A 57671-nucleotide genomic window follows, 5' to 3' on the forward strand; every position below is an offset into this window, starting at 1 on the left:
TTTTTAGTTAGCGATGACTCACTTCTGCTGCGTCAGCGCCGAGTAGCTGTTCATCAGGTTGCGGTAGTTGGGAATCCGCTGCGACAGCAGGTTACCCAGGCCTTCAATGTCGTTGCGCCAGTCGCGGTGCAGCTCACAGGCCACCGAGAACCAGTTCATCATCTGCGCGCCAGCCTGAGTCATGCGGCTCCACGCAGCTTGCTGAACAGTGGTGTTGAAGGTGCCGGACGCGTCAGTCACCACAAACACATCAAAACCTTCCGCCAGCGCCGACAGGGTCGGGAACGCTACGCACACATCCGTGACCACACCGGCAATGATGATCTGCTTGCGCCCGGTGGCCTTGATTGCCTTGACGAAATCTTCGTTGTCCCAAGCGTTGATCTGACCAGGGCGAGCGATGTACGGCGCGTCCGGGAACATCTCTTTCAGCTCCGGTACCAGCGGGCCGTTCGGGCCTTGTTCGAAGCTGGTGGTGAGGATCGTCGGCAGGTCGAAGAACTTGGCCAGATCCGCCAGCGCCAGCACGTTGTTCTTGAACTCGTTCGGCGAGAAATCCTGCACCAGCGAGATCAGACCGGTCTGGTGGTCAACCAGCAGCACGATAGCGTCGTCTTTGTCAGGCGGTTGTAGGTTGGAGTGGTCATGGTGTGCGTCCCTTTTCAAGTTTGAAGTTTGTTGTTGCGTTCAAGTTGGGTACAGATTACTGACGCACAGCAAAGGGATAAATCGGCTGAAAAGCGTTTCACCGTCCACTCAAACCGGACAATCGATCCTTAATCGTAAAAGGGCTCAACCAACGCCCGGCTGCCGACAAAGAAACTGTCCGCCACCAGGCGCAAGGGTTGCAGATCCAGGTCGCTGGCCTTGTCGCCGATCAGTTGCTGGAAGTGGCGGTAGACCGCTGCGTACTCGCCCTCTTCCGATACGCTTTGCCGGACGCCGTCGATGCTCAGGACGGCACCGCCGTTGTCCAAGCGCAGGACGCCTTCGGCGCAGCGGATTTCGATGCTCCACAGTTCGTCATGCCCATGGTCGAAATCGAACTCGGCGCGCACGTCGAGCCGACGCGCATCGGACATTTTGATCGAGGCGGCAATCGGCGACTGGCAGTTGCTCGGCACGCGCAGTTCGGCGGCTTCGACGAACAGCGGCAGTGCCAGCAGGTGGGTGATGATCGACAAGGCGTTGATGCCCGGATCGAACACACCCAGGCCACCCGGTTGCCAGATCCACGCTTGACCCGGATGCCACTTGCGTACGTCTTCCTTCCAGTCGATCCGCACGCTTTGCAGGGTGCGGCTGGCCAACCAGTCACGGGCGGCGGCGATGCCCGGCGCATAGCGCGAGTGCCAGGCGAACAGAGCGCTGACGCCTTGCCCGGCGACTTGATCGACCAAGGCCATGGCCTCGCCCAATGTCGCACACGGCGGTTTTTCCACCAGCACGTGCTTGCCGGCCGCCAATGCCTGTTGCACCAGCGCGAAGCGCCCCTGCGGCGGCGTGCAGAACGCAATCGCATCGACGGTCGGGCCGTTCTCGAGCAGCTCGCCCAGCGACTGGAAATTTTCCACCCCGGCGCAAGGTTTGCCCTGGGTGGCGACCGCCACCAGCTGGAATGCCGGGTTGGCGAGGATGGCGGGGACGTGTTGATCCTGGGCGATCTTGCCGTAGCCCACCAGGCCGAGACGAATCGGTTGCATTACAGACTCCTGTTGTTGTTTTGGTCTTTGCAGCGCAGCGGCAAGAGTACGTGTTTCTGCGCAAGCCTCCAATCGTCATACTATTTAAATCGCGCATCATCGCAACGCACACATTGGCGCTTGATTAAACGCAAGTTGAAACGTTGTACTAGGATAGGATCCAAACCTGCAGATTTTTTCCGGCCAAGGAGCTCTACGCCGGGTGCCGCAGGGACACGCTCCGCCCAATGCCACTCACGGATGAAGACATGAACTCACACCTGTTCCCGCACATCGGCAAGGTCATCGCCAGCACCGGCAGCCGCCATTTCCCGCGCATGCTGCATGACTTGATCCGCACGCAACTGGCGGTGGACGCCACACATATCCGCCAGATGCGCGTCGAACCGGTGACGCAGCGCTGCGAACCCGAGCCGATGAAGGACGAGGCGCTGCGAGCCGATACCCTGTTCAGCGAGCACAGCGACCGACCGCCACCCGAGCCATCCTCGACCGCAGCCGACGCCACGCAATTGCACCTGACCCGGCGCAAGGACGGTTACCGCTACGTGATTTCGGTGTACCGCAACGATCAGTCGGAACGTTTTTCCGCTCAGGAACGCAGCCTGTTGCAGGACATCTCCCCGGTGCTGCTGCCGATGGTGGAAAAACACATCAACGCTGTGCAGCCGCTTGAAGTCGATGCGCAAAGTCTGGCGCCAGCCAGCGAAACCAGCGGGCTGGAGACCCTGCGCCTGCGCTTCAACGAGCGTTTGCAGCAGTTGGGGCTGAAACTGTCGAACCGCGAAAGCGAAGTGTGCATCGGCCTGCTCGCCGGGCACACCGCGCCGGAACTGGCCGCGCAGTTGCAGCTGAAGGTCAACACCGTCGAGAGTTACCTCAAGCGCGCCGCGATCAAACTGGGCATCAGCGGCCGGCACTCGCTGATGAAGTGGATGTATTCGCCGCAGGACAGCCCGGCCTCCCCCTGACCACGGGAGGTCAGTCCCGCGCCAGCGCTTCGATCGGGTCGAGCCGCGAAGCGTTGCGCGCGGGTACGAAGCCGAACACCACACCGATCAGGGTCGAACAGAACACCGCCGTCATTACCGAGGCCATTGAAAACACCATCTCCCATTCCTTGATGAACAGCGAAAACAGATGGCCGATGGCATACGACAGGGAAATGCCGATCGCGCCACCGATCAGACAGACCATTACCGCTTCCACCAGAAACTGCTGACGAATGTCCGATTGCCGGGCGCCGACCGCCATCCGAATACCAATCTCGCGAGTGCGTTCGGTCACCGACACCAGCATGATGTTCATCACCCCGATGCCACCGACCACCAGCGAAATCACTGCGATCAGTGACAGCAGCAACGCCAGCGAGCGGCTGGTCTTCTGCACGGTCTGCATGATGCTGTCGAGGTTGTTGGTGAAGAAATCCTTGGTGCCGTGACGCTGCAGCATCAGTTTGTTGACGTTGTCTTCCACCACTTTGCTCGGCTGGCCATCCTTGATGCGCACGCTGATGCTGTCCAGATAACGCTGGCCCAGCAGGCGCCCGGCAGCGGTTTCGTAGGGCACCCAGACGTTAAGCGATTTGCTCGCGGCAAACAGGTTCTTGTTCTCCGCCGCCACACCGATCACCGTGCACGGCAGATTGCCGATCAGGATCACCTGCCCCAGCGGATCGACCTGCTCGCCGAACAGGCGCTGGCGGGTCTTGTGATCGATGACCACCACTTGGGCCTGCCGCCGCGCATCGCTTTCGCTGAAGTGAATGCCCGCGGCCATCTTGATCCCGCGCACCTGGAAGTACAGATCGCTGACGCCATTGACCTGCGCATCGACATCGATATTGCGGTAACGCAACAGCAGATTGCGCCCGACCACTGGCGTCGCACTGTCGACGTAATACAGCTGATTGAGCGCTGCAACATCGGCGGGCACCAGGGTTTCGATGGCGGCGGATCGGCTGTCGCCGAAACTGGTCCCGGAATAGATATCGATGGTGTTGCTGCCGATCGCCTGAATGTCCTTGAGCACGTAACGCTTGGCGCCCTCGCCGATCGCCGAGATCGATACCACCGAAGTGATGCCGATGACGATGCCGAGCATGGTCAGCAAGGTGCGCATGCGATGGGAAATCAACGCGACCCAGGCCATCTTGAAGGCTTCCTTGAACAGCCCGAGGCTGGCGACCAGACGCCGCGCTGCGGTCGCGTGCGGCGCGAGCCGATCGTCGTTCGCCGACGCGTCACTGTCCGGCACATTACGGCGGTCGCTGAGGATTTCGCCGTCGCTGACCTCAATGATCCGCTCGGCATTCGCCGCGACTTTCGGGTCGTGGGTCACCAGGATCACCGTGTGCCCGGCGGCGTGCAGCTCTTGCAGAATGTGCATGACCTCCTTGCCGCTGGTGGTGTCGAGGGCGCCGGTCGGTTCATCGGCGAGGATCACTTCACCGCCGTTCATCAACGCGCGGGCAATGCTCACGCGCTGCTGCTGCCCCCCGGAGAGCTGGCTCGGCCGATGCGTCAGATGTCGCTCCAGACCCAGCCGCGCCAACAGCTCACGGGCGCGGGCATGGCGTTGCGGCTCCGGTGTTCCGGCGTAGATCGCCGGAATCTCGACGTTGTGCATGGCGCTGAGGTGCGGCAGCAAGTGATAACGCTGGAAGATGAACCCGAAGTAATCGCGGCGCAGTTCCGCCAGCGCCTCGCTGTCGAGGTCGCGGGTTTCCCGGCCGTTGATTTTGTAACTGCCCGCGGTGGCGTAATCCAGGCAACCGAGAATATTCATCAGGGTCGACTTGCCAGAGCCAGACGCACCGATGATCGCCACCATTTCCCCGGCGTGGATCGTCAAATCGATGTTTTTCAGCGCCAGGAATTCGCGGTCGCCCGCTGTAAAGCTGCGGGTGATGCCGCTCAGTTGCAGCAGGGCTTCGGCCATGGTCAGGACCCCGCCACGGCGGACACCGGATCACCGATCACCACGCGGTCGCCTTCCGCCAGGCCGTCGTTGATCTGCACCTTGACGTTGTTGTTGATCCCGACCTGCACCGTGCGAACCTGGGCCTGGCCCTTGGCGTCGAGCACCCGCACCGGATAGCTGCCGTCACTGTTGCGCGCACCGAGCGCCGCCACCGGAATGGTCAGCACGGACTTGGCGGTGTCGAGCACCACGCGGACTTGCGCAGTCATGGAAATGCGCAGGCGATGATCCGGGTTCGGCACCTCGAACAGTGCGTTGTAAAACACCGCCGTGTTCTGCTTCGGCGTCCCGGCCGGAGGCGTTTCGAGGAAGTTCTGCGGTGCCGGTTCAGTGCCGCGCAGCTTGCCGTAGTAACGCTTGTCCTCGCCAAGAATGGTGAAATACACCTCCTGCCCCGGCGCGATGTGAATCACATCCGCTTCCGAGACCTGCGCCTTGACAGTCATGGTGTCCAGATCAGCCAGTTTGAGCAGGATCGGCGCCAACTGGTTAGCGATGACAGTCTGGCCTTCCTGGGTGACGATACCGACCACATCGCCGTCGATGGGCGCAATGATTCGCGTATAGGCCAGATTGACCTTGGCGGTGTCGATCTGAATGTGCGCACTCTTGATCTGCGCGTCCAGCGACAACAGGTTGGCCTGCTGCACTTCGTAATTCGATTGCGCGGTTTCGAAATCCTGACGGGAGATCGAAGCGTCCTCCTGCAAATTCCGATAACGCTCGAACAACGCCTTGGTCTGGCGCAACTGGGCCTGGGTCGCACGCTTCTGCGCTTGCAGGTTCTCTTCGTCGACCTGGGCCTGACGCAGTGTGTTCTGCAGTACCAGTGGATCGATTTCCGCCAGCCACTGGCCCTTCTTCACTTTGTCGCCGACCTTGACCTTGAGCGACTTCAGTTGCCCCGACACCTGCGCGCCGACATCGACCTGCTTGATGCCCTCGAGCAACCCGGTGGCGAGTACCGCGTTCTCGATATCACCGCGCTCCACCGTCGCGGTCAGATACTGCGGCGCCTCCGCCGGTGCCTGCACCGCGTACAACAACAACCCGGCCACCGCCGTCAGCGCCACACCCATAGCGACTTTGCGCAACTTCGACTTTTCCATAAATGACCACAAATCCGTTCAGGGTTGAGCCCGGCCAGCGACCGGGCTGCAAGACGTCCACATCAATCAGGAGAGCATTGCCTTGGCCGGCCGTTTCAGACCCTCGTGCCACCACGCGGCGAAATTCAATACGTTGGGTGCCTTGAGCAACGTGAAATGGTTGCCCGGGCCGTACCACACCGTCAGATCCGTCACCTCGCGACGCCAGCCTTCGATCATCGCCGCCTGCTCGCGCTGATTGCCCGCCGCATCCAGTGTCGGATCGTCAACCAGCGCCAGGCGCACCGGGCCGCTGTAACGCTGACGCGGTTGATAAACCGTGCGCAGGGCGCTGGCGAAGGTGCGCGTCGAGCCAAGCAAGGACTGCGGCGTTGTCCGCGCCGACAGCACCCCCGCACGCACCATGCCTTCGTGCAACAAACGCAATTGCGTGGAGTCATCGGCCTCGGAGAAAACCTCGGCATCGATGCCCAGGGAGGTGCCTGACGACAGTTGCAACGCCTCGATCAGCCGCTGCAATGCAGCGGTCGCGGTGTAGGGTTTGCCGATCACCCCGTTGCCGCCGGGGGATTCGCTGTCGATCAGCGTCAATGACGCCACTTCGCGCCCCTCGGCCTGCAATTGCGCGGCCATGGCATGCGCCACCCAGCCGCCGAAGGAATGCCCGATCAAGTGCAACGGCCCGTGCGGATAGAGTCGCTCAATAGCGCGCAGGTAAAACCGCGCCGCCACCTCGACCTGACTGTGCGGCACCGCGCCGCCGTCCAGCCCGCGCGGTTGCAGACCATGGATCGGCCACTCGGAACCGAGGGCTTCGCTCAGATGAATGAAACCGGTGACACTGTCGCCGGCACCCGGCACGCAGAAGATCGGCGCCCGGGCACTGTCGCCAGTCTGGATGGTCACCAACGGTTGATAGACCGGCAATGCCGGCGCCTGGGCCGCCTCCAGTGCCTGACCGATGGCCTGACCCAGCGCTTGAATATGCGGCGCTTTCATCATGCTCTGGTGATCGCCGGGCACATCGATGCAGTGCAACTCGGCATCTGGCAGATCTTCGGCCCAGCCGAGGGTCGGGCTGAGCGGCGCCATTGCCGCCGAACGTTGCTGCGCGCGGAACACATGCAGCGGCACCGGCAGCGGACTGATGCGGTAATGCGCCAGCGCATGTCCGTGCGCCACTTCGCGATCAAGGTAATGCCAGGCATCCGCTGCCGAGGCAACCGACAACTCGGGATGGAGCAATTGCTGCTGTTGGCAGCGCTCGAGCAGTTCGGCGAAGGTCAGGCTTTCCAGTTCGGCTTGCAACGCTGTCAGCGCCGTCAACCCGCGCTGGCCATCGTCGCCAAGGCCAAGCCAGTGCGCGGTGCAATGCAGAAGCAATTGGCGCTTGTGCACGTGGGCATCGTTCCAGCGAGCCTTGTGCGGATCGGCCAGGCGCGGCACATAGCTGTCGATCAGGCCGATGAACTCGACCCTTTCGTCCAGCCCCAGCAATTGCTGGGCGACTTCATAAGCCAGCACCCCGCCAAACGACCAGCCTGCCAATCGATAAGGCCCGTGGGGCTGTCTGCGACGAATGATCCCGACCATGCGTGTGGCCAGGCATTCGAGGGTGCGCAGTTGCGTCTGGCCGAACTCGATGCCGGGCAAACCGTAAATCGGAAAACTCCCATCGATGTGCCGTCCCAGCGCCGGGAAATACACATCGCGACCGCTGAATTCATGCACCAGAAACAACGGCGTGCCGTGATCGCCAGCGCGTACCACGATCAGCCCCGGTTCCTCCTCGATAACGCCGTCACGTTCAGCGAGCAGCGCAGCCGCCGCCTCGATGCTCGGGTGCTGGAACAGCTCGGCCAGGGTCATCGGCAGACCGGCCTGCTGCATCTCGTTGACCAGCCTCACTGCCAGCAACGAATGCCCGCCCAGTTCGAAGAAGTTGTCGTGGCGACCCACCCGTTCAACCTGGAGAACCTCGCGCCACAACTCGGCGAGGCGGCTTTCCACGGCATTGCCCGGCGCCTCGTACACACGATTGAGCATTGCCTCTTGCGTCGGTGCCGGCAGGGCCTTGCGATCAATTTTGCCGTTGTTGTTCAGCGGCAACGTCGCCAGTCGCACCCACGCTGACGGCACCATGTATTCCGGCAGCCGGGCCTGCAACAACGCGCGCAGCGTGGCGCTTTGCAGCTCGGCATCGGCGGCGCTGTAATAAGCGACCAAGCGTGTTTGCGTGCCGTCTCGCCGCGCCAGTACCACCGCCTCTTTAACGCCGGGGCAACTGAGCAGGCGGTTTTCGATCTCGCCCAGCTCGATGCGGAAACCGCGAATCTTCACCTGATCGTCATTGCGACCGATGCACTCAAGTTGCCCCGGCGCGAGCCAGCGCACCAGATCGCCGGTGCGGTACATCATCGCTTCGGGCCGGCGGCTGAACGGGTCGTGGAGGAATTTCTCCGCCGTCAGCTCGGGACGATTGAGGTAACCCAGGGCAACGCCCTGCCCGCCGATGTACAACTCACCGGTAACGCCGAACGGTACCGGTTGCTGACAGCCATCAAGCACATACACCTGAGTGTTGGAAATCGGCCCGCCGATCGACACGCTGTCGGCATCCTCGGCGACGCTCTGCACGGCAAACGTGGTGGCGTAAGTGGTGGTTTCCGTTGGCCCGTAGCAATGCACCAGACGCAGCTGCGGCGCCTCGGCGCGCAACTTGCGAAACGCCGCCGGATCGCCGCGCTCGCCGCCGCAGAGCAGAATGCGCAAGCCCTTGAGGGCGTCGGGAATCAGCTGCACATACTGGTTGAACAGCGCGGTGGTGACGAACAGGATGCTCGCGCCGCTGCGCTTGAGTTCGGCGCCGAACGCCTGCGGATCGAGCAAGGTGGCATGCTCGATGATCGCCACCCGCGCGCCGTTGAGCAGTGCGCCCCAGACGTCCATGGTGCTCGCGTCGAATGCCGGGTTGGAGGCGAATGCCACGCAGTCCTGCCGATTGAAATCGGCGTAGCCGTTGTTGATCACCAGCCGCGTGATCGCCCGGTGCGGGACCATCACGCCTTTGGGCATGCCGGTGGAGCCGGAGGTGTACATGATGTACGCCAGCGACTCTGCCGACTGCGGCAGATCCGGGTTGTGGCTGGGCTGAGCGCCGAGCGCCAGCCGATCGAGATCGATGCGCCGTGCGGCAAACGTCAGCGTGGTTGTGCTGTGGCTCAGCAGCGCGGCCGCCTGGCAATCCTCGACCATGAACGCCAGACGCTCGCTCGGTGCATGAATATCCAGCGGCACCCACGCTGCCGCGCACTTGCCGATCGCCAGTTGCGCGATCAGCAGATCCAGCGAGCGCGGCAACAGGATCGCCACCGCATCGCCGGGTTTCACGCCCTCGCCGAGCAAATGATGCGCCAGCCGATTGGCCCTGCGGTTCAACTCGGCATAGCTCAGGGTTTGCTCGCCATGCAGCGCGGCGACAGCGTCGGGTTGTTGCAAGGCCAGCGCTTCGAACAAACGCTGCACCGTGTCGTTCTGCGGGTACTCGCGCTCGGTGTCATTGAAGTCCACCAGCAAGCGCTGGCGTTCTTCGTCCTGCACCAGCGGCACCTCGTCGAGCAGCGCCTGATCGTTGGCACCCATGGCCTGCAGCAATTGCCGCAGGTAACCGGCGAAACGCTGCACCGTGGTTTCATCGAACAGCGCCGTGGCGTATTCCAGCCAGCCGCCAATGCCCTCGGGCGTGTCGCCGAGGGTCAAGGTCAGGTCGAACTTGGCAAAGTGACTCGGCTCGGCCACCGCTTCCAGGGTCAGATCGCCCAGGGCCAGCGCCGGGCCGTCGCTGTTGCGCCAGTTGAACATGGTCTGGAACAACGGACTGTGCGCCAGACTTCGCACCGGCCGGGTGATTTCCACCACTTGTTCGAACGGCAGATCCTGATGCGCCTGGGCTTGCAACGTCAGCGCCTTGACCCGCGCCAGCAGCGCTGCGCCGGTCAACTCGCCGGAGGTGTCGATGCGCAGCGCCAGGGTGTTGACGAACAGGCCGATCATGCCCTCGACTTCGACCCGATTGCGGTTGGCCACCGGCGAGCCGACGACCACATCGGTCTGCCCGGCCAGACGCCCGAGCAATACTGCCCAGGCGCTGAGCAGGGTCATGTACAACGTCACGCCGTGGCGCTGGCTCAAGGCCTTGAGCCCGGCGCTCAAACGCTCATCCAGTTGCAGGTCAATGCTGCTGCCGGCGTAGTCCTGCTGCGCCGGTCGCGGCCGATCGGTGGGCAGGGTGAGCAAGGCCGGCACCTCGCGCAGGGTGCGTTGCCAGTATTCGCTCTGACGCTGCAATACCTCGCCGCTCAACCAGCGCCGCTGCCACACCGCGTAGTCACTGTATTGCAGGGTCAGCGCCGGCAACGGATCGTCTTCGCCCTGACTGAACGCCTGATACAACGCCATCAGTTCACGGGTCAGCACACCCATCGACCAACCGTCGGAAATGATGTGGTGCAAGGTCAGCAGCAGCACGTGATGATCATCGGCCAGACGCACCAGACGCCCGCGTATCAGCGGGTCATCAAGCAGATCGAACGGCCCCGAGGCTTCGCCCTGAATCAGCGCCTGCAACGCCTCGTCCGCCTGCGAGTGCTGGCGCAGATCCTCGACGCGCAACAGCAGGCCGCTGTCGACCGGCGCGATCAGCACCTGAGCGTCGCCATCCAGCGGAGCGAAGCGGCTGCGCAATGTCTCGTGGCGCGCGACGATACGCGCCAGCGCGCGTTGCAGGGCAGCGGCGTCGAGGGCACCGCGCAAGCGCAGGGCGATCGGGATGTTGTAGGCGGTGTTGGCGCCCTCCATCTGCGTCAGAAACCAGAAGCGCTGCTGCGAAAACGACAGCGGCAGCGCCGTTTCACGTGGTACCGGCAGGATCGGCGGTTGCGTGCAGCGCCCGGCCTCGGTCAACACCTGCGCCACCGCCGCCAGCTCGGCGTTGGCAAACAGGTCGCTGAGCACCAGCTCGACGCCCAGTCGCTGCCTGACCTGCGCGACCATGCGCATGGCCAGCAGCGAATGCCCGCCCAGTTCGAAGAAATGGTCCTCGCGCCCTACCCGCTCGACCTGCAACACCTCGGCCCAGATGTCCGCCAGTGCGGTCTCCACTTCGCCCTGGGGCGCGGCGTATTCGCGGGCGAACAGCGCCGAGCGTTCGGGTTTCGGCAGGGCCCTGCGGTCGAGTTTGCCGTTGGCGGTCAGCGGCAGTTCGTCGAGTTTGACCAGGGCGGACGGCACCATGTATTCCGGCAGTTGGCTGAGCAGCAGCGCGCGCAGTTCAGCCACGGCCAGCGCCTGCACCTGAGCCTGCTCGGTGAAATACGCCACCAGCCGCGGCTGCCCCGGCTGATCCTCACGGGCCACGACCACCGCTTGCTGAATACCGGGCAGCTGATTGAGGCGGTTTTCGATCTCTCCCGGTTCGATGCGCACGCCGCGAATTTTCACCTGATCGTCGTTGCGCCCGAGGTACTCCAGGGTGCCGTCGCAGCGCCAGCGCGCAAGGTCGCCGGAGCGGTACATGCGTGCCTGCGGCGCACTGCTGAATGGATCGCGCAGAAAGCGTTCGGCGGTCAGCTGCGGCTGGTTCAGATAACCCCGGGCGACGCCGCTGCCGCCGATGTACAACTCGCCGACCGCGCCGATCGGCACCGGGCGCTGTTGCTCGTCGAGCAGATACACCGTGGCATTGCTCACCGGTTTGCCGATGTGCAACGCATCAGCGCTGTCGATGCGCCCGGAAGTGGCGACCACCGTGGTCTCGGTCGGGCCGTAATTGTTGATCACGTCGAAACGCTGGTTGCGCGAGAACTGGCGCAAGCGGTCGCCGCCGATCAGCAGCGTGCGCAAGGTCGGGTGTTCCAGGTGTTGGCTGAAGGCGTATTCGGCCACCGGCGTGGGCAGGAAACTCACGTCCAGCGGCTGCGCGCGCCACCAGTCGAGCAAGGCGTCGATGTCTTCGCTGCCGTCATGGGCCGGCGCAATGTGCAAGGTCGCCCCCGCGCACAGCGCCGGCCAGACCTCCCAGGCCATGGCATCGAAACCGAATCCGGCAAGGCTCGAAGTGTGGCGGCCGGCACACAGGTCAAAGGCCGCACAGTGCCAATCGACGAGGTTGGACAGGGTGTGGTGTTCAACCATCACGCCCTTGGGCAAACCGGTCGAGCCGGAGGTGTAGATCACGTAGGCCAGATGGCTGGCCTGCAGATTCGGCAGCTGCGGGTTGCGGGTGATGCCCAGCGGCCAGGTGCGCGGGTCGAGATTGAGCACCGGCACCGCCAGCAGCGGCAAGCGGTCGCGCAGATCGGCGCTGGTCAACACCGCGACCGGGGCACTGTCGCGCAGCAGATGCAGCAGGCGTTCGGCCGGGTGCGCCGGATCGACCGGCACATAACCGGCGCCGGCCTTGAGGATCGCCAGCAAACCCACCAGCGCGTGCACCCCGCGGCGCGCGACGATGGCAACGCGGTCATCAGGCTGCACGCCCAAGTCGATCAACTGGTGCGCCAGCGCATTGGCCCGGTGGTTCAACTCGGCAAACGTCAGCGACTCGCCCAGATGCACCGCCGCCAGCGCATCCGGCCGCGCCAGCACTTGCGCTTCGAAACGCTGCTGGATCGGCAGCGCCGCCGGGTAATCGACCTGACTGGCATTGAACCCGTGCAACAGTTGCTCGCGTTCGGCGGCGGGCAGTACCGACAACCGATTCAGCGGCGTCTCCGGCGCGTGTTCCAGCGCCGACAGCACTTGTTCCACTGCGTGCAGCAGATAGGCGCAGAGACGTTCACCCTCAACGGCGCGAGTGGCCAGCAAGGTCAGGCTGAAGCGGTCGCCGAAGTCATCGATGCTCAGGGTCAGCGGATAATTGGTGCGTTCTTCCGAACGCAGCACGCTGATGCCTTCCCACGCGGCAAGTGCTTCGGAGCTGGCACTGCCGCTGGAAGCGCTGTGCCGATAGTTGAGCAGCGTGCTGAACAACGGCGACGACGCGACCACGCCACTGCAACGCTGCGCCAATGCCAGCGGCGCATGTTCGTGACGCATCAGCGTGGTCAGCCGCGCGTGGGTGGCCTTGATCGCCTCACTGACCGCCAGCGCCGTGATGTCGACCCGCAGCGGCAAGGTGTTGATGAAGATGCCCAGCGCTCGTTCGGTGCCTTCGGCGTTGTGCATGCGCCCCATCAGCACCGTGCCGAACACCACGCTCGCTTGCCCGGTGAGGGCGCTCAGCACCTGGCCCCAACCGAGGTGGAACAGGCTGGCGACGCTGACGCCCTGGCGGCGTGCCTGCGCGCGCAAGCGACGCTCCAGTGGCGGCTCGAGCGCCTGACTGAATTCGACGATGTCACTGCCGTCGCCGTGCACACTCTGCAAGCCGTAGGGCAGCGTCGGCTGGTCGATGTCAGCCAGCATGTCGCGGAAAAACGCTTCGTGTTGCGCCTCGCTGATGCCCAGACGCGCCTGCGCCACGTAATTGCGAAACGGCACCGGCGCGCCCAACCGCGCGGCGTGCCCGCTCAGGCAAGCCTGCAGTTCCTCGCTGACCACCGCCAGTGCCGAGTGGTCCATCGCCATGTGATGAAACAGCAGCATGGCGACGATGCGTTGCTCGCGTTCATCCCAGGCATGCGCCAGCCGCAACAGCGGCGCGCGGGTGACGTCGAGGCGAAACTCGCGGGCGTCGAAACGGGCGTGCAATTGTGCCAACGCATCGCCGCCATCGGCCTCCAGCCGCACTTCTTCCAGCGGCAGGCGCGCCTCACGCATGACCACTTGCAACGGCGTATCGAGACCTTCCCAGAACACTGCGGTGCGCAGGATGTCGTGGCGGTCGATGACCGTCTGCAAGGCATCGACGAATGCCTGCAAACGCTGCGCTCCGCTGAACGCGAAATGCGCCTGCATGACGTAGGGGTCGCCGTGTTGCGCGCTGACGTGGTGATAGAGAATGCCTTCCTGCAACGGCGTCAGCGGATAGATGTCCTGCACGTTGGCAGCGCCGCCGGGAATGCCTTGGAGAAGCTGATCGAGGCTCTCCTGGCTCAGTTGCGCGAGGGTCAGCATTGCCGGGGTGATGTGGGTGCAGCCGGCCGCAATACCATTGGCCGGCACCTCGACCTGGCCGACCCTGGCCGCTGAATATTCGCCGGCCTTGATCAGCTCGATCAGCGCCGCCTTGTGTTCGCGCAACGAAGCCAGCAATGCCGGATCGCCCAGCGCTTGCTTGTTGCCATTGACGCGCAACTGGTCGTCCGTGACCGTCAACTGGATGTCGCGGGCTTTGAGTGTCGCCAACAAGGGATTGAGGTTCACAGGACGATCTCCATTCTTTCCGTGATTGCTGCGTAACCGGCCAGCGTCGGTTGTTCGAACAACGCCCGCACGTCAGCCTCCATGCCTTCCTGTTGCAGCCGGCCGACCAGACTCACCGCCAGCAACGAATGCCCGCCCAGCTCGAAAAAGTGGTCATGCCGCCCTACCCGTTCGACATTGAGCAACTCGCACCACAGCCGCGCCAGGGTGATTTCCACCTCGCCGACCGGCGCCTCATACGGCCGGCTGATCAGCGCATCCTGATTCGGTGCGGGCAACGCCTTGCGATCGAGTTTGCCGTTGGGGCTGAGCGGCAACCGATCGAGATGAACGAAGGTCGCCGGGACCATATAGTCCGGCAAACCGTGCAGTAACGTCGCACGCAGGATGTCGATGTCCAGCCGCGAGCCGGTGTAGTACGCCACCAGGCGTTTGTCCCCCGGCACGTCTTCGCGGGCCACTACCGCCGCCTCCTGGACGCCGTCGATCCGGCTCAGGCAGGCCTGGATTTCACCCAGTTCGATGCGCAGGCCGCGAATCTTCACCTGATCGTCATTGCGCCCGAGGTATTCGATATTGCCGTCGGCACGATAGCGAGCGATATCGCCGGTGCGGTACATACGCGCTTGCGCCTGGGCGCTGAACGGGTCGCGCAGAAAACGTTCGGCGCTGAGCTCGGCGCGGTTCAGATAGCCGCGCGCCACCTGCACGCCACCGATATACAGCTCGCCGACAACGCCTTGCGGCACCGGTTGTTGCTGCGCGTCGAGGATGTACATCCGCGTGTTGGCGATCGGTTTGCCGATCGGCGTATTGTCCGGCGTGTCCAGCAGCGGCCCGGCGCAATTCCACGCGGTGACGTCCACCGCCGCTTCGGTCGGGCCATACAGGTTGTGCAACTGACTGGCGGGCAACTGCTGTTTGAAACGCCGCACCAGACTGCCGGGCAACGCCTCACCGCTGCACATCACCTGGCGCAACCCGGCACAGCGCTCGGTCTGGCCGTGGGCGAGGAACACGTCGAGCATCGATGGCACAAAATGCACAGTCGTGACCTGTTCGCGCTCGATCAGCTCGCTCAGGTAGACCGGTTCCTTGTGCCCGCCAGGACGCGCCAGCAGCAGGCGTGTGCCGGTCATCAGCGGCCAGAAAAACTCCCAGACCGATACGTCGAAACTGAATGGCGTTTTTTGCAGCACGGTGTCCGCCGCCGTCAGCGCGCAGGCATCCTGCATCCACAGCAAACGGTTGACCACTGCGCCGTGCTCGTTGGCCACGCCTTTCGGTTGACCGGTCGAGCCAGAGGTGTAGATCACATAGGCCAGATTCGCCGACGTCAGGCCGCTGACCGGCGGATTGCTCGCCGGCAAATCGCGCCAGGTCTCCTGCTCCAGATTGATCACCGGCAATGCCAGTGCACCGGCCAGCGCGGCCGTGCTGCCTTGCACCAGCAGCGCCAGCGGTGCGCTGTCGGCAAGCATGTAGGCGATGCGTTCGGCCGGGTAGTCCGGGTCCAGCGGTACGTAAGCGCCGCCAGCCTTGAGGATCGCCAACAGGCCAACAACCATGGCGACACTGCGTTCGACGCAGATCGCCACCCGCGAGTCCGCCTGCACCCCGAGTCCGATCAGGTGGTGGGCCAGACGATTGGCGCGCACGTTGAGTTGTTGGAAATCCACCCGTTGATCAGCCATCTGCACGGCGACGGCCTGCGGCGTGCGCAGCACTTGAGCTTCGAACAGGCCGTGCAGGGTTTGCTGCAAGTCGTAATCGACCGCCGTCGCGTTGAAGTCGAACAGCAAGCGCTGACGCTCGGCATCCGGCAACACCGATAACTGCTCGATCGGTTGCTGCGGCGTCTGTTCCAGGGCATCGACCAAGCGCTGCAACGCTGTTTCCATATAGCGGCAGATGCGCAACGCACCGACCTCCGCCAAGGTGATCGCGCTGAGCCTGAAACCCGTGCCAAAGTCGTCGACGTTGAGGCTCAGCGGATAGTTGGTGCGCTCCTCGCTGTGCAAGGTCTCGATGCCTTGCCAAGCCGGGTGCGCTTGCGCTGGCGTCGCGCTGCCATGGCGATAGTTGAGCATCGCGCTGAACAACGGCGCCGGTGCGGCGATCCGGCTGCAACGCTGGGCCAGCGCCAGCGAAGCATGCTCATGCGCCAACAGGCCGGTGAGTTGCTCATGGGTGGCCGCCAGGGCCGCGCGCACCGTCTGCGCGCCCAAATCGACGCGCAGCGGCAAGGTATTGATGAACATGCCGAGCCCGCGATCCGCCCCCGCCCCGCCCTGCATCCGGCCCATCAGCACGGTGCCGAACACCACCCGCTGCTGGGCGGAGGTGGCGCCCAGAACTTGCGCCCAGGCCAGATGAAACACGCTGGCGACGCTCATGCCCAGCTGTCGCGCCTGACTGCGCAGACGCTGTGCCAGCGCATCGGGCAGTGCCAGCGCCGCTTCCTCATAAGTACCCGCCGCAGCATTGACCTCATGCAGACCGAACGGCAGCGTCGGTTCATCGACATCGCCGAGCATGTCGCGGAAGAACCCTTCGTGCTCCGCCTCACTGATGCCCAGCCGCGCCTGCGCTACATAGTTGCGGTACGGCGCCGCCGGTGGCAGCGAGCGCTGTTCGCCAGCAAGGCTGATCTGCATTTCTTCGCGCACGACTTCCAGCGCCGTGTGATCGAGGGCGATGTGATGGAACAGCAGCAGGCCGGCCACTTGTCCGGTGGCCGGATCGCGGGCGTACAACAAGCGGATCAGCGGCGCCTTGCCGAGATCCAGCGAACACGTCGACAGTTGCTCGAACGCGACTTCCTCCACCGGCAATTGCGCCTCGCGCCACACCACTTGCACCGGCGCGTCGAGGCCCTGCCAGACGATCGAAGTGCGCAGGATGTCATGGCGCGCCATGACCTGACGCAACGCACGGGCGAACGCCTCGACGCGCTCGACACTGGCGAACGTCAACCGTGAATGCAGCACGTACGGGTCGTTCTGCCCGGCGGTGATGTGGTGGTAGAGAATGCCTTCCTGCAACGGCGCCAGCGGGTAAATGTCCTGCACATTGGCCGCACCGCCCGGCACCGTGGCGACGATGCGCTCGATGCTGGCCTGATCCAGTTGCAGCAGGCTGAGCATGTCGGGCGTGATGCAGGTGCAGTGCGCGGCGATGCCGTTGGCCGGCACCACAATCTCGCGGCCGCTGCCGACCGCCGCCGCCAGCGCCGCCAGTGTCGGCTGGTTGAACAGCACACGCACGTCGGTAGTCAGGTCGATCTGACGCATGCGTTCGATGACGCTGACCGCCAGCAACGAGTGCCCGCCGAGCTCGAAGAAATTATCGTGGCGGCCAACCTGCGCAACCCTGAGCACCTCGCTCCAGATCTGCGCCAGCGCGGTTTCCACCGGGCCCTGCGGCGCTTGGTACTGACGGCTGAGCCAGGCGCTTTGCTCCGGTTCCGGCAAGGCATTGCGGTCGAGTTTGCCGTTGGCGGTCAACGGCAAGGCGTCGAGGCGCACGTAGGCCGCCGGCAGCAACGCTTGCGGCAAGCGCGATTGCAAATGCTCACGCAGGTCCTCGAGATCGAGCGGCCCACGCGCGGTGAACCACGCCAGCAACTGCCCGTCGCGCACTTGTGCCACAGCGTCCTGCAGCGCCGGATGACTGGCCAGCGCCGCTTCGATTTCGCCGAGTTCCACGCGCACGCCGCGCAGTTTGACCTGATCGTCATTGCGCCCCAGATACTCCAGCGTGCCGTCGGTGCGCCAGCGCACAAGGTCGCCGGTGCGATACATGCGCGCCCCAGGCTCATGGCTGAACGGGTCGGCGAGGAAGCGCTCGGCGGTCAACTCATCGCGGTTCAGGTACCCCCTGGCCACGCCTGCGCCGGCGACGTACAACTCGCCTCTGACCCCAACCGGCAACAGCTGCTGCCGGCCATCGAGGACATACACCCTGGCATTTGCAATCGGTCGGCCAATATGCAACGCCTGCCCGGCCGCGATGCGCCCCGAGGTCGCCACCACCGTTGCCTCGGTCGGGCCGTAGTTGTTGATCACTTCGAAACTCTGGTCACGCGGGAATTGCCTGAGCTTGTCGCCGCCGATCAACAGCGTGCGCAAGGTCGGATGGCCCAGCTCGCGGCTGAAGGCATATTCCGCCACTGGCGTCGGCAGGAAGCTCACCTGCAACGGCTGCGCGCGCCACCATTCGAGCAACTCATCGAGGTGTTCATTGCCGATCGACGCCGGCGGCAGGTGCAACGTCGCGCCCACGCACAAGGCCGGCCAGACCTCCCAGGCCATGGCGTCGAAACCGAATCCGGCGACACTGGCGGTATGGCTGCCGGCGCGCAGATCGAAGGCTGCGGCGTGCCATTGCACCAGGTTTTCCAGGGTGCGGTGTTCGACCATTACGCCTTTTGGCTGGCCAGTGGAGCCCGAGGTGTAGATCACGTAGGCGAGATGATCGGCCGTCAAACCGCCGACTTCAGGATTGCGGTCCGGCCGGTCATGCCAACGCTCGTCGCCAAGATCGATCACCGGCACCGCCACCCTGCCCGGTTCCACGCCGGACACCAGCAGCGCCAGCGGTGCGCTGTCGGCCAGCAGATAGGCAATGCGTTCGGCCGGATGCGCCGGGTCGATCGGCACATAGGCCGCGCCAGCCTTGAGCACCGCGAGCATGGCCAGCAGCATGTGCGGGCCTCGCCGGGTGGAAATCGCCACCCGCGCGTCGGGCCGAACGCCCAGCTCGAGCAGGTAATGCGCGAGGCGGTTGGCCTGTTGATTGAGCTGCGTATAGGTCAGCTGGTGTTCGCCCGCGTGCAGCGCCGGCGCGTGCGGGTTGAGCAGCACTTGCGCCTCGAACAGGCGCTGCACCGTCTGCGCTGGCGGGAAGGCCACAGCGCTGGCGTTGAACTGTGTGAGCACTCGTTCGCGCTCGGATGGCGGCAGGATCGCCAGCCGATCCAGTGCCTGTTCGGGATCCTGCTCCAGAGCCGCCACCAACAGTGCCAGCGCGCTGTGCATCAGCTCGCAGACCCGTTGCGCACCAACCTCGGCGGGCGTCAGCACCGACAAATCGAAGCCCTCGCCGAGATCGTTGATGCTCAGCGTCAGTGGATAATGGCTGCGCCCCTCATGAGCAAGAAACTCGATCCCCTGCCACGCCTCCCCGTCAGACTGGCGCGAGGCGCTGTGGCGATAATTCAGCACCGAACTGAACAGCGGCAACGGTGCGGCAACCGCACTGCAACGCTGAGCGAGCGCGAGTGAAGCGTGTTCGTGACCGAGCAGCGCAGCCAGCCGCTGATGCACGCCGCGCAGTGTCGCACCGACGCTGGCCTCATCGACGTCGACACGCAACGGCAAGGTATTGATGAACATCCCCAGTGCCCGATCGGCCCCCGCACCGCCCTGCAGGCGACCGAGCAACACGCTACCGAACACCACGCGGGGCTGCCCGGCGGTGGCCGCCAGCACCTGCGCCCAGGCGAGGTGGAACAGACTGGCCGCGCTGACCCCGAAACTGCGCGCCTGCGCCCGCAAACGCCTGCTTAACTCAAGCGGCATTGCGCTGACATGCCCTTCGATGTCCCTGCCGTCATTTTCAACTTCACGCAAACCGAACGGCAGGGTCGGCTCGTCGACGTCGCCGAGCATCTCGCGGAAGAATATCTCGTGTTCCTGCTCGCTGACGCCGTGGCGAGCCTGCGCCACGTAATTGCGATACGGCGCTGCTGCGGGCAGTGGCTCGCTGTTGCCGAGCAAGCCGGCCTGCATCTCCTGCCGCACCACCTCCAGCGCCGTGTGATCGAGGGCGATGTGATGGAACAGCAACATGGCGACGACCCGTTTGTGCTCAGGGTCATCGGCATACACCAGGCGCATCAGCGGCGCCTGACCGAGGTCGAGGCGCCAGTGCCGGGCGGCGAAACGCCCTTGCAACTGGGCAAGCACATCACCTTCTGCCGGGTCCAGCGCCACACCGTCGACCGCTAACGGCGCCCGTCGCCAGACCACTTGCTGCGGGCTCGGCAATCCCTCCCAGACCACGCTGGTGCGCAGAATGTCGTGGCGCTCGATAATGCCCTGCAGGGCTTTGGCGAAGGCATACAGGCGGTCGATGTTGGCAAAGGCCAGACTCGATTGCAGCAGATACGGATCGCCCGCGCCGGCGCTGATGTGGTGATAAAGAATGCCCTCTTGCAACGGCGCCAGCGGATAAATGTCCTGCACGTTGGCCGCGCCGCCCGGCACCGTGGCGACGATGCGTTCGACACTGGCCTGGTCCAGTTCGCTCAGGCTCAACATGTCCGCGGTGATGTGGCGGCAGTCATCGGTAATGCGATTGGCCGGCACCTCGATTTCGCGACCGCTGCCCAGCGCCGCCGCCAGTGCGGCGAGGGTCGGCTGGCTGAACAGCACCCGCACATCGGCGCTCAGGCCGAGCTGGCGCAGGCGCTCGATCAGGCTGACGGCGAGCAACGAATGCCCGCCCAGTTCGAAGAAATTGTCATGCCGACCGACCTGCGCGACTTTGAGCAGATCGCTCCAGATCTGCGCCAACGCCTGCTCCAATGGACCTTGCGGCGCTGCGTATTCGTGGCTGAGCCAGGCGCTGTGATCCGGCTCCGGCAAGGCTTTGCGGTCAAGCTTGCCGTTGGCGGTCAGCGGCATCGCCTCGACGCGGACATAAGCGGCGGGAATCAGTGCCTCGGGCAGTCGGCTCTGCAAGTGGCGGCGCAGATCAGCGATGTCTACCGCGCTGCGCTCGCTGAACCACGCCAGCAAGCGCCCGTCACGCACCAGCACCACCACGTCTTGCACGGCGCTGTGCGTACTCAGCGCAGCTTCGATTTCCCCCGGCTCGATGCGCACGCCGCGCAGTTTCACCTGATCGTCATTGCGCCCCAGATATTCGAGCGTGCCGTCGGCGCGCCAACGGGCAAGATCGCCAGTGCGATACATGCGCCCATGGGGCTCATCGCTGAACGGATCTTCGAGGAACATGTCGGCACTCAGTGCCGGGCGATTCAGGTAGCCACGAGCGACCCCGGCGCCACCCACATACAGTTCGCCCTGCACGCCCACCGGCACCGGTTGTTGCTGACTGTCGAGCAGATAGATTTTGGCATTGGCGATCGGCCGACCGATGTGCAACGCCTGCCCCGCCTCAATGCGCCCGGACGTCGCCACCACCGTGGCTTCGGTCGGCCCGTAGTTGTTGATCACGTCGAAGGTCTGGTTACGCGGGAACTGCCGGAGCTTGTCGCCGCCGATCAACAACGTGCGCAGGGTCGGATGGCCCAACTCGCGGCTGAACGCGTACTCGGCCACTGGGGTCGGCAGGAAGCTCACTTGCAATGGCTGCGCGCGCCACCATTCGAGCAATTCATCGAGGTGTTCATTGCCGATCGATGCCGGTGGCAAGTGCAGGGTCGCGCCCACGCACAAGGCCGGCCAGACCTCCCAGGCCATGGCGTCGAAACCGAACCCGGCGACGCTGGCGGTATGGCTGCCGGCATGCAGATCGAAGGCGGCGGCGTGCCAGTGCACCAGGTTTTCCAGGGTGCGGTGTTCGACCATTACGCCTTTTGGCTGGCCGGTAGAGCCGGAGGTGTAGATCACATAGGCGAGATGGGCCGGGGTCAGCGCCGGCAATTGCGGGTTGGCGTCGGACAAATTTGCCCAGCCGTTATTGTCCAGATCGATCAGCGGCACCGTGCCGAGCAAGTCGCGGGTCGAGGCCTCGGCCAGCACTGCCAGCGGATCGCAGTCCTGCAGCAGATAGGCGATGCGCTCGCGGGGATGGGCCGGATCGACCGGCACGTAAGCCGCGCCGGCCTTGAGAATTGCCAGCAACGCGACGAGCATCTGCGGGCTGCGGCGCAGGCATACGGCGACACGATCGTCCGGCTGCACGCCGAGGCCGATCAGGTGCTGGGCCAGACGATTGGCGCGCTGGTTCAGCTGCGCGTAACTCAGACGCTGCTCGCCCTGCACCGCCGCCCAGGCGTCGGGATTCGCCAGCGCTTGCGCTTCGACCAGGCGCTGCACGGTCTGCGCGGGCGGGAATGGTTGCGTGGTGTCGTTGAAGCCGAACAACACTTGTTGGCGTTCGCCCGGCGAGACAATCGACAACTGTTGCACGGGCAGCGTCGGCGAGTATTCGAGGGCGTTCACCAGACTGTGCAGTGCGGTTTGCAGATAATCGCAAACCCGCACGCCGTCCACCTGCGGCACCGCCTGCACGTTCAGCAGGAAACCATCGCCGAGGTCATCGACGCTGACCACCAGCGGATAATTGCTGCGCTCGCGGGAGCAGAGAATGTCGATGCCGTCCCATTCCACTGCAGCCGCGTCCGCCTGACTGTGACGGTAATTGAGCAGCGTGCTGAACAGCGGCGACGTCGCGGCGACACCGCTGCAGCGCTGGGCCAACGCCAGTGACGCCTGCTCGTGGCCGAGCAACTGCGCCAGGCGTTGGTGGGTGACACGCACGCTGTCCTGCACCGATTCGGCGCCGACAGTGACGCGCAATGGCAAGGTGTTGATGAACATGCCCAACGCACGATCGGCGCCAGCGCCGCCCTGCATGCGCCCCAGCAGAACGGTGCCGAAGACCACGTCCTGCTGACCGGAAACCTGCGCCAGCACCTGTGCCCAGGCCTGATGCACGAGACTGGCGATGCTGATGCCGAGGCGCCGCGACACTCCGCGCAAACGTTGTCCGAGGCCAACGTCGAGGGCCAATTGGCTGTCAACGATGGCGCTGCCGTCGCCGAGCACATCCTGCACACCGAACGCCAGTGTCGGCTCGCTGATGTCGCCGAGCATGTCGCGAAAGAACTCCGCGTGCGCTTCGTCATCGGCGCCCGCGCGGGCCTGGGCCACGTAATTGCGGTATTGCACGGCTGGCGGCAGATCATCCGTGCGCCCGAGCAGCAGGTCGTTCATTTCCGCCACCAGCACTTCGAGTGCGGTGTGGTCGAGGACGATGTGATGCATCAGCAGGATGCCGACCCAGCGCTGATTGGCCTGGTCTTCGGTATAGGCAAAACGCATCAGCGGCGCCTGGGTCAGATCGAGGCGATAGTGACGCGGATCGAAACGCGCCTGCATCTGCTCCAGTGCGTCGCCGGCAAGCTCGTCGGCATCGACCCGCTCAAGATTCAGCGGCGCCTCGCGCCAGACCACTTGCACCGGCGCCTCCAGCCCCTCCCAGACCACGCTGGTGCGCAGAATGTCATGACGGGTAATCACGCTGTTCAAGGCGCGCACGAAGTCCTTGATCTGCGCCAGGCCGGCAAAGGCAAATTGCGCCTGCAGCACGTAGGGATCGCCGCTGTGGCTGGCGAGGTGGTGGTAGAGAATGCCCGCCTGCAACGGTGCCAGTGCGTAGATGTCCTGAACATTGCCGACACCGCCGGGCACACTGTCGATCACTGTGTCGATGCCAGCCTGATCGAGATCGGCCAACGGCAATTGCTCCGGGGTGATCGCCGTGCAACCGGCTTCGATACGATTGGCCGGTACAACATGCACCTGTGTCGCGCCGAGGGTAGCCGCCAGCGCCGCCACGCTTGGCTGGCCGAACAGCACCCGCACATCGCAGTGCAAGTCGTGTTGACGCATGCGTTCGATCAGCTTCACCGCCAGCAGGGAATGCCCGCCGAGCTCGAAAAAGTTGTCATGCCGACCCACCTGCTCGACCCCGAGCAGGCTCTGCCAAATGCCGGCAATCAGGCTTTCCACCGCGCCTTGCGGCGTCTCGAATCCGCGTCGCGCAAACGCATCACTGTCCGGCGCCGGCAGTGCCTTGCGGTCGAGTTTGCCGTTGGCGGTCAGCGGCAAGGCGTCGAGGCGCACAAAGGCGCTGGGCACCATGTAGTCCGCCAGCGAGTCGAGCAGCGTATCGCGCAGCTGCGCCACGCTCGGTTCTTCGCCTTCGGCAGCGGTCCAGTACGCCACCAGTCGCGTGTCGCCGGGGCTGTCTTCGCGGGCGATGACCACGGCGTCGCGCACACCGGCGCAGGCCGACAGGCGTGCCTGGATCTCGCCGAGCTCAATGCGAAAACCGCGGATCTTCACCTGATCATCGTTGCGCCCCAGATAGTCGAGACTGCCGTCGGCGGCCCAGCGCGCCAGATCCCCGGTTTTGTACAGGCGCGCATCGGCGGCGCGGCTGAACGGATCACGAATGAAGCGCTCGGCGGTCAGCTCAGGACGGTTGAGATATCCGCGCGCCACGCCCGCGCCACCGACATACAACTCGCCGGTCACACCGACCGGCACCGGTTCGCCTTGAGGATCGAGCACATACAGTTGCAGGTCGGCAATCGGCCCGCCGATCGGGCTGACACCGACCAATTGCGCATCGGCGGCCTGCAGCGGCCGATAGGTCACGTGCACGGTGGTTTCGGTGATGCCGTACATGTTCACCAACCGCGTGCCGGCGTTGCCGACCCGGGCGTACCACGGTTTGAGCAGTCCCGGCTCAAGTGCCTCGCCGCCGAAAATCACTTCACGCAGCGAATGCTGCAACCCACTGCGGCCCTGCGCGGCGATCAACTGGCGGAACGCGCCAGGGGTCTGATTGAGCACGGTGACGCCGCTGCGGCACAGCAGCGCATAGCATTCATCGGGCGCACGACTGACGGTTTGTGGAACCAGCAACAGTTGCCCGCCGAAGGCCAGCGCCCCCCAGATTTCCCACACCGAGAAATCAAAGGCGAACGAGTGGAACAGCGCCCAGACGTCGCGCTCATTGAACTGAAACCAGTGCGCTGTGGCGCAAAACAGCCGCGCCACGTTGCGATGCTCGACCATGACGCCCTTGGGCAAACCGGTGGAGCCGGAGGTGTAGATCACATAGGCCAGACTCGCCGGAGTGAGCCCGGCGATCTGCGGATCGCGCTCGGATTCGCCGCGCAGAGTGTGATCGTCGAGATCGATCAGCGGCACTGGCAGCGCGCCGACCCGCTCTCGGGTGGCGGCTTGCAGCAGCAGTGCCACCGGGGCGCTGTCCTGCAGGGTGAAAGCGATTCGCTCCTGCGGATAGGCCGGGTCGATCGGCACATACGCGGCGCCGGCCTTGAGCACACCGAGCAGGCCGATGAGCATTTGCGGGCCACGCTCGACGCAGATCGCCACGCGATCATCCGGGCGAATTCCCAGCCCCAGCAGATGATGAGCGACTTGGTTGGCACGGTGATTGAGTTCGCCGTAGCTGAGGCTCTGCCCGTCGAACAGCAACGCGGTGGCATCCGGCCGGGCCTGGGCGTGCGCTTCGAACTGCTGATGAATCAATGGCGTATCGGGGAAATGCGCAAGCGCTGCATGGGCGCCGTGCAAGAGCCGTTCGCGCTCGGCGGCCGGCAGAATCCGGACGCTGTGCAGCGGCGTCGGCGTGCTCGTCTGCAACGCATCGACCAGGCCTTGCAGGGTGGTCTGCAGATAATCGGCGATGCGTTGCGCGCCCAGACTCGACTCCGCGAGTGCGGTGATACGCAAGTCTTCGCCCAGGTCATCGATGTTGACGGTCAGCGGATAATTGGTACGTTCGCGCGCGCCCAGCACTTGCACGCCCGGGGCGATCTCGATGATTTCGGCGACTTCATCGACGCTGCTGTGACGGTAGTTGAGGATCGCGCTGAACAGCGGCGTCGGCACTGCCACCGCACTGCAACGTTGCGCCAGCGCCAGCGAGGCTTGCTCATGGCCAAGCAGCGCGGTCAGGCGGCGGTGGGTCAACAGCACGCCGGCGCGCACGTCGTCGGCTCCGACATCGACCCGCAGTGGCAAGGTGTTGATGAACATACCCAGCGCGTGTTCACCACCCTCGCCGGCCGCCATGCGCCCGAGCAGCACGGTGCCGAACACCACCGCCGTGCGCCCGGACAATTCGCCGAGAACCCGCGCCAGGGCCAGGTGCATGACACTGGCCACGCTCACCCCCAGTTGCCGCGCCTGCTCGCGCAATTGGCGACTGAGGGCGCCGTCGAGCAGCAGCGAGACTTCTTCGATCGAGTGGCCGTCGCCCTGCACATCGCGCAAGCCGCAGGGCAGCGTCGGCTCGTCGATGTCGGCGAGCATCTCGCGGAAAAATGCCTCGTGGGCCGATTCATTTGCGGCCAGCCGTGCCCGCGCCAGATGATCGCGATACGGCACTGGCGCCGCCACTTGCGCGCTGTGCCCGAGCAGAAACGCCTGGGCTTCGCGACGGATCACGTCCAGCGCCAGGTGATCCATGATCAGGTGATGGAACAGCAACAAGGCAACCACGCGGCCATTGCCCGGATCGTCGGCAAACACCAGGCGCAGCAGCGGTGCCTGCCGCACATCGAGACGGAAATGCTGCGGGTCGTGGCGCTGCAACAGTTGCTCGAGCACCTCGCCATTGCCGTTCAATTCGAGCTCTTCGCAGTGCAGCGCAGCCTTGCGGTGGACCACTTGCAACGGTTCGTCCAGGCGCTCCCAGACAAACGAAGTGCGCAGGATGTCGTGGCGGCCGATCATCCATTGCAGCGCATCGGCAAAGGCTTGCAGGCGCTCACGATTGGCAAAGGCAAAGCGCGCCTGCGACACGTATGGGTCGCCCGCCGCTGCCGCCAGATGCAGATAAAGCATGCCCTCCTGCAAGGGCGCCAAGGGGTAGATGTCCTGCACATTCGCCGCACCGCCCGGCACACCGGCGACAATACGGTCGAGGCTGACCTGATCGAGCGCCACCAGCGGCAGCATGTCCGGGGTGATGCGATACGCCGGACTCAACCAGTCACCGTTGTGCTGCGCGACCAGTTCCAGCAGTTGTGCCTTGTGAGCGGCGAGGCTGTCCCACAACGCATCATCCAGCGCGTCGTCACTGCCCAGAATGACCAGGTCTTCATCTTCCTGTTGAAGGCGGATCGCATGGGTCGAAATAACTGCCATCAGTTCGCTGAAATGCATGGGATAACCTGCTGTAAAGACAAGAAAAAAGGCGCACGCAGCAGCAAGTCCGTGCTCACCGCGCGCAGCCCGGAAAAACTAAAACATCGGCGCGGCGCTGTCTGACATGGGAAGCCGGGACAAGCCCCGCTCCGCACAGCAGCGCAGACGACCTGGCCCGGTCAGATCCGCCGCTTGCGGTTGAGCTGCGGAATGGTGGTGGGCGCGATGTCGACCTTGTGCGTCTGCCGCGAGGTCTGCGCCGCCAGTGCCGCCAGCGTCGGCTGACTGAACAGCGTGCGGGCGTCGACGTGCAGCCCGGCCTGACGCATGCGTGCCACCAGACTCACCGCCAGCAACGAATGCCCGCCCAACTCGAAGAAATTGTCGTTGCGCCCGATCTGCTCGATGCCCAGCGTCTCGGCCCAGACCCGCGCCACGGCCTGTTCGAGGTCGCCCTCGGGCGCCACGTAGGCGCGGCTGAGCAGGTGTTCGGCGCCGGGGGCCGGCAAGGCCTTGCGATCAACCTTGTCATTCGGCGTCAGTGGCATCGCCGCCAGCAGCACGAAGGCGGCTGGCACCATGTACTCGGGCAATTGCTGCAAGACATGCTCACGCAGCGCTTCGATGGCAGGCGCCGAGTGGCCTTCGCCCACGGTGAAATAGGCGACCAGGCGCTCATCGCGCACCAGCACCACGGCCTGGCGCACGGCAGCATGCTCGAGCAGCCGCGCTTCGATTTCTCCCGGTTCCAGACGCAGGCCGCGCAGTTTCAGCTGGAAGTCGGTGCGGCCGAGAAACTCGAGATTGCCGTCTGCCTGATAGCGCACCCGATCACCGCTGCGATACAAGCGATCACCCGCCACAAATGGGCTGTCGATGAAGCGTTCGGCCTGGACCTGCGGCAACTGGTGATAACCGCGGGCGACGCCAACGCCTGCGATGTGCAACTCGCCGCTGACGCCCAGTGGCACCGGCTGATCGTTGCGATCGAGCACATACAGCCGCGTGTTGCACAGTGCCTTGCCGATCGGGATGACCCGCTCGGGCAGCGGTTCATGGGGTTCGAGGGTCCAGGCGCTGCTGTCGACCGTGGTTTCGGTCGGGCCGTACACATTGTGCAGGCGCACCCACGGCAAGCGGTCGCGCACGGCACGGACCATGGCGATGGTCAGGTCGCCGCCGCCGCAGAACACGTCGGTGAGGCTGGTGCAGCTGCGGACGTCTTCCTGCTCGAGGAACTGCTGCAACAACGCCGGGACGAACTTGACCACGCTGATGCGCTGTTCACGAATCACTTGCGTGACGTAGGCCGAATCGCGGTTGCCGTCGGGGCGCGCCAGCACCAGGCGCAGACCGGCGCTCAACGGCCAGAAAATCTCCCATACCGAACTGTCGAAACTGAACGGCGCCTTTTGCAACAGCGCGCCGTCCTCGGTCGGCGGGCGGATCTGCGAGCCCCAGTGCATCAGGTTGCAGACACTGCGATGCTCGATCATCACGCCCTTGGGCGTGCCGGTAGAGCCCGAGGTATAGATCATGTAAGCCAGGTTCGCCGCACTCAGGTCCGCCACCTGCAGATTGTCGCTTGATGCCTCGTCCCAGGTGCTGCGGTCGAGGTCGACCACGGTTACATCCGTCTGCCCCAGCAGGTCGCGGGTCGCTGCATGGAGCAGCACTACCACCGGGGCACTGTCGCGCAACATGAATTCGAGACGCGCCAGCGGATAATCCGGGTCCAGCGGCACGTAGGCGCCACCGGCCTTGAGAATCGCCAGCAGGCCGATCACCAGCTCGAGACTGCGCTCGACACAGATCGCCACCCGCGCATCGGGTCCCACGCCTTGCTCACGCAGGTGACGGGCCAGACGGTTGGCCTGTTCGTTGAGTTCCCGCCAGCTCAGTTGTGCATCGCCGGCCTGCAACGCGATTGCATCCGGCCGGCGTTGCACCTGCTGCTCGAACAACACGTGCAGCGGTTGCTCGAGTGGGCAGTCAACTGCGGTGGCGTTGAAGCGGGTCAGCAACTGGTCGTGCTCCGCCGGTGACAGAATCGGCAGTCGGCTCAGCGGCAGATCCGAGTCATGCTCCAGTGCCTCGATCAGCCCGGCCAGGGCCGTGTGCATGTAGTCGCCGATACGGCGCGCGCCGATGCTGGTCACGGCTCTGGCGGTCAACTGCAAACCATCGCCGAAATCGTCGACGCTCAGGGTCAGCGGGTAGTTGGTGCGTTCTTCGTTGGCGAGGGTTTCGATGCCCTGCCACTGCGGCCCTTCTGCCTGGCCGAGCTGTCGCTCGCTGTGGCGATAGTTGAGCAGTGCGCTGAACAGCGGCATCGGCGCGACCACGCCGCTGCAGCGCTGGGCCAGTGCCAGCGATGCGTGTTCGTGCCCGAGCAAACCGGTCAAGCGCCGGTGGGTCGCCTGCACGGCGGTTCGCGCCGCAGCGTCGACATCGACGCGCAACGGCAAGGAATTGATGAACACCCCCAACGCACGATCAGCGCCGGCGCCGCCCTGCATGCGGCCCATCAACACCGTGCCGAACACCACGCGCTCCTGCCCCGAGGTTGCCGCCAGTACCCGCGCCCAGGCCAGATGAATCAGGCTGGCGACGCTGACACCGAGTCGGCGCGCCTGCTGGCGCAGTCGGCCATCCAGTTCGCTGGCCAGATGTTGCTGCGATTCTTCGATACCCCGGCCATCGCCTTGTACGTCGTGCAAACCGAACGGCAAGGTCGGCTCATCGATATCGCCGAGCATTTCACGGAAGAAGTCCTCATGTTCCGCTTCGCTGACGCCCAGCCGCGCTTGCGCCACATAATTGCGGTACGGCACCGCCGGCGGCAGAGGCTCGCGCAGTCCGGCGAGGCTGGCGGACATTTCTGCGCGCAGTACTTCAAGGGCTATGTGATCGAGCGCGAGGTGATGGAACAGCAACACGCCGACCAGCCGCGAGTTGCCGGGATCATGGGCAAACAGCAAGCGCAGCAGCGGTGCCTGACTGACGTCGAGGCGATAGCGCCGGGCATCGAAGCGCTGATGCAATTGCTCGAGAACGTCGCCCTGGGCAGGATCGATTTCGATCTCCTGCAGCGGCAGTTCGGCGTGGCGCAGCACCACTTGCACTGGCGTGACCAGCCCCTCCCAGACCACCGCGGTGCGCAGAATGTCGTGGCGCGCCATGACCGCACGCAAAGCGTCGGCGAAGGCCTCGACGCGCTCCAGACTGGCAAACGCCAGATGTGATTGCAGCAGGTACGGATCGCCCTGCGCGGCGGTGATGTGGTGATAAAGGATGCCGTCCTGCAACGGCGCCAGCGGGTAGATATCCTGCACGTTGGCCGCGCCTCCGGGCACGCTGGCGACAACGCGATCGAGAGTGGCCTGATCCAGCTCGATCAGCGCCAGCATGTCGGGGCTGATAGCGGTGCAACCGGCGGCAATGCGATTGGCCGGCACTTCGATTTCGCGCCCACTGCCAACGGCCGCCGCCAGTGCGGCGAGCGTCGGTTGGCCAAACAACACGCGCACATCACAAGTCATGCCGAGCTGACGCATACGTTCGATCAGGCTCACTGCCAGCAGCGAGTGCCCGCCCAGTTCGAAGAAATGGTCGTGGCGCCCGACTCGTGCTACTTGCAAAACCTCGGCCCAGATCTGCGCCAATGCGCTTTCCACTTCGCCTTGGGGCGCTTCATATTCACGGCGTATCAACGCTTCAGCGCCCGGGGCCGGCAAGGCCTTGCGGTCGATTTTGCCATTGGCGGTCAGCGGCATCGCCGGCACACGCACGTACGCCTGCGGCAGCAGGGCACTGGCCAAATGCGCTTGCAGAAAGGTGTGCAACTCAAGGACTTGCACCGGTCGGCGTTCGCTGAACCACGCCAGCAACTGGCCGTCCCGCGCCAGCACCACTGCCTCCTGAACCGCGTCATGGCGACTCAGCGCGGCCTCGACTTCGCCCGGTTCCACACGCACACCACGGATTTTCACCTGATCATCGCTGCGCCCCTGATATTCAAGGGTGCCGTCGGCGCGCCAGCGCACCAGATCGCCGCTGCGATACAGGCGCGCCGCCGGGTCAGTACTGAACGGGTCGCGCAGAAAGCGTTCGGCGGTCAGGTCCGGGCGATTCAGGTATCCCCGGGCAATACCGGCGCCGCCGACGTACAGCTCGCCGGTCACGCCGATCGGCAGTGGCCGCTGCTGTTGGTCGAGGACATGCACCGTGGCGTTGCTCACTGGTCGGCCGATATGCAGCGCTCGTCCTGGCTCGATTCTGCCGAACGTCGCGACCACAGTGGCCTCGGTCGGGCCGTAGTTGTTGATCACCTCGAATGACTGCGCACGATTGAACTGGCGTAGACGATCGCCGCCGATCAACAGGGTGCGCAGGGTCGGATGCTTGATTTTGCGGCTGAAGACATATTCGGCGACGGGCGTGGGCAGGAAACTCACATCCAGTGGTTGCGAACGCCACCAGGTCAGCAGCGCATCGATGTCTTCGCTGCCTTCACGGGCCGGTGCCAGATGCAGGGTCGCGCCAGCACACAGGGCCGGCCAGACTTCCCAGGCCATCGCGTCGAAGCCGAATCCGGCGAGGCTGGAGGTGTGCTGGCCGGGGCCGAGGCTGAAGGCCTGACAATGCCAGTCGATCAGATTGCCCAACGTGCGATGCTCGACCATTACGCCTTTGGGCAGGCCGGTGGAGCCGGAGGTGTAAATCACGTAGGCGAGGTTGTCCACGGTCACTCCCGCCACTACCGGGTCGGCCTCGTTGGCGGTCGGCCAATCAGGTTGATCAAGGGCAATCACCGGCACCTGCAGCAGCGGCAAGCGAGCGCGCAAATCACTGTGGATCAGCACGGCCAGCGGTGCGCTGTCCGTCAGCAAGTAGCTCAAACGCTCGCGCGGCTGCGCCGGGTCGATCGGCACATAAGCGGCGCCGGCCTTGAGCACAGCGAGCAGTCCCGCCAGCGTATCGAGCCCGCGCCGGGCGACCACGGCGACGCGATCATCGGGTTTTACCCCGAGTTCAAGCAAATGTCGGGCGAGGTCATTGGCTTGGCTGTTGAGTTGGCCATAGGTCAGTTGCTGCCCTTGATACACAGCAGCGATGGCGTCAGGGCGCTGGTCTGCTTGCGCGCTGAAACGCTGGGCAATGGTCTGGCCCTGCGGAAAATCCATCCGCGTGTCGTTCCATTGCTGCAACAGCTGCGCTTCGTCCGCGGTGCTCAGACAGAACTCTGCCGTCGACAGCGCCGGTTGCTCCAGCCCCTGCTCGAGAATCAACAGCAACCGTGCGCCCAGCGCTTCAACTTCCTGGGCATCGAAGTACGCCTGGTCGTAGACCAGATGCAGCCAGGCCTGAGCGTCGAAGCGATTGCTGCGCAGATGGATCGCCAGCGGTGTGGCTTCGTGGCCGTTGGAGACTTTGACGGTGCGCGCCGAGGCCGCGCCGTAGCGGTAATCGTGGTCGTCCTGCTCGTAGGACACCGATACTTCGAACAATTGGGCGCGGTCCTCGCGCAGCAAGCCGAGCGCGCGATTCATTTCACTCAGGGAAAACCGCTGATGGCGCAGATCCTGTTTCAGCTGCGCGGCGATGGCTTGCACCAACTGCGCAAATGGCAAGTCCCGAGCAAAATCCAGGCGCACCGCGCTGACCTGGGCGAACAGGCCGAGGGTGGTTTTGAAATGCGCACCGGAGCGGTTGAGAATCGGCAGGCCCGCCACCCAATCGTCGCGTTGCGCGGTGCGGCTGAAATACACGTGCAAGGCCGCCAAGAAAACATGAAACGCCGAAGCGCCATGCTGTCGCGCCGCTTGCTGCATGCGCTGATGCAGCAACGCGGGCATGACTTGCACATGTGCCTGCGCCGCTCGCGACACTTGGCCGGAATCCTGACGATGGCGCGGCAGGAGCAACGGCTCCGGCGGCGTCCGGTACTTGTCCAGCCAATAGGCGCGATCGCGGGCGTGCCGATCCGAACCCTGATAGCGCGCGTCGTCGGCAATGAAATCGACATAGGACGGCGCCGAAAGGGTCGCTGGTTGTCCCTCGCTCAGTGCACTGTAGATCTCGCCCAGCGACTTGAGCATCTGGCCAAAGCCCCAACCGTCGAGAATCAGGTGATGGGCCTGGGTCGCCAGCCAATGACGCTCTTCGTCCAGACGAATCAGACAGAAACGGAACAACGGCTCGCCGTCCAGGCGATAGACCTGCTGCATTTGCTGCTTTACCAACGCCTGCGCCGCCGCTTGCGCATCGTCCAGCGCCGATAGATCAAACAGCGGAACGGCCACCGGCATCGTCGAGGCGAAAGTTTGCAGGGGCATGCCATCGGCGCCGGCGCCCGGCAACAGGACGGTGCGTAACGCATCATTGTTGGCGACCAGCGATTGCAGCGCTGCCTGCATGACCGCTGGGTCTAGCGGGCCATTTAGCTCTACGTATCCGCCAATGTTGTACAGCGGCGAATCACCGCGACTGAGTTGATCGAGCCAGATATCTCGTTGGGCGGCGGTCAGCGCAAAGGTTTCGCGAGGCACGGACAGATCGTCCGCTGCGGGAGCAGAAGTAGGCTGCATAAGATCCATCTCATGTGATTTGCCGGATATTCAAGCATCGGCCCCGTTTACGGGATGACACCTGAAACCCGGACAAGCGCAACGCTTCCCTGCCCCACTCGCCCTGCCCCCCCGAACTCAGGCGCGCCACGCCCTGTTTGCTGAAGCAACGACTGAAAAATCTGTAGGAAAAACACCATTCCGAGGTAGCGCTTTTCGCTGGGCAGTCGACGCCGGGAAGACTTCATCTGCCGATAATCCGGGCGTTCGGCATGACTCATCAGTCACGCACGCCGATTGAGCGCAGCCGCCTGCCATCAGCATCTCAGCGGAAATAGTGGCACTTTGTGTCCCTGTTTTCCCCTACAGACGCAGGACAAATGCATAGGATTAAATTCCGCTGCAGCTCAGTTCAAGGAGAAATGATTGCGCGGTGACGTGTGCATGAACGGTAGACGAAGCGGTGATGACTCTGAACCAGGGATGAGAAGGATATGAATCTGACCGGCAGTATTCGCAACATGGAAAACCCGCACTTCTACTGGCAACTTGGAGAGTTGATAGCCAGCACCGGCGACGATCATTTCGCCAGCAACATGTTCCAGTTGGTCGACACGCTGGTGCCGGTCAACCGCCTCGACCTCAGTGAGTGGACGCTGGATGAGCGTCAGGCCAGCGTGGTCGAGATCAAACCGCTGGGCTGTGCAGGCCTGCCTTCGGCTGGCGAATGCCATGCAGCGATCGAGCGACCGGACGATCATCCGCTGTTGCAGAAAATGATCGAGATGAACGACTCACTGCTGATCCAGTTGAAAGCCTCCTTGCTGCCACGCCATCCGCAACACGGCGTGCACCAATGCAATCTGGTGTCACGCACGTCCAATCGCCGGTGTGTGATCTCGGTGTACCGGCCGCATACCCAGCGGGTGTTCTCCCTGCCGGAGCTGGCGTTTCTGAAAAGCCTGTCCGACACCTTGCTGCCGCTGATCGAGCGGCACGCGCAAATGACCCGACAAAGCCTCGCCCGCTTGCCTCGCCCGGCGCTGGCCGAGCTGGAGCAGGCGCCGCTGGCGCAGGTCTTCGATGAGCGGCTGGCGTTGAGCACCATTGTCCTGTCGGCCCGCGAGAAGGAAGTCTGTCTGGGTCTGCTGACCGGCGCTACCGTGCCGCAAATGGCGGAAAAACTGCGGGTCAAGAACAGCTCGATCGAGACGTATCTCAAGCGCGCCGCCGCCAAACTGGGTGTCAGCGGGCGACATGGCCTGGCGAAATGGATGGCCGGCGCTTGAACCCTTCTCGACCTTTACCGCATGTGCAGCCGAAACGCAGGTGTTCGAGCTTACGCCTTCCCCTACTGTGCACGGCTCTACTCATGGCCGGGTGTTCGCTGATCCCTGATTATGAGCGACCGCCGTCGCCAAGCGCCGCGCAGTACCCGGTGGCGACCCAGCCGACCACGAACCGCGAAGACTGGCACACGCTGTTCAACGACCCGGCCCTCAAGCAACTGATCGAAACCGCGCTGAGCAACAATCGCGACCTGCGCGTGGCAGCGCTGAATGTTCAAGCGTTTCAGGCGCAATACCGCATTCAGCGCGCCGACCTGCTGCCGGCGGTGTCGGCCAACGCCAACGAGTTGCGCCAGCGCCTGCCGTCCAGCGTCACCGGCGGCCCGGCGCAAATCACCTCGGCGTACACGGTCAATCTGGGCATCAGTGCTTATGAGCTGGATCTGTTCGGTCGGGTGCGCAGTCTCAGCGAACAAGCGTTGCAGAGCTGGCTCGCCACTGAGCAGGCGCGACGCAGTGCCGAGCTGAGTCTGGTGGCCAACGTTGCCAGTGCCTATCTGACCTGGCGCGCCGATCAGCAATTGCTGGAACTGAGCCGCGACACCCTCGCCGCGGACGAGCAGAGCCTGCACCTGACCACGCGCAACCGTGAGGCTGGCAAGTCTTCGGCGCTGGAACAGGCGCAGGCGCGGACCAGCGTCGACAGTTCGCGGGTCAATCTGGCGCGCTATCAGCGTCTGGTCGCCCAGGACCTGAACAGCCTGACCTTACTGGTGGGTGCGCCGGTACCCGAGCAATTGCCGGCGCTGCCACTGGCCCGTGAGCTGGTATCGCCGCTGCCGGCCGGGCTGCCGTCGGATCTGTTGCAACGGCGCCCGGACATTCTCCAGGCCGAATACCGGCTCAAAGCCGCCAACGCCAACATCGGCGCGGCGCGCGCAGCGTTTTTCCCCAGCGTGAGCCTGACCGCCAGTGCCGGCACCGCCAGTCGCGATCTCTCCGGGCTGTTCAGCGCAGGCTCCGGCGCGTGGACGTTCCAGCCGCAGATCAGCCTGCCGATCTTCAATGCCGGGAGCCTGCGGGCGAGTCTGGATTACGCGCGGCTGCAAAAAGACGTGGCCGTCGCCGAGTATGAAAAATCGATCCAGACGGCGTTTCAGGAAGTCGCCGACGGACTGGCGGCGCGCAGCACCTATGCGCAGCAACTGCAGGCCCAGCGCGATCTGGTGCAAGCCACGCAGGACTACTACAACCTGGCGCAGAACCGTTATCGCAACGGCGTCGACAGCAGCCTGACCTTTCTCGATGCGCAGCGTTCGCTGTTCACTTCGCAACAAGCCTTGATCAGCGACCGCCTCGCGCAACTGGTTGCAGAGGTCAATCTGTACACCGCGCTGGGCGGTGGCTGGCAGACGGAGGAGCCGGCGCTGCGCTGATCTTCGGTCATTTCTTCTTACACCTTTTGTCGCCCGATCCGGCACCGCGCGGCGATCGGCGGCCGGCGATCAGCCTCAGTTTGCTATCATGCGGCGCTTTTACGGTTAACCCCCCGCCAGTCCTGCCGACTTGCGGGCTGCAAAAGGCGGTATTAGATGACGGCTTTGTTGACTCGCCGCAAGGTACTTGCGGGAATGGGCGTGCTCGGGCTCGGCCTGCTCGCCGGTTGCGATACCCGTGGCCAACTGTCGTACAAGTACGGCAAGGATCTGAGCGACAAGATCCTCGGACGCACCTTCAAGCTGAAGAACCCTGAAGGCGAAACCATGTCGCTGTCGAGCTTTCGCGGGATGATGCCGATGATCTTTTTCGGCTTCACCCAATGCCCGGCCGTTTGCCCCACCACCCTGGCCCGCGCCGCGCAGATCAAGAAACTCATGGGCCGCGACGGCGACCGCCTGCAAGTGGTGTTCATCACCCTCGATCCCGAACGCGACACGCCGCAGATCCTCGACGCCTACGTCAAAGCCTTCGACCCGAGCTTCGTCGCGCTGTACGGCACGCTTGAGGAAACCAAGGCCACCGCCAAGGAATTCGACGTGTTCTACGAAAAAGTCCCGGCCGGCGACACCTACACCATCTCCCATACGTCCACCAGCTACGTCTACGACTCGCGTGGTGAGTTGCGCCTGGGCCTGTCCACTTCGCTGACAGCCCAAGAGTGCACTGAAGATTTGCTTACTGTTATGGAGGTCTGCTGATGCATCCCGTTTTGAATCACCTCAAACGCACCGTATGTGCACTGTCCCTGCTCGGCCTGGCCTTCCAGGCGTCCGCGCAGACCAAAGTCGACGACGCCTGGGTCCGTGCAACCGTGCCGACCCAGTCCGCCAGCGGCGCGTTCATGACCGTCACTGCCGACAGCGACAGCAAGCTGCTCAGCGTCGCCTCGCCAGTGGCCAAGGACGTGCAGATTCATGAGATGAGCATGAAGAACGACGTCATGACCATGGGCCCGGTGAAGTCGGTTGACCTGCCTGCCGGCAAAGCCGTGAGCTTCGACCCGAACGGCTACCACGTCATGCTGATGGGCCTGACCGGTCAGTTGAAGGAAGGCGACAGCGTGCCGTTGACGCTGACCGTGGAAAACGCCAAGGGCGAGAAAGAAATCATTGAGGTCAAAGCACCGGTTCGCGCGCTGACCAACATGGGCGGCCACGATCACAGCAAGATGCATTGATCGCTGACGGACATGCTATTCGCCTGACATAAAAACCGGTGGGAGCGAGCCTGCTCGCGATCACGGTGTGTCAGTCACGAAAATGTCGAATGACCTGACGCTTTCGCGAGCAGGCTCGCTCCCACAGTAGTGCCGGGTGATGCCCAATCCCTCAACTCCCCGCGCCACCATGCGCCTCTTCAAAGAAGTAATCCTTCCAGCTCGCCGCCTTGTTTTTCAACACACCCAGTTCCTGCAATTTCTCGGCATAGATGAACGTGCGTTGCGGTACGACGGTGAAGTCGATTTCCGGGTCTTTGACGATTTGCTCGACCAGGGCCAGCGGCAGTTTCGATTGTTCTACGCGGATATAGGCCTGGGCGGCGGCGGGTTTGTCGGCCTTGATGATTTTCTCGGCTTCAGCCAGTGCGTCGTAGAACGCCTTGTAGGTTTTCGGGTTTTCGTCGTGGAATTTTTCTGTGGTGTAGAGCACGTTGAACGTCGCCGGGCCGCCGAGGATGTCGTAGGAACTCAGCACTTTGTGCACGTTAGGGTTTTGCAGCGCTTGATACTGAAACGGTGGGCTGGAGAAATGCGAGTTGATTTCCGAGCCGCCGGCGATCAGTGCAGCGGTGGCGTCCGGGTGCGGCAGGCTGACCGAAATGTTATCGAATTTCTTGAACTGGTCGTCGCCGAATTCCTTGGCGGTTTCGATCTGCAGCGTGCGCGACTGGAAGCCTACGCCCGCGGCTGGCACGGCGATGCGGTCCTTGTCGCTGAAGTCCTTCAGGGTTTTGATGTTCGGGTTGTTGGTCAGCAGATAATTGGGCATCGAGCCCAGCGCGGCGATGGCTTTGACGTTCTGTTTGCCCTTGGTGCGGTCCCACACGGTGAGCATCGGCGGCACGCCGGCGGAGACCACGTCCAGCGCACCGGTCAGCAGCGCTTCGTTCATGGCGGTGGCGCCGGAAATGCTGTTCCAGTCGACCTTGATCTCCAGGCCCTGGGCCTTGCCATGTTTCTCGATCAGTTGTTGGTCGCGCACGACGTCGAGAATCAGGTAACCAATGCCGAATTGCTGGGCAATGCTGATCTTGCCTTCGGCCTGAGCGCCGCTAGTGAACAGCGCGCCCGCTGCCAGAGTAGCGGCCAACAGAGTCAGCGCGGAACGTTTGAACGGTGTGGCCATGACAACCTCGCAGCATGGGGGTGGGCTGAAAGGCCTGACTTTATAGCTATAAAAAATAGAAATTAAATATCTTTATCGCATATCGATAGCACTGAGCGGTTTGCTGTCTGTTGCGTGGATATCGCGAGAGGCGGACGGACTTACAACAGTCTGAAACAAAAAACTGCGCTGACTGTAAAGCCGCAATACGTCCAGAACCCTTGCCCGATCTGGGTCCACGACATTTAAAGGATCGCCAGCCGCAGGTTTAAAAAGCCGATCAGCCGGCCTGTCCTTGGTATCATCACCCACACTTTTTTGACCCTTTGATGACATGCAGGCCTTTTTTGTGAGTGCTCTTTTCAACTGGCTGCGGCGGCCGAATGCCCGCCTCCTGTCCTTGATCGTTTTGGTATTGATCGTACCGGTGTGCCTGCGCGCGGCGTTGGGCTGGTCGACACCGCTCGGCTTTTTGTCGGATCTGGCCGTCGGCAGTCTGCTGGTGGTAGCACTGCATCGTCGCGCCTGGTGGCTGGCCTTGCCGGTGCTGGTGTTCTGGGCGCTGCTGGCGATCGCCACGGCAGAACTGGTCAGCGCCGTCGGCCGCCTGCCGACGCCTTCGGATATTCATTATTTGATCGACCCGCAGTTCGTCGAGAATTCCACCGGCGGCGGACTTGCGCACCCTGCCCTGGCTTTCGCTTTGTTGGGGGCATTGAGTTTCTGGCTGCTCACTCAAGTGGCCGGACGTGGTCTGTCTCGTCCGGCACTGCCGCGCGCGTTCTGGGCCGCGCCAATGGTGTTGTTCGCCGCACACTGGGCTGCGCAAAACCTGTGGCCGAACGACGGCGACGCATGGCGCCTGTACAACCTGCCGCATCAACTGCTCGCCAGTGAAGTCGCCGACCTGCAGATCCAGGCCGAGGAATGGCTGGACGGTGACCTCGAAGAGCCGACGCCCGCAATGGCGGGGCTCACCGACGTCGACCTCAATGGCCAGAAGCTGCTGACCGCGCCGGGTCAGGCGCGCAACGTGTTGATCATCGCCCTGGAAGGCATTCCCGGCGCCTACATCCGTGCCAACCGCGAGGCGATCGGCAGTCATTATCAGGAAGACCTGATGCCCAACCTCAGCCGCTGGGCCGAGCGCGGCATGAACACACCGGATTACGTGCTGCACACCCATCAGACCATTCGCGGTCTGTACGCCATGCTCTGCGGTGACTACGACAAGCTCAACAACGGCACGCCCAAGGGCGTGGAAATGCTCACTCTCAACGAGCGCAATCAGGCCTGCCTGCCGGCGCAGCTGCGCGAGCACGGGTTCAGCACCCACTATTTACAGGGCGCTGGCCTGCGTTTCATGGCCAAAGACAAGATCATGCCGCACATCGGTTTCGATGCGACCCATGGCCTGGAATGGTTCAGCAACAGCAACTATCTGGAATTCCCGTGGGGCAAGGATGACAAGGCGTTTTTCGAGGGCGCGCTGGATTATGTCGGCCAACTGAAAAAGCACAAACAGCCGTGGATGCTCACGCTGCTGACAGTCGGCACCCACCAGCCCTACTCCGCACCGGACGATTATCTGCAGCGCTATGAGACGCCGAAGCAGGCCGCTGTCGGTTACCTCGACGATGCGCTGGACCAGTTTCTTTCGGGGCTGGAACGCCAGGGCATTCTGAAAGACACACTGGTGGTGATCACCTCGGATGAATCCCACGGAATCGACGGCGTGCGGCTGGCCTCTTCATGGGGTTTCAATCTGACGCTGGCACCGGAACAGGCGCAACTGCCGCGCCTGAATGCCGGGGTGTACGGCCACGTCGATCTGAGCACTTCGATCCTCGACTATTTCGACCTGCCTGTACCGACGGCGCTGAGCGGCCGGTCGCTGTTTCGCGACTACGATTCCGGGCGCGAAATCATGTCGTTCACTAACGGCAAACTGCGCTACCACAACGGTCAGGGCATTTTCTCCGAGTGCGACCTGCCGCGCCGCTGCCGCTATTACCAAAGCCCCGGCTTCATCGCCGAAAGCGCCACCTATAAAGGCACCTACAGCGGCCACCCGGCCCGGCAGATCGCCGCGCGCGCCGACGCCCTGGACCTGTCCTTGCTGCGCACGCCGCTCAACCATCGCTACCAGTTCGGCAGCAACAACATCATCCCTCTGCAAGCGCAGATCAAGGATGACTGGGCCGACAACCTGATTGGCGCGCAGTACCTGGAAATGCCCAAAGGCTCACACACCCGCGTACGCCTGACCGTGCGTTCGGTCGACCCGCAGCAGGCGGCGTACATTCAGCTCAAGGCCAAGGAGTTTGAACAGGACGTGCAACTGGGCCTGCCGGCAGAAATGGTCGCCACGGCGGATCAGCCACTGGAGATGGATTTCAGTTTCGACAACCCACAACCGCGCAAGGCCTTTTCGTTTCATTTGTTGGGGTATGGGAATGGCGCGGTCGAAGTCAGCGACTTCAGCGTCATCACCGAATTGCCTGGCCAGGACGACATCCTCGACGACGTGCCGGAGGACGACACCGCGCAATCGAGCTAACCCCTGTAGGAGCTGCCGAAGGCTGCGATCTTTGCTTTTGATTTATCGGTGAACAACAAGATCAAAAAAACGCAGCCTTCGGCAGCTCCTGCATGTGCGGCGAAAGAGTTTGCCTATCAGTGCCCAATAGTCGGGCTATTAGCCGAGTTGCCAACTCGGGTCTAGCCTTACCAGTCCGAAGTCGGCACGAGCCGGCCGCAGACCTGATAGGGATACGAACATGGCAAACGAATCGAAATGCCCGTTCAACCACGCCGCCGGTGGCGGTACGACGAACCGTGACTGGTGGCCGAACCAACTCAACCTCAAGATCCTCAGCCAGCATTCACCCAAGTCCGATCCGCTGGGCCAGGACTTCGACTACGCCAAAGCCTTCAAAAGCCTCGACTTCCAAGCGCTGAAACAAGACATCAGAGCGCTGATGACCGATTCCCAGGACTGGTGGCCAGCCGACTTCGGCCATTACGGCCCGTTGTTCGTGCGCATGGCGTGGCACAGCGCCGGGACCTATCGCACCGCCGATGGCCGGGGCGGTGCCGGTTCCGGTCAGCAACGCTTTGCGCCGCTCAATAGCTGGCCGGACAACGTCAGCCTCGACAAGGCCCGCCGCCTGCTCTGGCCGATCAAGCAAAAATACGGACGCAATATTTCCTGGGCCGACCTGATCGTGCTCACCGGCAACGTCGCCCTGGAATCCATGGGCTTCAAGACCTTCGGTTTCTCCGGCGGCCGCGCGGATGTCTGGGAACCGGATGAAGACGTTTATTGGGGCTCGGAAACCGAGTGGCTGGGCGGCGACAACCGTTATGGCAAGAGCAACGGCCCGGTGCAGGAACCCGGCGACGGCACACTGGTGGCTGAGCCCGACTTGCATGGCCGCGAAGAAAGCCGCACCGATCAGGGCGAACGCAATCTGGAAAGTCCCCTCGCCGCTGTGCAGATGGGCTTGATCTACGTGAACCCGGAAGGCCCGGAAGGCAACCCGGACCCGGTGGCCTCGGCCAAGGACATTCGCGAAACCTTCGGCCGCATGGCCATGAACGACGAAGAAACCGTGGCGCTGATTGCGGGCGGCCACGCGTTCGGCAAAACCCACGGCGCCGGCCCTGCCGACAATGTCGGTGCCGAACCGGAAGCGGCCGGCCTTGAACAACAAGGTCTGGGCTGGAAAAACGCCTTCGGCACCGGTAAAGGCGCGGACACCATCACCAGCGGCCTGGAAGTCACCTGGACCACCACGCCAACGCAGTGGAGCAACAACTATCTGGAAAACCTGTTTGGCTTCGAATGGGAGCTGAGCAAAAGCCCGGCGGGCGCCAATCAGTGGCAACCGAAAAACGGCGCCGGTGCCGGCACCGTTCCCCACGCTCACGATCCGAACAAGAAGCTCTCACCGACCATGCTCACCTCCGACCTGGCGCTGCGCTTCGATCCTGCCTATGAGCAGATCTCGCGGCGCTTCCTGGCCAATCCCGATCAGCTCGCCGACGCGTTCGCCCGCGCCTGGTACAAGCTGATCCATCGCGACATGGGGCCACTCTCTCGCTACCTCGGCCCGGAACTGCCGCAAGAGGAGTTGCTCTGGCAAGATCCGCTGCCCGACGTAACCCATGCGCTGATCGATGACAGCGACGCCACGGCGCTGAAGAACAAGGTGCTGGATTCAGGACTGTCGGTCTCGCAACTGGTCTCCACTGCGTGGGCGGCAGCGTCGACCTTCCGCGGCTCGGACAAGCGCGGCGGTGCCAACGGCGGGCGCTTGCGTCTGGCCCCACAGAAGTTCTGGCAGGCCAACCAGCCGGAGCAATTGGAGAAGGTGCTGAGCACACTCGAAGGCATTCAGAACGAGTTCAACAACGGCGCGGCCGGTGGCAAGAAGATCTCGCTGGCCGACTTGATTGTGCTGGCCGGCAATGCCGGGGTGGAGAAAGCCGCGCAAAACGCCGGGCATTCGGTGTCGGTGCCGTTCTCACCGGGCCGCGTCGATGCTTCGCAGGAGCAGACCGATGTCGAATCGTTCGGCTTCCTCGAACCGATCGCCGACGGTTTCCGCAATTACAGCAAAGGCAAATACACGGTTGCGGCGGAAACCCTGCTGATCGACAAGGCGCAATTGCTTACCCTCACGGCACCGGAAATGACCGTGCTACTGGGTGGTTTGCGGGTATTGAACACCAATGTTGGCCAGACCCGGCATGGCGTATTCACCGACAAACCCGAAGCGCTGAGCAATGACTTCTTCACCCACCTGCTGGACATGGGTGTGGAGTGGACGCCAACCTCGCGGGATGCCGACGAGTTCGAGGGTCGTGATCGCAAGACCGGAGCGGCGAAATGGACGGCGACGCGGGTCGATCTGGTGTTCGGCTCGAATGCGCAATTGCGCGCCTTGGCCGAGGTGTATGCCAGTTCCGACGCGAAGACGCAGTTCGTCAACGATTTCGTCAAGGCATGGACGAAGGTGATGAATCTGGATCGGTTTGATTTGCGTAAATAGCTGTTTCTTGTGCCAATGAAAATGCCGCTCGTTGAGCGGCATTTTTGTGTCTGCTTTGCCCTCTCCCAATGGGAGAGGGGGAAAGGGAGCCGATCGAGGGCTTTTCAGATCCTGAGTTCGACTCGGTAATTCCAGGTCGGCGGATAGAAAAAGGCACCTCGGTCAGTCCCCTCTCCCTCTGGGAGAGGGTTAGGGTGAGGGGCGGTGATCATCAAAATCAAAAGATCGCAGCCTCGTTTCACTCGACAGCTCCTACGGGATCGGGGTTACGCCAGGCTTTTGCTTACCACTTCGTACACGTCGCTGGACAACGCTCCGGACGCCAGAATCCGCTCCAGCTCACCCTTCATCAGCGCCTGACGCGCGCTGTCGTATTTGCGCCAGCGGGTCAGCGGCGCCAGTTGGCGTGAAGCGATCTGTGGGTTGAAGCCGTTCAGTTCGATCACCAGATCGGCGAGGAAGTGATAGCCGGAGCCGTCCGCCGCGTGGAAGTTGATCAGGTTCTGCCCGGCGAAGGCGCCGATCAGTGCGCGCACCTTGTTCGGGTTCTTGATGTTGAACGCCGGGTGCTGCATCAATGCCTTCACGCGCTCCAGCCCGCCTGGCAAGGTGCTGCCGGCCTGCACGCTGAACCACTGATCCATGACCAGCGGATTGTCCTTGAAGTGCTCGGCGAAACTGGCCAAAGCCGCGGCCTTCTGCTCTTCGAACGGCGAGTTGACCAGCACCGCCAGCGCGGTCAGGCGCTCAGTCATGTTGTCGGCCGTCTCGAACTGCTCCAGCGCCGCCGCCAGGACTTCCGGCTTGCCGCTGAGCATCAGGTACGACAGGGCAATATTCTGCAGCGCGCGTCGGGCGAAGTGCTCGGCCTCGGCTACGTACGGAGTCTTTTTCGACAGATCGCGGTTGGCCTGATAACGCAGCCACAGCGCTTCGAACAAGCCTTCGGCCAGTTGCTTGCGGGCAAATTCGCGCGCGACATGAATCGCCTCGACGTCGGCCACTTCGCTGATCTCGGTAAGATACGCCTCACCCGGCAACGAGAGCATTTCGGCGACCATCGCCTGATCCAGCGACTCGTCGGACAGCACCGTGCGCAGCGCCGACACCAGACGCGGATCGAGCGTCAGGCTCTCGCCCTTCTGATGCTGAGCGATCAGTTCCTGCAGCACTTGCACCGCCAATTGCTGACCGGCATCCCAGCGGTTGAAGCCGTCGCTGTCGTGCTGCATCAGGAACATCAGTTGATCGCGGTTGTACGGGAAGCTCAGTTTCACCGGCGCCGAGAAGCCACGCAGCAGCGATGGCAACGGCTGTTCGTTGATATCGATGAAAGTGAAGGTCTGTTCGGCTTCGGTGACCGAAATCACCCGAGTGGTGCCTTGTGCCGAGGCTTCGCCAGCCAGACGCAGGGCGATTTCGTTGCCCTGGCTGTCGAGCAGGCCGAGCTCGACCGGAATCACGAACGGTAGTTTTTCCACCTTGTCCGGAGTCGGCGGGCAGCTCTGGCGGAAGGTCAGGCTGTAGGTTTTCGCGGCGGCGTCATAGGACTCGGTCACTGCCAGACGTGGCGTGCCGGCCTGGCTGTACCAGCGCTTGAACTGGCTGAGGTCGACGCTATTGGCGTCTTCCATGGCCTTGACGAAATCGTCACAGGTCACGGCCTGACCATCGTGGCGTTCGAAATACAGATCGCTGCCCTTACGGAAACCTTCGGCACCGAGCAAGGTGTGGATCATGCCAACCACTTCCGAACCCTTTTCGTACACGGTCAGGGTGTAGAAGTTGGAAATCTCGATGAAGCTGTCCGGGCGCACGGCGTGGGCCATGGGGCCGGCATCTTCGGCGAACTGGTGGGTGCGCAGGTATGCCACGTCCTGAATGCGCTTGACCGTCGCCGAGTTCATGTCCGAGGAGAAACCGGCGTCGCGGAACACCGTGAAGCCTTCCTTGAGCGACAGCTGGAACCAGTCGCGGCAGGTCACGCGGTTGCCCGACCAGTTGTGGAAATATTCGTGGGCGACGATCGCCTCGACCCGCTGGTGCGCGGCGTCGGTGGCGGTTTCGGCGCGGGCCAGCACGGCGCTGGAGTTGAAGATGTTGAGGCCCTTGTTCTCCATCGCGCCCATGTTGAAATCGTTGACCGCGACGATCATGAAGATGTCCAGATCGTACTCGCGACCGTAGACCTCTTCATCCCAGCGCATGGATTTCTTCAGGCTGTTCATCGCGTGCTGGCACTTGTCGATGTTTTCCGGCTCGACGTAAATGCGCAGCGCGACATTGCGCTGGCTCATGGTGGTGAAGGTGTCTTCGACGCACCACAGATCACCGGCGACCAGCGCAAACAGGTACGCCGGTTTCTTGAACGGATCTTCCCAGGTCGCCCAGTGCCGGCCGTCTTCGCCGGGGCCGGAAGCGATCGGGTTACCGTTGGAGAGCAACACCGGGTAGCTGTGCTGTTCGGCCACCACTGTGGTGGTGAACTTGCTCATCACGTCCGGGCGGTCGAGGTAATAGGTGATCTTGCGGAAGCCTTCGGCCTCGCACTGGGTGCAGAACATCGTGCCGGACTTGTACAGGCCTTCCAGCGCGGTATTGGTTTCCGGGTGGATGCGCACGCTGGTGTCGAGCGTGAACGTTTCGCTGGTTGGCTGCAGGGTCAGGTGGCTGTCGGAGACTTGATAGTCGGCAGCGCTCAGCTCCTGGTCCGCCAGCGTCACCGAGATCAGCTCCAGTTGCTGGCCGTCGAGCACCAGTGGCGGCAAGCCGGCACCGCGCTCAGGGTTGCGGCGCATCACCAGTTGCGCGTGAACCAGGCTGTGGTCCTCGAACAACTCGAAGGTCAGGTGCGTTTCGTCGATCAGGTACTCGGGCGCCTGATAGTCCTTGAGGTAAATCATCTTCGGTTGTTCGGTGCGCATGCTGGAATCCTTATTGATGCACGGCGAGCTGGTAGGCCGTGTATTTACGAATGTTGATCACGCCGGTGTCGAAGATCAGGTACTGGCCCTTGATCCCCAGCAGCGTGCCTTCGGCAATCGGGTTCTTGTCCAGGTTGAAGCTGACGATTTTCGCCGGGTATTGTTCGACGGGATAGCGGATTTCCAGCGGTTCGACATCGGCAATCGTCTGAATTGCCTGTAGGCCGAATCGCTCCTGCAAACCTTGCAGGCCTTCGGCGCAGCTTTCGAACAACTGATCGCGCACCTGCGCCAGATCCACCGCCGCCGCATCGCCCTTGAGCAATGCGCGCCAGTTGGTCTTGTCCGCCACCTGACTGCGGAACAGGTCTTCGACAAACCCCGATTGCTGGCGCGTCGACACGCGCATGATCGGCAGCGCCTGACTCGCGCCCTGATCGAGCCAGCGGGTCGGCAACTGCGTAGCTCGGGTGATGCCAACCTTGATGCCTGACGAATTGGCCAGGTAAACCACATGGTCGGTCATGCAGAATTTCTCGCCCCACTCCGGATCGCGGCAGGTGCCGGCGTCGAAATGGCAGCGCTCGGGGCTCATGATGCACAGGTCGCATTGCGCCAGTTTGGTCATGCACGGGTAGCAATAGCCCTGACTGAAACTGGTTTTGGTCCTGCGCCCGCAATGGCTGCAATGGATCGCGCCCAGGAACTCCAGACGCAGCGTGCTGCCGATCAACGGATTGACCGGCACCTCGACGTCATCCAGACGAAACGCGTACTGCACGTTCGGCCCGTCCAGGCGCGCCGACATTTTGCTGATTGCACCGCGGCCAATCTCGATCAATGGATGGCATCCGACTTGAACAGGATGTTCGGCACTTCGATCGACTTCGACGCACACTCTTGCGGGCCCATGTAACCGGTGCGCTGGTCTTCCGGCAGGTTCTGGATTTCCCAGGCGATCATCGCCTGCAACGACAGCTCGCGCTGCTCGGCGGTGAGTTTGTTGCCGTCCGACCATTTGCCGATTTCCACGGCCAGTTTCAGGCTCTCGTAGATGTCCGGGGTGATGTTGCTGATCATGTCGTTGAAAGAGGACATCAGGGTCTCCGTGCTCTTTACTGAAGCAAAAATTTTAGACGGCCAGTTTACGGCGGTTATACAAACCGCCCAACAAACCGGTGAAGCATCCGATGAGTAACCCGCTCAGGTGCGCGGCGTTGGCGATCTGGCCGAAACCGATCAGCGAGACCAGCCCGGACATGCACACCACCAGCCACACCAGCATCATCACCAGCACCCCGCGCGGCAGGCGATAGGCCGGGTTCGGCGCCAGCAACTGGAAGATCCAGCAATGCCCGAGCAAACCGTAGAGCACGCCGGACAGCCCACCAAACAGGCTCGGGCCGCTCCAGACGAACTGCGCGTAGTTGGAGACCAGACTGAACAGCAGCGTCAGGCCGATCAGGTTGATGCTGCCCTGGCGCGACTCGATGCGCCGCCCCAGCTCCCAGTACCACATGCCGTTCATGGCCAGATGGAGGATGCCGAAGTGGATCAGCATCGGCGTGATCAGCCGCCACCACTGCCCTGCTGCCAGACTGTCGGCCAGCGGCGTGAAGTGGATGTACTCGCCGATCACGCGGAAATCGAGGAAGGTCAGCCAGCGCAGCGTTTCCAGATTTTCGCCGAGAAAGGTCAGACCGCCGACGATCAGGCTCAACAGCAGAATGAATCCGGTGGCCCTGGCGTGTTTCAGCTGTTCGGCAAAACCCGGCCTTTTGAAGGTCTGGCCCACAGGCATGTCCAGTTGCTGATCCGGGTCGCCGGCCGGAAAGCGCTCGTACAGCGAACGCACGTCCTCGCTGATCTCCTCCGGCGCCCACAGCACCTGCTCGCCCGCTTCTTCGCTGACCCGATGGGGCACTTGCATGCGTTGCAGCAGCATGACGAAGCCGCTCAAATCCACCGCCAACGGCAGGCGCAATACCGCTACCGCACTCATTGCAGCACCTCCGGCCGCTCGACATCGACCCAGACGAATTTTTGCGGATCCAGGCGCGTTTCCTGATCCAGACGATAGGCCACCAGTTTGCCGTAGAGCACGGCGCTGTAATCCAGGCACGCGAGGTTCGGGCGGATCGGCGCCGGTTTGCCGCTGCGCCAGTAGTGGCCGACGAACAGCAACGGCTCGTCGACGCCGTAGCGCAGCAGGGAATTCTTTTCAGTGGACGTCAGCGGCGTCTGCGCGACAGGTTCGGGCAGTGCATCGGGCTGGAACACGATATCGCCGTAGGTTTTCGGGTCGTCTTCCCAGAACTTGGTGCGGAAGAACGAACGCACCAGACCGTCGCCGCTGGTCATGGTCAGGCCGCCTGGCAGGCGCATATCGGTGCCACGCAGCAAACGGTCGAACACGGTGCAGGCGAAACTGCCGGGAACGGCCGACGCCTGGAGGAAATGCTCATCGACGCAGCCGTCGGGGAACAACGCCTGCAGCGGCTCGATCAAGCCGGCATCCCAGCAGGCGTGGACGACGCGGAAGCGTCCGGCATCGACGAACAGCGGCAGCTCGTAGAACCACTGCTGGAAGTCATGCCAGTCGCCCGGATGGTTTTCGAATTGCGTCAGGGTTTCCTGCAGCAGGCGCGCATGGCGCTTGGTGTGTTCGCGCACGAACTGCTTGCCGCTGCCCGGTGGCGCCGGAGTCACCCAACCGAGCGCGTTGAATTCATGGTTGCCCATGATGCACAGCGCCTGCCCCGCCTCGACCATGTCGTGGACGATATGCAGCGCCTCGCGAATCCGCGGGCCACGGTCGATGATGTCGCCGACGAACACCGCCATGCGTGAAGGATGGCGCCAGACCCCGCCCTGCTTGTGATAACCGAGACGGTCCAGCAAGTGTTCGAGGGTCAGAGCGCATCCGTGCACGTCACCGATCAGGTCGTAACTGCGCGCGGGATCGAGCATCAGTCGCCTCCACCCCCCAGCTTGCTGCCCCAGCCAAGCTTGGTCCGGCACACCTCGTAGTAGTTGTGATCGAGCGGATGAATCAGGCGCAGTTTCTGCGCTTTCTTGCTCACGGTAATGGTGTCGCCCGGTGCGCAGGTAAAGTGGTTCTGGCCGTCGCAGGAGACCTGCGGGTAGATCTGCATATCTTTGGACACGACGATTTTCAGCTCACTGTTGCCATCGACCACGATTGGCCGTCCCGACAAGGTATGGGGGTACATCGGCACAATCACAATAGCGTCGAGCTTGGGATGCATGATCGGCCCGCCGGCAGACAACGCGTAGGCAGTGGACCCGGTGGGCGTGGCGACGATCAGGCCGTCGGCCTTCTGGCTGCAGACGAACTGGCCGTCGATGTACAACTCGAACTCGATCATCCGCGTCGATTTGCCCGGGTGCAGCACCACATCGTTGAGGGCATCGCCCTGCCCGATGGCCTCGCCATGGCGACGCACTTCGGCTTGCAGCAGGAAGCGGTTTTCCACCAGATAGTGGCCGTCGAGCACTTCGGCGACCTTGATTTCCAGCTCGTCCGGGCGAATATCAGTGAGGAAGCCAAGGCTGCCACGGTTGATGCCCAGAACCGGAATATTGTGCCTGGCCAGCGCCCGCGCGGCGCCGAGCAGGCTGCCGTCACCGCCGACGACGATGACCATGTCGCAGACTTCGCCGAGCATCTTGCGCGACGAGGTTTGCAGGCCGTGGCCCGGCAGGACTTCAGCGATGGTGTCTTCGAGGATCACATGCAGGTGACGGTCGAGCAGAAAGCGTTTCAGTCGGCGGACGGTATCCAGCACCTGGGAACTGCCAAGGCGACCGATGATGCCGATATTACGAAATTGCTCCATGGGACCTCTGCGGACAATCGAAAACGCGAAAACCCGATTATGGGCGAAAGCGCCAGATAGACAAAATCCTTTCAGCCTCAAGGGTGGGCTCAGGTTTAAGGCTATGCTCGCAAGATGATCCTGTTTCCCGATTTGCTTCAACTGCCCCATCAATTACGCCATCCCGAAGTGCGGGACCTGGCGTGGGTGATCCTCGCGCCGCCGATGCTCGCCGACACGCCGTGGCCGCAGCGTCATCCGCTGGCCGGCAGCGACTGGGTGCACGACCCGCAGCGTCTCGAACACTGGTTGCGTCAGCTCGACCGCGACAGTTACGGCCTGCTGCAATGGCTATCCCAGGCGCGCACCCGGCGTCTGGGCCTGTATTACGAACGCCTGTGGCAGTTCGCCGTGGAGCACGCACCGGGCATTGACCTGATCGCCGCCAACCTGCCGATCCGCCGCGCCGGGCACACCCTCGGCGAACTGGACATGCTGCTGCGTGACCGCGACGGCGTGCACCATCTGGAACTGGCGATCAAGCTCTACCTCGGACCGCAGGCTGGCGATGGCCGCGATCCGGCGCAGTGGCTCGGGCCAGGCTGCCATGACCGGCTGGATCGCAAACTGGCGCATCTGGCCGAGCATCAATTACCGATCTCGGCGCGTCCGGAAAGCCGCGAAGTGCTGGCGGCACTGGATATCGAAACCTTCAGCGCGCAATTGTGGCTGGGCGGTTATCTGCTGTATCCGTGGCCGGGGCAGGCCGACTCACCGAACGGCGCCCATCCGCAACATCTGCGTGGCAGTTGGCTGCATCAGCAGGACTGGCCGGCGTTTGTCGCGCAACGTCCGCCAGGACGCTGGCAACCCCTGCCCCGCCACGCCTGGCTGGCGCCGGCGCACTACCCGGCGGATCAGGTCTGGGCGGATGAGCATTTGCGTTTGTGGCTGCAAGACTTGCCAGCGCTGGCCCCGGCGCAATTGATGGTGCGCCTGACCGAGAATGCCCAGGGCGAATGGGAAGAGGCGGAGCGGTTGTTTCTGGTGGCGGATCTCTGGCCGAATGTCCCCGGCCAAGCCTGAGATCTGTGGTGTCTGTGCCACCGCCATCGCGAGCAGGCTCACTCCTACAGGGGAACGCATTTCAAATTGTAGGAGTGAGCCTGCTCGCGATTGGGGTCAGCCCGGTCTACAGCGAAAGCCGCAAAGCCAATGCCGCCAACGTCACCAGCAACACCGGTACGGTCAACACAATTCCGACACGGAAGTAATAGCCCCAGCCAATATGGATGCCCTTGCGCTCCAGCACATGCAGCCACAACAAGGTCGCCAGACTGCCGATCGGGGTGATCTTCGGCCCCAGGTCGCTGCCAATCACGTTGGCATAGATCATCGCCTCCTTGATCACCCCGCTGGCCTGACTCGCGTCGATCGACAGCAAGCCGATCAGCACGGTCGGCAGGTTGTTCATGATCGACGACAACAGCGCCGTCAAAACCCCGGTGCCCATGGCCGCACCCCACACGCCGTGGCCGGCGAATACGTCCAGCCACCCGGCGAGGTAACTGGTGAGTCCGGCATTGCGCAGGCCGTACACCACCAGGTACATGCCCAGGGAGAAAATCACGATCTGCCACGGTGCTTCTTTCATCACTTTGCGCGTGGAGATCTTGTGGCCGCGCGCGGCGATACCCAGCAGCAGCGCGGCGCACACCGCGGAAATGGCGCTGATCGGAATGCCCAGCGGTTCGAGGGCGAAGCAGCCGATCAAGAGGATCACCAGCACCGCCCAACCGGCTTGGAACGTCGCCTTGTCGTGGATCGCAGTGCTCGGGTTTTCCAGTTGCTCAGGGTCGTAGGACGCAGGAATGTCGCGGCGAAAGAACCACAGCAACATGCCCAACGTCGCCGCAACGCTGACGAAATTGACCGGCACCATCACCGCGGCATAGCGGTTGAAGCCGATATTGAAGAAGTCCGCGGAAACGATGTTAACCAGGTTCGACACCACCAGCGGCAGGCTCGCCGTATCGGCGATAAACCCGGCGCCCATGACGAAGGCCAGGGTCGCCGCTGGCGAGAATCGCAGCGCCAGCAGCATTGAAATCACGATCGGCGTGAGAATCAGCGCCGCGCCGTCATTGGCGAACAGCGCCGAGACCAACGCGCCGAGCAGCACCATGAAGGCAAACAGCTTGCGCCCACTGCCCCGCCCCCAACGCGCCACATGCAGCGCCGCCCAATTGAAAAAGCCGGCCTCGTCGAGCAGCAGGCTGATGATGATCAGTGCGACGAAGGTGCCGGTGGCGTTCCAGATGATCTGCCAGACCAGCGGAATATCCGTGAGATGAACGACGCCGAAGATCAACGCCAGCACGGCGCCCAGCGTTGCACTCCAGCCGACGCCGAGGCCTTTGGGTTGCCAGATGACGAGGGTGATGGTCAGCAGGAAAATCAGTGACGCAGCGAGCATTCGCAGAAGCCTTCATGAAAAGTCTGATAGACAAAACTGAAGGAGTGAGCCTGCTCGCGATGGCGGTGTATCAGTCAGCATTATTGTCAGCTGAAAGACCGCTATCGCGAGCAGGCTCACTCCTACATGGGACCGTGTACGAGATTATTTCTTGTGTTGCTCTACGAACTGGCCGTAGGCATCGATGAATTTCTGCAGGAACGGCTTCACCGATTCGCTAAGCTTGCCCGCTTCATCAAACGCATTGCCCGCACCGCCCAGATACGCTTCCGGCTGTTGCAGGCAATGGATATCGAGGAAAACAAAGGTCTGGCGCAGGTGCTGGTTGGCGCCGAAACCGCCGACGGCGCCTGGCGATACGCTGATCACCGCACCGGGTTTGCCGCTCCACGCGCTCTGGCCATAAGGACGGGAGCCGACGTCGATGGCGTTCTTCAACGGTGCCGGGATCGAGCGGTTGTATTCTGGGGTGACAAACAGCACCGCGTCGGATGACGCCACTTTCTGACGGAAAGTGCTGTAGGCTGCGGGCGGAGAATCGCCGTCGATGTCCTCGTTGTACAACGGCAGTTCACCGATTTCGACAATCTCGAGCTTGAGATTGGCCGGTGCCAGCTCGGCGAGGGCCAGTGCGACTTTGCGATTGATCGATGCTTTGCGCAGGCTACCGACCACTACAGCGACGTTGTAGACATTGCTCATGGAAGACTCTCGATGGTCTGTGGGAAGAGTCGCTAGTTATAGATGATCCAGTGACGCTTTCACCAGTGATCATTGGTTTTTCCTGCGCTAGGAATATTTTTTTCCTGTAAGAAAACTTACCGAGCTTGGTGACGGTCTACAAAGCCGCAAATCAAGCGTTTTATCTCCAGAGGTTCTAAGCAGATGGCAGCAGTACTCGTCGGTCAGTTTCATGCAAGAGATGCGGAAGGCCGCGTTTATTCCGTGCATGAATTCCAGGAATCGAACCCGTCTGCAGACGGATCCACTGGCTCGGAGCCCATTTACAAACTCGCCATTGGTGATCGGGTCAACAAGGTCAGTGACAGCGAGTTTCTCCTGGTTCAATCAGGCATTACCCTGATCCGCGAACCCGAGCCAACCGTTGCTTCATAACCCTGCATTATGAGCAGAAGTCATGCGAGCGGACTTGGGGTAGGATTCAGCGTCTGACCCCACCTGCTGAACATGGACTTCACGCATGCGTTTACGCCACATCGAAGTGATCCAGGCGCTCTTGCAGACCGGTCACCTGGGCACCGCCGCCGAATGGCTGCAACTGCCGGTGACCGAGGTCGAAGAGCGTTTGCGCGAAGCCGAGAGTCAGTTGGGGTTCATGCTGTTCGCCAGCGTTCGCGGGCGCCTGCAATCGACCCCCGAAGCGCGCGCCTTGCAGGTGGAAATCGCACACGTTTATGAGGCGCTTGAGCCGGTGCAGCGTCTGGCCAGCAGCCTCAAGCAATACCTCGCCCCGCCCTTGCGCATCATTGGCACCCCGCCGCTGGCGCAACAATTACTGCCACAAAGTCTTGCGACCCTGCGCCGACGCTTGCCCGACGCACCTTGCAGCCTGCTCAGCGCGCCGACACGCGACATCGTCCGCAGCCTGTTACTGCGCGAAAGCGATCTGGGCCTGAGCCTGCACGATCCCGAACACCCCGACATCCACTGTCAGCCACTGGCCCAGGGCAAGCTGCAATTGCTTGCGCCGCACGGCTGGCTGCAACCGAAACAGAAATATATTTCTCTGGCAGACCTGGCCGGTCAGGCCATGGTCGGTCTCGAAGGTCAGGATCCGCTGAGTCCGGCACTGGAAAACAAGCTGCAGGCGTTGCGCCCGGCACCGAGCATTCAGACCCGCGTGCAGACCCATCAGATGATGCGCAGCATGGTCGAGGCCGGCGAAGGCCTGGCCATCGTCGATCCGTTCACCGCTTTGGGCGCTCGCGCCGGTGGGCTGGACGTTTGCCCGCTGTCACCGGCGGTGCCGATCAGCCTCTACGCCCTGACCTTCAAGCACGCCGCGCCGTCAGCGGCGATTCAGTCGCTGCTGGCGATCATCACGGAACAAGCCGAGGCGATGCTGTCGAGCTGAGGGGTTTTTCCAACGGGTTGTCGAACAGGCGATACCAGAACAATGCGACTTCGGCGGTGTGTGGATCGATGCCGCGATAGCGCAGTTGATCGATGCCGCCAATCACGTAACCGCAGCGCTCATACAGCCGACAGGCGCCGAGGTTGTTGTTCTGGGTTTCGAGCATGATCCCCGGCAGCTTTTTCTTGCGACTCCAGAACTGCGCCACATCGAGCAGCGCCTTGGCCACCCCGTGGCGCCGGGCCGGCGCGTGTACGGCCAGTTCATCGATGTGGGCGAAGCCGTTCCAGTTGGTGCTGATGACCAGGTGGCCGACCGGTTCGTCGTCCAGATACGCCATGAAAATTGCGCTGTCGGGCGCGTTGTGAAAGGCGCTGAATTCCTCCGGATCGATGCCGTAGCACTTGCGGTACGGCACGATCGGCGTCACCGGCCATTGTGCGACCGGTTTGCCGATCACGGCGGCACCATAGGCAGCGACTTCGAAACTGAAGTCGCTGCCCCAGATATACGGCGCAAAACCTTCGTCGGCGACGCGCACCGACAACCCTGGGTATTTCGGATTCATGACCGGTTGCATACTGGGAAAGGTCCTCATTCCTTGACGCAGCCGACGCTGTCGACCTTGATGTCGCGATGGATGATTGCCAGCGCAAATTTCAACTGTTTGTACATGAGGCTCAGTGTCCTGAGGCGGCAGATCTGCACCCGCCAATGCACTCAGGGTAGAGGGTTGCAGCGAATGTGGCGAGGGTGGCAACTTGGCTTCATGTCGCCAAGCGCAAAAAATCGCAGCCTTCCTCGTCTCTCAACTCTGGAATGCAATCCCCGTAGGAGCTGCCGAAGGCTACGATCTTTTGATCTTCAGTTCTTTTGATTTTTCGATCATTCAGGCCTGCGCATCAGCCTCGGCAATCTGCGTCCACAACGCCGGCGCTCCCGCCGATTTGGCGATGATTTCCAACCGCACCAGATGCGCCGCCAGTTCGTCTTCGGTCGCGCGGATGATGCGTGCTGGCTGGCGATCGACTGGCAGACGGCGGATTTCCGTGGCCGAATTATCCGCGCCCTCACCCGTGCCGTTGCCGTCGGAGGCGTTGCCGGCCAGCGACAGACTGGTCTGGCCGCCGGTCATGGTCAGGTAGACGTCGGCGAGAATCTCCGAGTCGAGCAAGGCGCCGTGCAGTTCACGGCCGGAGTTGTCGACGCCGTAACGTTTGCACAACGCATCGAGGCTGTTGCGCTGTCCCGGGTGACGTTCCCGGGCCATCATCAGGGTGTCGAGGATCGTGCAGTGCTGGGTGATGTCAGCGCGATCGTGCTGGCCCATCAAGGCGAATTCGTTGTTGATGAAGCCAACGTCGAACGCCGCGTTGTGGATGATCAGCTGCGCGCCTTTGATGAATTCGAAGAACTCGTCGGCGACCTCGGCAAAGCGCGGCTTGCCGACGAGGAATTCATTAGTGATGCCGTGCACACCGATCGCCCCCTCGTCGCTCTCGCGATCCGGCTGCAGATAAACGTGAAAGTGCCGGCCCGTCAGGCGCCGACCGATCAGTTCGACGCAACCGATTTCAATGATCCGGTGACCATCGGTCACCGGCATGCCGGTGGTTTCGGTATCGAGTACAACGGATCTGGTGGCCATCAGTGCTCAGCTCTCAACGGGTCAATCGTGCAAAGGCGCGGATGTTAACACGCTCGGTGGGGTGTTTCAGTCAGACCGTGGCGAGTCCTTCGCGAGCAGGCTCGCTCCCACATTGGAATGTATTCCAATTCAAGGTCTGGAATACATTTCCCTGTGGGAGCGAGCCTGCTCGCGAATGAGGCACCACGGACTATCAGGAAAACTCAGGACTGTTTGTACCCACGAACCTCATCCACGCCACGATTGGCCAACTGGTCCGCCCGCTCGTTACCGTGATGGCCAATGTGCCCGCGCACCCATTTCCAGGTGACTTTGTGGCGGTTGACCTGCTCGTCCAGCTCTTTCCACAGATCTGCGTTCTTCACCGGTTCTTTCGCGGCAGTTTTCCAGCCGCGCTTCTTCCAGTTGGCCATCCACTCGTTGATGCCTTTCATCACGTATTGCGAGTCAGTCACCAGCAGCACTTCGCAGGGACGCTTGAGTGCTTCGAGGCCGCGGATCGCGCCGAGCAGTTCCATGCGGTTGTTGGTGGTGTTGGCCTCGCCGCCCCACAGTTCCTTTTCGACGCCCTTGCACACCAGCAGAGCGCCCCAGCCACCCGGGCCGGGATTGCCCTTGCAGGCGCCGTCGGTGAACAGTTCTACGGTGTCGACGCTTTCCACGCTTTCGCTCATGCCAGTCTTTCCAGAAAAATGCCTGTCCTGCCAATCACGGATCGACAATGACCGCGGCCGGGACAAGCCCGGCCACAAATAAAAGAGGGTTTACGGTTCGATGCGGCGACGGTTGACCTTGGCCATCGGCAGCGGAATCAGCTTGCCCATCGGCTCGCGGCGCTCCTGGCGCAA

General features: G+C 62.9%; 30 protein-coding genes (1 of these 30 running past the window's edge). 10 read left to right on the plus strand and 20 right to left on the minus strand.

All coding sequences use genetic code 11. The features are described from left to right. Positions 1-18: 18 nt before the first annotated feature. Both ycaC and DCO47_RS04710 read right to left on the minus strand, forming a co-directional pair. Entirely contained in the window at positions 19-666 is a 648-nt protein-coding gene (gene ycaC, locus DCO47_RS04705) for an isochorismate family cysteine hydrolase YcaC (RefSeq protein WP_165839184.1), read from the minus strand. A 110-nt stretch (positions 667-776) separates the two neighbouring features. Further along, positions 777-1703: a Gfo/Idh/MocA family protein gene (locus tag DCO47_RS04710; RefSeq protein WP_116657588.1), complete on the minus strand. Its 927-nt coding sequence runs from the start codon at positions 1701-1703 to the stop codon at positions 777-779. 248 nt (positions 1704-1951) lie between these two features. Here DCO47_RS04710 and DCO47_RS04715 point away from each other — a divergent pair, with 248 nt between their 5' ends. Next, the gene (locus DCO47_RS04715; RefSeq protein WP_083353080.1) at positions 1952-2674 is read left to right on the plus strand and encodes a helix-turn-helix transcriptional regulator; all 723 of its coding nucleotides are present in this window, start codon (positions 1952-1954) and stop codon (positions 2672-2674) included. Between the two features lie 10 nt (positions 2675-2684). Here the strand turns inward: DCO47_RS04715 and DCO47_RS04720 are convergent, their stop codons facing one another. The 5 genes from DCO47_RS04720 to DCO47_RS04740 all read right to left on the minus strand — a co-directional run bounded on the left by DCO47_RS04720 (position 2685) and on the right by DCO47_RS04740 (position 33692). Beyond that, entirely contained in the window at positions 2685-4643 is a 1959-nt protein-coding gene (locus DCO47_RS04720; RefSeq protein WP_065617028.1) for a MacB family efflux pump subunit, read from the minus strand. A 2-nt stretch (positions 4644-4645) separates the two neighbouring features. Further along, on the minus strand, positions 4646-5794 hold the full coding sequence (gene macA, locus DCO47_RS04725) for a macrolide transporter subunit MacA (protein ID WP_042609572.1): 1149 nt from the start codon (positions 5792-5794) through the stop codon (positions 4646-4648). Between the two features lie 66 nt (positions 5795-5860). Next, positions 5861-14158, minus strand: a complete 8298-nt coding sequence (locus DCO47_RS04730; RefSeq protein ID WP_116657589.1) for a non-ribosomal peptide synthetase — start codon at positions 14156-14158, stop codon at positions 5861-5863. Then, on the minus strand, positions 14155-27120 hold the full coding sequence (locus DCO47_RS04735; protein ID WP_116657590.1) for a non-ribosomal peptide synthetase: 12966 nt from the start codon (positions 27118-27120) through the stop codon (positions 14155-14157). The genes DCO47_RS04730 and DCO47_RS04735 overlap by 4 nt, the downstream gene beginning before the upstream one ends. Positions 27121-27281: 161 nt before the next feature. Beyond that, positions 27282-33692: a non-ribosomal peptide synthetase gene (locus DCO47_RS04740; protein ID WP_116657591.1), complete on the minus strand. Its 6411-nt coding sequence runs from the start codon at positions 33690-33692 to the stop codon at positions 27282-27284. Between the two features lie 473 nt (positions 33693-34165). Here DCO47_RS04740 and DCO47_RS04745 point away from each other — a divergent pair, with 473 nt between their 5' ends. The 4 genes from DCO47_RS04745 to DCO47_RS04760 all read left to right on the plus strand — a co-directional run bounded on the left by DCO47_RS04745 (position 34166) and on the right by DCO47_RS04760 (position 37637). Continuing rightward, on the plus strand, positions 34166-34960 hold the full coding sequence (locus DCO47_RS04745) for a helix-turn-helix transcriptional regulator (RefSeq protein ID WP_042609568.1): 795 nt from the start codon (positions 34166-34168) through the stop codon (positions 34958-34960). A gap of 23 nt (positions 34961-34983) precedes the next feature. Further along, the gene (locus tag DCO47_RS04750; protein WP_305889187.1) at positions 34984-36396 is read left to right on the plus strand and encodes an efflux transporter outer membrane subunit; all 1413 of its coding nucleotides are present in this window, start codon (positions 34984-34986) and stop codon (positions 36394-36396) included. Positions 36397-36552: 156 nt separating this feature from the next. After that, positions 36553-37158, plus strand: coding sequence for an SCO family protein (locus DCO47_RS04755; protein ID WP_016774221.1), 606 nt, complete (start codon positions 36553-36555; stop codon positions 37156-37158). Next, entirely contained in the window at positions 37158-37637 is a 480-nt protein-coding gene (locus tag DCO47_RS04760) for a copper chaperone PCu(A)C (protein WP_116657593.1), read from the plus strand. The genes DCO47_RS04755 and DCO47_RS04760 overlap by 1 nt, the downstream gene beginning before the upstream one ends. Positions 37638-37788: 151 nt before the next feature. Here DCO47_RS04760 and DCO47_RS04765 read toward each other — a convergent pair whose 3' ends face one another. Next, positions 37789-38805 carry an ABC transporter substrate-binding protein gene (locus DCO47_RS04765; RefSeq protein WP_116657594.1) on the minus strand — a complete coding sequence of 339 codons (1017 nt, stop codon included), beginning with the start codon at positions 38803-38805 and terminating at the stop codon, positions 37789-37791. A 328-nt stretch (positions 38806-39133) separates the two neighbouring features. Here DCO47_RS04765 and DCO47_RS04770 point away from each other — a divergent pair, with 328 nt between their 5' ends. After that, positions 39134-41344: an LTA synthase family protein gene (locus tag DCO47_RS04770; protein WP_116657610.1), complete on the plus strand. Its 2211-nt coding sequence runs from the start codon at positions 39134-39136 to the stop codon at positions 41342-41344. A gap of 220 nt (positions 41345-41564) precedes the next feature. Beyond that, positions 41565-43841: a catalase/peroxidase HPI gene (gene katG, locus DCO47_RS04775; RefSeq protein WP_116657595.1), complete on the plus strand. Its 2277-nt coding sequence runs from the start codon at positions 41565-41567 to the stop codon at positions 43839-43841. Positions 43842-44107: 266 nt separating this feature from the next. Here the strand turns inward: katG and pepN are convergent, their stop codons facing one another. From pepN to DCO47_RS04805, 6 genes are read right to left on the minus strand one after another with little or no spacing between them, the layout of a single operon-like run. Then, positions 44108-46765, minus strand: coding sequence for an aminopeptidase N (gene pepN / locus DCO47_RS04780; protein WP_116657596.1), 2658 nt, complete (start codon positions 46763-46765; stop codon positions 44108-44110). Between the two features lie 10 nt (positions 46766-46775). Then, positions 46776-47606: a DUF2797 domain-containing protein gene (locus DCO47_RS04785; protein WP_042609562.1), complete on the minus strand. Its 831-nt coding sequence runs from the start codon at positions 47604-47606 to the stop codon at positions 46776-46778. Beyond that, a complete protein-coding gene (locus DCO47_RS04790) occupies positions 47603-47863 on the minus strand; it encodes a YeaC family protein (protein ID WP_042609561.1) in 261 nt (86 codons plus the stop codon). The genes DCO47_RS04785 and DCO47_RS04790 overlap by 4 nt, the downstream gene beginning before the upstream one ends. A gap of 34 nt (positions 47864-47897) precedes the next feature. Then, entirely contained in the window at positions 47898-48767 is an 870-nt protein-coding gene (locus tag DCO47_RS04795; protein WP_116657597.1) for a rhomboid family intramembrane serine protease, read from the minus strand. Next, on the minus strand, positions 48764-49735 hold the full coding sequence (locus DCO47_RS04800) for a metallophosphoesterase (RefSeq protein WP_116657598.1): 972 nt from the start codon (positions 49733-49735) through the stop codon (positions 48764-48766). Before DCO47_RS04800 ends, DCO47_RS04795 begins: the two co-directional genes overlap by 4 nt. Continuing rightward, a complete protein-coding gene (locus DCO47_RS04805) occupies positions 49735-50625 on the minus strand; it encodes an NAD(+) kinase (RefSeq protein ID WP_041480619.1) in 891 nt (296 codons plus the stop codon). The genes DCO47_RS04800 and DCO47_RS04805 overlap by 1 nt, the downstream gene beginning before the upstream one ends. Before the next feature lie 114 nt (positions 50626-50739). On the opposite strand from DCO47_RS04805, the gene DCO47_RS04810 reads away from it, so the two are divergent. Then, a complete protein-coding gene (locus DCO47_RS04810) occupies positions 50740-51690 on the plus strand; it encodes a DUF1853 family protein (RefSeq protein WP_064362002.1) in 951 nt (316 codons plus the stop codon). A gap of 106 nt (positions 51691-51796) precedes the next feature. Here the strand turns inward: DCO47_RS04810 and DCO47_RS04815 are convergent, their stop codons facing one another. After that, positions 51797-53080: an arsenic transporter gene (locus DCO47_RS04815; RefSeq protein ID WP_116657599.1), complete on the minus strand. Its 1284-nt coding sequence runs from the start codon at positions 53078-53080 to the stop codon at positions 51797-51799. 144 nt (positions 53081-53224) lie between these two features. Next, complete coding sequence (locus DCO47_RS04820) at positions 53225-53782, minus strand: NADPH-dependent FMN reductase (protein WP_116657600.1); 558 nt, start codon at positions 53780-53782, stop codon at positions 53225-53227. 183 nt (positions 53783-53965) lie between these two features. Here DCO47_RS04820 and DCO47_RS04825 point away from each other — a divergent pair, with 183 nt between their 5' ends. Together DCO47_RS04825 and DCO47_RS04830 are read left to right on the plus strand one after the other, a co-directional pair. Next, positions 53966-54196 carry a hypothetical protein gene (locus tag DCO47_RS04825; RefSeq protein WP_041480622.1) on the plus strand — a complete coding sequence of 77 codons (231 nt, stop codon included), beginning with the start codon at positions 53966-53968 and terminating at the stop codon, positions 54194-54196. Positions 54197-54281: 85 nt separating this feature from the next. Then, positions 54282-55175, plus strand: a complete 894-nt coding sequence (locus DCO47_RS04830; protein ID WP_116657601.1) for a LysR family transcriptional regulator — start codon at positions 54282-54284, stop codon at positions 55173-55175. Here DCO47_RS04830 and DCO47_RS04835 read toward each other — a convergent pair. The 4 genes from DCO47_RS04835 to DCO47_RS04850 form a co-directional block, all read right to left on the minus strand. Further along, positions 55141-55755, minus strand: a complete 615-nt coding sequence (locus DCO47_RS04835; RefSeq protein ID WP_042609553.1) for a GNAT family N-acetyltransferase — start codon at positions 55753-55755, stop codon at positions 55141-55143. The two genes, DCO47_RS04830 and DCO47_RS04835, sit on opposite strands and share 35 nt — an antisense overlap. Positions 55756-56064: 309 nt before the next feature. Then, positions 56065-56823 carry a DNA polymerase III subunit epsilon gene (gene dnaQ, locus DCO47_RS04840; RefSeq protein ID WP_042609552.1) on the minus strand — a complete coding sequence of 253 codons (759 nt, stop codon included), beginning with the start codon at positions 56821-56823 and terminating at the stop codon, positions 56065-56067. Between the two features lie 203 nt (positions 56824-57026). Beyond that, positions 57027-57497, minus strand: coding sequence for a ribonuclease HI (rnhA, locus tag DCO47_RS04845; protein ID WP_007910572.1), 471 nt, complete (start codon positions 57495-57497; stop codon positions 57027-57029). A gap of 90 nt (positions 57498-57587) precedes the next feature. Beyond that, positions 57588-57671, minus strand: partial view of a class I SAM-dependent methyltransferase gene (locus DCO47_RS04850; RefSeq protein ID WP_116657602.1) — the 3' portion only. It continues 675 nt past the right edge of the window; only the last 84 of its 759 coding nucleotides appear in the window; its start codon lies beyond the right edge, outside the window; the stop codon is at positions 57588-57590.

It is taken from the genome of Pseudomonas sp. NDM (assembly GCF_003105095.1).
Lineage (GTDB): Bacteria > Pseudomonadota > Gammaproteobacteria > Pseudomonadales > Pseudomonadaceae > Aquipseudomonas > Aquipseudomonas moraviensis_A.

Excerpts from the sequence above, each read along its gene's own strand:
- pepN (WP_116657596.1), bottom strand. The coding sequence starts at position 46,765 with ATGCGCACCGAACAACCGAAGATGATTTACCTCAAGGACTATCAGGCG.
- DCO47_RS04800 (WP_116657598.1), bottom strand. The coding sequence starts at position 49,735 with ATGCTCGATCCCGCGCGCAGTTACGACCTGATCGGTGACGTGCACGGA.
- DCO47_RS04760 (WP_116657593.1), top strand. The coding sequence starts at position 37,158 with ATGCATCCCGTTTTGAATCACCTCAAACGCACCGTATGTGCACTGTCC.
- katG (WP_116657595.1), top strand. The coding sequence starts at position 41,565 with ATGGCAAACGAATCGAAATGCCCGTTCAACCACGCCGCCGGTGGCGGT.
- DCO47_RS04835 (WP_042609553.1), bottom strand. The coding sequence starts at position 55,755 with ATGCAACCGGTCATGAATCCGAAATACCCAGGGTTGTCGGTGCGCGTC.
- dnaQ (WP_042609552.1), bottom strand. The coding sequence starts at position 56,823 with ATGGCCACCAGATCCGTTGTACTCGATACCGAAACCACCGGCATGCCG.
- DCO47_RS04810 (WP_064362002.1), top strand. The coding sequence starts at position 50,740 with ATGATCCTGTTTCCCGATTTGCTTCAACTGCCCCATCAATTACGCCAT.
- DCO47_RS04755 (WP_016774221.1), top strand. The coding sequence starts at position 36,553 with ATGACGGCTTTGTTGACTCGCCGCAAGGTACTTGCGGGAATGGGCGTG.
- DCO47_RS04735 (WP_116657590.1), bottom strand. The coding sequence starts at position 27,120 with ATGCATTTCAGCGAACTGATGGCAGTTATTTCGACCCATGCGATCCGC.
- DCO47_RS04805 (WP_041480619.1), bottom strand. The coding sequence starts at position 50,625 with ATGGAGCAATTTCGTAATATCGGCATCATCGGTCGCCTTGGCAGTTCC.
- DCO47_RS04710 (WP_116657588.1), bottom strand. The coding sequence starts at position 1,703 with ATGCAACCGATTCGTCTCGGCCTGGTGGGCTACGGCAAGATCGCCCAG.
- DCO47_RS04830 (WP_116657601.1), top strand. The coding sequence starts at position 54,282 with ATGCGTTTACGCCACATCGAAGTGATCCAGGCGCTCTTGCAGACCGGT.
- DCO47_RS04765 (WP_116657594.1), bottom strand. The coding sequence starts at position 38,805 with ATGGCCACACCGTTCAAACGTTCCGCGCTGACTCTGTTGGCCGCTACT.
- DCO47_RS04820 (WP_116657600.1), bottom strand. The coding sequence starts at position 53,782 with ATGAGCAATGTCTACAACGTCGCTGTAGTGGTCGGTAGCCTGCGCAAA.
- DCO47_RS04745 (WP_042609568.1), top strand. The coding sequence starts at position 34,166 with ATGAATCTGACCGGCAGTATTCGCAACATGGAAAACCCGCACTTCTAC.
- DCO47_RS04715 (WP_083353080.1), top strand. The coding sequence starts at position 1,952 with ATGAACTCACACCTGTTCCCGCACATCGGCAAGGTCATCGCCAGCACC.
- DCO47_RS04815 (WP_116657599.1), bottom strand. The coding sequence starts at position 53,080 with ATGCTCGCTGCGTCACTGATTTTCCTGCTGACCATCACCCTCGTCATC.
- DCO47_RS04720 (WP_065617028.1), bottom strand. The coding sequence starts at position 4,643 with ATGGCCGAAGCCCTGCTGCAACTGAGCGGCATCACCCGCAGCTTTACA.
- macA (WP_042609572.1), bottom strand. The coding sequence starts at position 5,794 with ATGGAAAAGTCGAAGTTGCGCAAAGTCGCTATGGGTGTGGCGCTGACG.
- DCO47_RS04790 (WP_042609561.1), bottom strand. The coding sequence starts at position 47,863 with ATGTCCTCTTTCAACGACATGATCAGCAACATCACCCCGGACATCTAC.
- rnhA (WP_007910572.1), bottom strand. The coding sequence starts at position 57,497 with ATGAGCGAAAGCGTGGAAAGCGTCGACACCGTAGAACTGTTCACCGAC.
- DCO47_RS04825 (WP_041480622.1), top strand. The coding sequence starts at position 53,966 with ATGGCAGCAGTACTCGTCGGTCAGTTTCATGCAAGAGATGCGGAAGGC.
- DCO47_RS04740 (WP_116657591.1), bottom strand. The coding sequence starts at position 33,692 with ATGCAGCCTACTTCTGCTCCCGCAGCGGACGATCTGTCCGTGCCTCGC.
- DCO47_RS04795 (WP_116657597.1), bottom strand. The coding sequence starts at position 48,767 with ATGAGTGCGGTAGCGGTATTGCGCCTGCCGTTGGCGGTGGATTTGAGC.